51 protein-coding genes are annotated in these 55902 nt (G+C 69.5%); 31 read left to right on the top strand and 20 right to left on the bottom strand.

Features of this window, described 5'->3' with window-relative positions:
• The first annotated feature begins 573 nt into the window (after positions 1-573).
• Positions 574-2958, top strand: coding sequence for a UvrD-helicase domain-containing protein (locus tag ACFHWS_RS24085; protein ID WP_416569160.1), 2385 nt, complete (start codon positions 574-576; stop codon positions 2956-2958).
• Between the two features lie 121 nt (positions 2959-3079).
• Here ACFHWS_RS24085 and ACFHWS_RS24080 read toward each other — a convergent pair whose 3' ends face one another.
• Genes ACFHWS_RS24080 through ACFHWS_RS24065 form a run of 4 tightly spaced genes read right to left on the bottom strand, consistent with a single transcriptional unit; the run spans position 3080 to position 5812 of the window.
• Positions 3080-3616 carry a GNAT family N-acetyltransferase gene (locus ACFHWS_RS24080; RefSeq protein ID WP_416569159.1) on the bottom strand — a complete coding sequence of 179 codons (537 nt, stop codon included), beginning with the start codon at positions 3614-3616 and terminating at the stop codon, positions 3080-3082.
• A gap of 35 nt (positions 3617-3651) precedes the next feature.
• The gene (locus ACFHWS_RS24075) at positions 3652-4257 is read right to left on the bottom strand and encodes a hypothetical protein (protein WP_416569158.1); all 606 of its coding nucleotides are present in this window, start codon (positions 4255-4257) and stop codon (positions 3652-3654) included.
• Positions 4250-4489 carry a type II toxin-antitoxin system HicA family toxin gene (locus ACFHWS_RS24070; protein ID WP_416569157.1) on the bottom strand — a complete coding sequence of 80 codons (240 nt, stop codon included), beginning with the start codon at positions 4487-4489 and terminating at the stop codon, positions 4250-4252. Before ACFHWS_RS24070 ends, ACFHWS_RS24075 begins: the two co-directional genes overlap by 8 nt.
• Before the next feature lie 6 nt (positions 4490-4495).
• Complete coding sequence (locus ACFHWS_RS24065) at positions 4496-5812, bottom strand: helix-turn-helix domain-containing protein (protein WP_416569156.1); 1317 nt, start codon at positions 5810-5812, stop codon at positions 4496-4498.
• Between the two features lie 323 nt (positions 5813-6135).
• Between ACFHWS_RS24065 and ACFHWS_RS24060 the strand changes: the two genes are divergently transcribed.
• From ACFHWS_RS24060 to ACFHWS_RS24050, 3 genes are read left to right on the top strand one after another with little or no spacing between them, the layout of a single operon-like run.
• A complete protein-coding gene (locus tag ACFHWS_RS24060; RefSeq protein WP_282232993.1) occupies positions 6136-6498 on the top strand; it encodes a hypothetical protein in 363 nt (120 codons plus the stop codon).
• Positions 6495-6734, top strand: coding sequence for a hypothetical protein (locus tag ACFHWS_RS24055; protein ID WP_282232992.1), 240 nt, complete (start codon positions 6495-6497; stop codon positions 6732-6734). The genes ACFHWS_RS24060 and ACFHWS_RS24055 overlap by 4 nt, the downstream gene beginning before the upstream one ends.
• Positions 6735-6739: 5 nt before the next feature.
• Positions 6740-7072 (top strand): hypothetical protein, encoded by a 333-nt coding sequence (locus tag ACFHWS_RS24050; protein ID WP_416569155.1) that lies wholly within the window; start codon positions 6740-6742, stop codon positions 7070-7072.
• Here ACFHWS_RS24050 and ACFHWS_RS24045 read toward each other — a convergent pair.
• Positions 7065-7214, bottom strand: coding sequence for a hypothetical protein (locus tag ACFHWS_RS24045; RefSeq protein ID WP_416550927.1), 150 nt, complete (start codon positions 7212-7214; stop codon positions 7065-7067). The genes ACFHWS_RS24050 and ACFHWS_RS24045 overlap by 8 nt on opposite strands.
• Positions 7215-7367: 153 nt before the next feature.
• Here ACFHWS_RS24045 and ACFHWS_RS24040 point away from each other — a divergent pair, with 153 nt between their 5' ends.
• From ACFHWS_RS24040 to ACFHWS_RS24020, 5 genes are all read left to right on the top strand, one after another.
• Positions 7368-8282: a hypothetical protein gene (locus ACFHWS_RS24040; RefSeq protein ID WP_416569154.1), complete on the top strand. Its 915-nt coding sequence runs from the start codon at positions 7368-7370 to the stop codon at positions 8280-8282.
• The gene (locus tag ACFHWS_RS24035) at positions 8279-8719 is read left to right on the top strand and encodes a PIN domain-containing protein (RefSeq protein ID WP_416550929.1); all 441 of its coding nucleotides are present in this window, start codon (positions 8279-8281) and stop codon (positions 8717-8719) included. The genes ACFHWS_RS24040 and ACFHWS_RS24035 overlap by 4 nt, the downstream gene beginning before the upstream one ends.
• A 243-nt stretch (positions 8720-8962) precedes the next feature.
• Positions 8963-9754 (top strand): AAA family ATPase, encoded by a 792-nt coding sequence (locus tag ACFHWS_RS24030; protein WP_416569153.1) that lies wholly within the window; start codon positions 8963-8965, stop codon positions 9752-9754.
• A complete protein-coding gene (locus ACFHWS_RS24025) occupies positions 9690-10274 on the top strand; it encodes a DUF234 domain-containing protein (protein ID WP_416569152.1) in 585 nt (194 codons plus the stop codon). The genes ACFHWS_RS24030 and ACFHWS_RS24025 overlap by 65 nt, the downstream gene beginning before the upstream one ends.
• Before the next feature lie 100 nt (positions 10275-10374).
• Complete coding sequence (locus ACFHWS_RS24020) at positions 10375-14427, top strand: Eco57I restriction-modification methylase domain-containing protein (protein ID WP_416569151.1); 4053 nt, start codon at positions 10375-10377, stop codon at positions 14425-14427.
• Here the strand turns inward: ACFHWS_RS24020 and ACFHWS_RS24015 are convergent.
• Together ACFHWS_RS24015 and ACFHWS_RS24010 are read right to left on the bottom strand one after the other, a co-directional pair.
• On the bottom strand, positions 14403-15062 hold the full coding sequence (locus tag ACFHWS_RS24015) for a GNAT family N-acetyltransferase (protein WP_416550933.1): 660 nt from the start codon (positions 15060-15062) through the stop codon (positions 14403-14405). The two genes, ACFHWS_RS24020 and ACFHWS_RS24015, sit on opposite strands and share 25 nt — an antisense overlap.
• A 91-nt stretch (positions 15063-15153) precedes the next feature.
• A complete protein-coding gene (locus ACFHWS_RS24010) occupies positions 15154-16014 on the bottom strand; it encodes an endonuclease/exonuclease/phosphatase family protein (RefSeq protein ID WP_416569150.1) in 861 nt (286 codons plus the stop codon).
• A gap of 90 nt (positions 16015-16104) precedes the next feature.
• Here ACFHWS_RS24010 and ACFHWS_RS24005 point away from each other — a divergent pair, with 90 nt between their 5' ends.
• The 6 genes from ACFHWS_RS24005 to ACFHWS_RS23980 all read left to right on the top strand — a co-directional run bounded on the left by ACFHWS_RS24005 (position 16105) and on the right by ACFHWS_RS23980 (position 26009).
• Entirely contained in the window at positions 16105-18261 is a 2157-nt protein-coding gene (locus tag ACFHWS_RS24005; RefSeq protein ID WP_416569149.1) for an AAA family ATPase, read from the top strand.
• 5 nt (positions 18262-18266) lie between these two features.
• Positions 18267-19463, top strand: coding sequence for an McrC family protein (locus tag ACFHWS_RS24000; protein ID WP_416569148.1), 1197 nt, complete (start codon positions 18267-18269; stop codon positions 19461-19463).
• 438 nt (positions 19464-19901) lie between these two features.
• Positions 19902-21200, top strand: coding sequence for an MFS transporter (locus ACFHWS_RS23995; RefSeq protein WP_416569147.1), 1299 nt, complete (start codon positions 19902-19904; stop codon positions 21198-21200).
• Positions 21197-23023, top strand: coding sequence for an alpha/beta hydrolase family protein (locus tag ACFHWS_RS23990; protein ID WP_416569146.1), 1827 nt, complete (start codon positions 21197-21199; stop codon positions 23021-23023). The genes ACFHWS_RS23995 and ACFHWS_RS23990 overlap by 4 nt, the downstream gene beginning before the upstream one ends.
• Positions 23024-23347: 324 nt before the next feature.
• Positions 23348-25300 (top strand): RiPP maturation radical SAM C-methyltransferase, encoded by a 1953-nt coding sequence (locus ACFHWS_RS23985; protein ID WP_416569145.1) that lies wholly within the window; start codon positions 23348-23350, stop codon positions 25298-25300.
• Positions 25301-25313: 13 nt separating this feature from the next.
• A complete protein-coding gene (locus ACFHWS_RS23980; protein ID WP_416569144.1) occupies positions 25314-26009 on the top strand; it encodes a DUF5825 family protein in 696 nt (231 codons plus the stop codon).
• On the opposite strand, the gene ACFHWS_RS23975 is transcribed toward ACFHWS_RS23980, so the two are convergent.
• On the bottom strand, positions 25933-27897 hold the full coding sequence (locus ACFHWS_RS23975; RefSeq protein ID WP_416569143.1) for a glycosyltransferase: 1965 nt from the start codon (positions 27895-27897) through the stop codon (positions 25933-25935). The two genes, ACFHWS_RS23980 and ACFHWS_RS23975, sit on opposite strands and share 77 nt — an antisense overlap.
• A complete protein-coding gene (locus tag ACFHWS_RS23970; RefSeq protein ID WP_416569142.1) occupies positions 27894-29060 on the bottom strand; it encodes a glycosyltransferase family 2 protein in 1167 nt (388 codons plus the stop codon). Before ACFHWS_RS23970 ends, ACFHWS_RS23975 begins: the two co-directional genes overlap by 4 nt.
• 249 nt (positions 29061-29309) lie before the next feature.
• Here ACFHWS_RS23970 and ACFHWS_RS23965 point away from each other — a divergent pair, with 249 nt between their 5' ends.
• Entirely contained in the window at positions 29310-29942 is a 633-nt protein-coding gene (locus ACFHWS_RS23965; protein WP_416550943.1) for a SigE family RNA polymerase sigma factor, read from the top strand.
• 38 nt (positions 29943-29980) lie between these two features.
• Here the strand turns inward: ACFHWS_RS23965 and ACFHWS_RS23960 are convergent, their stop codons facing one another.
• On the bottom strand, positions 29981-31561 hold the full coding sequence (locus tag ACFHWS_RS23960) for a glycosyltransferase family 2 protein (protein WP_416569141.1): 1581 nt from the start codon (positions 31559-31561) through the stop codon (positions 29981-29983).
• Between the two features lie 151 nt (positions 31562-31712).
• Here ACFHWS_RS23960 and ACFHWS_RS23955 point away from each other — a divergent pair, with 151 nt between their 5' ends.
• The 7 genes from ACFHWS_RS23955 (at position 31713) to ACFHWS_RS23925 (ending at position 41065) form a co-directional block, all read left to right on the top strand.
• The gene (locus ACFHWS_RS23955) at positions 31713-32267 is read left to right on the top strand and encodes a YbaK/EbsC family protein (protein ID WP_416551099.1); all 555 of its coding nucleotides are present in this window, start codon (positions 31713-31715) and stop codon (positions 32265-32267) included.
• Positions 32268-32445: 178 nt separating this feature from the next.
• Positions 32446-33057, top strand: coding sequence for a TetR/AcrR family transcriptional regulator (locus ACFHWS_RS23950; RefSeq protein ID WP_416550945.1), 612 nt, complete (start codon positions 32446-32448; stop codon positions 33055-33057).
• 60 nt (positions 33058-33117) lie between these two features.
• Positions 33118-34473, top strand: a complete 1356-nt coding sequence (locus ACFHWS_RS23945) for an acetyl-CoA carboxylase biotin carboxylase subunit (protein WP_416550946.1) — start codon at positions 33118-33120, stop codon at positions 34471-34473.
• Between the two features lie 51 nt (positions 34474-34524).
• On the top strand, positions 34525-35448 hold the full coding sequence (locus ACFHWS_RS23940; RefSeq protein WP_416550947.1) for a hydroxymethylglutaryl-CoA lyase: 924 nt from the start codon (positions 34525-34527) through the stop codon (positions 35446-35448).
• An 81-nt stretch (positions 35449-35529) separates the two neighbouring features.
• Positions 35530-37062, top strand: coding sequence for an acyl-CoA carboxylase subunit beta (locus tag ACFHWS_RS23935; protein ID WP_416569140.1), 1533 nt, complete (start codon positions 35530-35532; stop codon positions 37060-37062).
• Positions 37063-37135: 73 nt separating this feature from the next.
• Positions 37136-38293 carry an acyl-CoA dehydrogenase family protein gene (locus ACFHWS_RS23930; protein WP_416569139.1) on the top strand — a complete coding sequence of 386 codons (1158 nt, stop codon included), beginning with the start codon at positions 37136-37138 and terminating at the stop codon, positions 38291-38293.
• Between the two features lie 126 nt (positions 38294-38419).
• Entirely contained in the window at positions 38420-41065 is a 2646-nt protein-coding gene (locus ACFHWS_RS23925; protein WP_416569138.1) for an ATP-binding protein, read from the top strand.
• A 249-nt stretch (positions 41066-41314) separates the two neighbouring features.
• Here ACFHWS_RS23925 and ACFHWS_RS23920 read toward each other — a convergent pair whose 3' ends face one another.
• On the bottom strand, positions 41315-41806 hold the full coding sequence (locus ACFHWS_RS23920) for a MarR family winged helix-turn-helix transcriptional regulator (protein WP_416569137.1): 492 nt from the start codon (positions 41804-41806) through the stop codon (positions 41315-41317).
• A 103-nt stretch (positions 41807-41909) separates the two neighbouring features.
• On the opposite strand from ACFHWS_RS23920, the gene ACFHWS_RS23915 reads away from it, so the two are divergent.
• Positions 41910-42485 carry a YceI family protein gene (locus ACFHWS_RS23915; protein ID WP_416569136.1) on the top strand — a complete coding sequence of 192 codons (576 nt, stop codon included), beginning with the start codon at positions 41910-41912 and terminating at the stop codon, positions 42483-42485.
• 292 nt (positions 42486-42777) lie between these two features.
• Complete coding sequence (locus tag ACFHWS_RS23910; RefSeq protein ID WP_416550953.1) at positions 42778-44259, top strand: glutamate--cysteine ligase; 1482 nt, start codon at positions 42778-42780, stop codon at positions 44257-44259.
• Positions 44260-44269: 10 nt separating this feature from the next.
• Here ACFHWS_RS23910 and ACFHWS_RS23905 read toward each other — a convergent pair whose 3' ends face one another.
• Complete coding sequence (locus tag ACFHWS_RS23905) at positions 44270-45418, bottom strand: hypothetical protein (RefSeq protein WP_416550954.1); 1149 nt, start codon at positions 45416-45418, stop codon at positions 44270-44272.
• 126 nt (positions 45419-45544) lie between these two features.
• On the opposite strand from ACFHWS_RS23905, the gene ACFHWS_RS23900 reads away from it, so the two are divergent.
• Positions 45545-46426 carry a PASTA domain-containing protein gene (locus ACFHWS_RS23900; protein WP_416569135.1) on the top strand — a complete coding sequence of 294 codons (882 nt, stop codon included), beginning with the start codon at positions 45545-45547 and terminating at the stop codon, positions 46424-46426.
• 6 nt (positions 46427-46432) lie between these two features.
• Here the strand turns inward: ACFHWS_RS23900 and ACFHWS_RS23895 are convergent, their stop codons facing one another.
• The gene (locus ACFHWS_RS23895) at positions 46433-46720 is read right to left on the bottom strand and encodes a hypothetical protein (protein ID WP_416550956.1); all 288 of its coding nucleotides are present in this window, start codon (positions 46718-46720) and stop codon (positions 46433-46435) included.
• A 443-nt stretch (positions 46721-47163) separates the two neighbouring features.
• Between ACFHWS_RS23895 and ACFHWS_RS23890 the strand changes: the two genes are divergently transcribed.
• Together ACFHWS_RS23890 and ACFHWS_RS23885 are read left to right on the top strand one after the other, a co-directional pair.
• The gene (locus tag ACFHWS_RS23890; protein WP_416569134.1) at positions 47164-48039 is read left to right on the top strand and encodes a helix-turn-helix domain-containing protein; all 876 of its coding nucleotides are present in this window, start codon (positions 47164-47166) and stop codon (positions 48037-48039) included.
• On the top strand, positions 48015-48236 hold the full coding sequence (locus ACFHWS_RS23885) for a DUF397 domain-containing protein (protein ID WP_370461626.1): 222 nt from the start codon (positions 48015-48017) through the stop codon (positions 48234-48236). Before ACFHWS_RS23890 ends, ACFHWS_RS23885 begins: the two co-directional genes overlap by 25 nt.
• A 32-nt stretch (positions 48237-48268) precedes the next feature.
• On the opposite strand, the gene ACFHWS_RS23880 is transcribed toward ACFHWS_RS23885, so the two are convergent.
• The 5 genes from ACFHWS_RS23880 to ACFHWS_RS23860 all read right to left on the bottom strand — a co-directional run bounded on the left by ACFHWS_RS23880 (position 48269) and on the right by ACFHWS_RS23860 (position 51890).
• Positions 48269-48799 carry a hypothetical protein gene (locus ACFHWS_RS23880; protein ID WP_416550958.1) on the bottom strand — a complete coding sequence of 177 codons (531 nt, stop codon included), beginning with the start codon at positions 48797-48799 and terminating at the stop codon, positions 48269-48271.
• 106 nt (positions 48800-48905) lie between these two features.
• On the bottom strand, positions 48906-49688 hold the full coding sequence (locus ACFHWS_RS23875; RefSeq protein ID WP_416569133.1) for a 3-ketoacyl-ACP reductase: 783 nt from the start codon (positions 49686-49688) through the stop codon (positions 48906-48908).
• Positions 49685-51130, bottom strand: coding sequence for a hypothetical protein (locus tag ACFHWS_RS23870; protein WP_416569132.1), 1446 nt, complete (start codon positions 51128-51130; stop codon positions 49685-49687). The genes ACFHWS_RS23875 and ACFHWS_RS23870 overlap by 4 nt, the downstream gene beginning before the upstream one ends.
• Positions 51131-51210: 80 nt before the next feature.
• A complete protein-coding gene (locus ACFHWS_RS23865) occupies positions 51211-51606 on the bottom strand; it encodes a type II toxin-antitoxin system VapC family toxin (protein ID WP_416569131.1) in 396 nt (131 codons plus the stop codon).
• Positions 51603-51890, bottom strand: a complete 288-nt coding sequence (locus tag ACFHWS_RS23860) for a FitA-like ribbon-helix-helix domain-containing protein (RefSeq protein WP_416569130.1) — start codon at positions 51888-51890, stop codon at positions 51603-51605. Before ACFHWS_RS23860 ends, ACFHWS_RS23865 begins: the two co-directional genes overlap by 4 nt.
• A 207-nt stretch (positions 51891-52097) precedes the next feature.
• Here ACFHWS_RS23860 and ACFHWS_RS23855 point away from each other — a divergent pair, with 207 nt between their 5' ends.
• The 3 genes from ACFHWS_RS23855 to ACFHWS_RS23845 all read left to right on the top strand — a co-directional run bounded on the left by ACFHWS_RS23855 (position 52098) and on the right by ACFHWS_RS23845 (position 53966).
• Positions 52098-52250, top strand: coding sequence for a hypothetical protein (locus ACFHWS_RS23855; RefSeq protein WP_416569129.1), 153 nt, complete (start codon positions 52098-52100; stop codon positions 52248-52250).
• 91 nt (positions 52251-52341) lie between these two features.
• Positions 52342-52968 (top strand): RNA polymerase sigma factor, encoded by a 627-nt coding sequence (locus ACFHWS_RS23850; protein ID WP_416569128.1) that lies wholly within the window; start codon positions 52342-52344, stop codon positions 52966-52968.
• Positions 52941-53966 carry a CU044_5270 family protein gene (locus ACFHWS_RS23845; protein ID WP_416569127.1) on the top strand — a complete coding sequence of 342 codons (1026 nt, stop codon included), beginning with the start codon at positions 52941-52943 and terminating at the stop codon, positions 53964-53966. The genes ACFHWS_RS23850 and ACFHWS_RS23845 overlap by 28 nt, the downstream gene beginning before the upstream one ends.
• 7 nt (positions 53967-53973) lie before the next feature.
• Here the strand turns inward: ACFHWS_RS23845 and ACFHWS_RS23840 are convergent, their stop codons facing one another.
• Positions 53974-54198, bottom strand: coding sequence for a transposase (locus ACFHWS_RS23840; protein ID WP_416569161.1), 225 nt, complete (start codon positions 54196-54198; stop codon positions 53974-53976).
• A 32-nt stretch (positions 54199-54230) separates the two neighbouring features.
• A partial coding sequence (gene ltrA / locus ACFHWS_RS23835; protein ID WP_416569126.1) for a group II intron reverse transcriptase/maturase occupies positions 54231-55902 on the bottom strand: 1672 nt, incomplete at its 5' end.

Raw genomic sequence — 55902 nt, 5'->3', positions numbered from 1 at the left:
GGAAACGATCTCCTGTGTCATCGGGCTGCACTTCTACAGGATCGCCTGTGAATAGACCTCAACGTTCCTCGCGGCGAACGGGCAAGCGTCGGACCCCTTCTTGGCCGAGTCGGTCTTGCCGGTCCGGATAGGGATCTTGGCCTCGATTTCTACATCGGCACACGCTACCTCAACCGACCGGACTGGGATTATCCGGTCATCAGTTGGGCCGCACGAGCAGCCAAAGCGTTTTTTGACCCGCACTCCGTGCATGAACTAGACGCGAAGGTTGTTGTGCGCCGGACATTGACGGCACGTGGCACAGAGGTGGTGCACGCCTCAGACGACTGGGCGGTGACGGTCCCGGCAGAACAATCACCCTTCAGAGTGGGGAAGCTGTACGTCCCACCGGCACCGCCGCGCAGGCAAGCGAGGCGCCCCTCAGACTCAACGTCTTCTCCGCGCACTGCCGCGTCGAAAGACAACCCGACGGAACAAGAACCCCAAACTCGGCAGGCCACACTAACTGGATCGGTACTCCAACCGAGGACAGCGACTAGGAAGTCGCCACCGGCTGTGCGTCAAGCCGCTGCGGTGAGCGTGGGGGCGGCAGGCCGGCCGCCACTGCCCAGCAAACCGGCGGACCTGGCAACATGGCAGCTGGACGCACCGCTTATCGTCGCTTTCGCAGAGAATTATCGGGCGGATCCCGAAGGTATTGCAGCGGTGCGGGCGGTTGACTTGGTGCGGCACCTGGTCCGCAAACGACGTCGCGTGCTCATTGTGTCGGCGTGGAGAACCCCGCTCCCACTGATCATGGGGAGGATCCGCACTGCAGCAGCACTGGTCGGCATGCCCGCTGCGGATATTGCCAAACACATAACCGTCGTCCATAAAATTGATTGGCTGGTCAAGGTCGCTGGATACCCCCGCTTTACCAACACCCAGGATCCGCACGCCTTCGATGTTGGACTGTACGTCAAGGACATTGTCGATCAGGCGGTGCAGATCTGTCGACTCCGACTGGGCTGGGCGCAGCGCGAGGTGCGCCTGTCGATGAAGGTCGAGGTTGCGTACGAGGTGATCCGAATGGGCGGAGTGCCAACTGAGCCGCTGAAGCTAGGTAGGTACTCCGCAGAGTGGATCACGACCCTACCGCCGTTCGAGGTTGCTTGGGGGCAGCTGCGCTATCTCGCCTTGTTCGCCCAGTTGGTCACCGCGATTAAAGGCCCCGATAAACGGAAGCCCTATGGTCACGTGATTGTTTATGGCGAGTTTGATTTTTGGAACCTGAGTGGAGCCGTCCTACGGGCGAACAATCCCACTTCTCAGTGGACGGTTTTTACTAACCTGTTCAGGGGTGGATCATTGACGGTCGACCGCCGCTACACGGTCGAAATGGTGCAACGGCTGGGTATCCAAGATAACCTCGGTAAGCTCGATGTGATCGCCGTGCGCGGTGCCAGTCTGACCAAACATTCGGTTGTCCTACCAGTACCGAAATCCGCTTCCGCCTCGCCGCCCCGAGTTCAGGGTCAGAAATCCCACCGCAGCGCCCAATCGACAGAACACCGACAGTCGTCAGCCTCGGCTGTCGCCAACCTTGAGAACGGTATGCGTGCTGTCGACGCTGTACGTTATGCTCTGCACGCACCCCGCACGGAGGCGATGACCTCTGTGCTTGCTACGCTCCAGCCCGACCAGTACCGTCTGGTGACCCAACCGCCGACAATGCCCCTGATTATCCAAGGACACCCGGGTACCGGGAAGACAATTATTGCAGTACATCGCGCGGGCTATCTGGTCAACCCTGAGATAACAAAAGGTTCAATTCCGCGCGTGCTTCTGCTTGGTCCGACGGACCTTTATGTACGACACGTATCGCGGACGGTCAGGGAACTCGACCCATCCGGAGCCGTGACGGTCAAGTCGTTGCCCGAGTGGCTCGCCGAACTTGCCGGTCTGACCGCCACGGCTGTTCAGCCGGGTGAGGGGACGGCCGAAGATGTCGGCGGCTTCATTGTGCCCTTGACGAAACACGCGGTGTTGAAGAGCCGAGACCGGCCTGAGCAGAGAGTTGGTCGATTGGTCGACATGATCAAGGCGACATACGAGGTCATCCGCAGCGGCGACGACCCAGGCAGATTGGTACCGTTGCAACCGACTGAGCGACGGTGGATCGAGACGCTTCCGCCGTTCCCGAGGGCCTGGGGGAAACGTCGCTATCTTCCCCTCTTTGCGCAACTGGGTCTGCTGCTGAGTAACAAGCAGTCAAGGTACGACCATATTGTCGTTGACGAGGCCCAGGATGTGTCGGAGCTTGAATGGGAAATTATCCGATCTCACAACGCCGGCGGTCGGTGGACGATCGTCGGTGATCTGAATCAACGCCGCCGCTTGGACGTCGTTCGCCTTGACTGGAATGAGCTTGCAGAGCGACTTCACTTGCTACCCGATGCCCAACTCTTTCAGCCCGAGATCGTAGAACGGGGGTACCGCTCCACCCAGCCGATCCTCGACTTCGCGAACCGCCTCCTACCACCCAACGGAAACCAACCTTGCTCACTTCAGACGGATGGGCCGGAACCGTCCGTGATTCGAGCCAGCACGCCAGGCAAGCGCGATCTTCGGGCTATCGGGGAGGCGAGCAGGTTGTTGGACTCGTACCCCAGTGGAACGGTCGCAATCATTACGACCGACCCGGAAGCAATCGACAAGATCCTGCTCAGCAGCGGGTGGCGACGAACGGATATGACGGCGGGCGCGGGAGACTGGACCAAGGAGGGACGCCGGCTGGCTGTTCGCACGCCTGAGGCGGCGAGGGGTGTTGAGTTCGATGGAGTCGTGGTTGTGGAGCCCCGCTACTTTGTGCGGCAGGAGGAATTCGCCGGGACCTTGTACACGAGTCTGACACGGGCAAACCGGGAACTTGTCGTCGTGCACAGTAAACCGCTGCCTGAACAGCTCACACAACGATGACCGTTGCCGACGAATTTCTGCTGCTGCCAGGCCTCGGCCTCCCTTGTCGGCGATGCCACCCACGGCGCGCAGCGCCGGTCAGCCGATCCGCCCTTGTCGTTCTGCCTCCGAGTGATGTGGCCTACGGGCGGATGAGGACTTCGTAGGTGGGGGAGTTGTCCCAGTTGGGGCGGAGCTGGGCGACAGCGCGCCAGCCCCAGGAGGCGTACGCGGCCTGCGCCGGGGCGTTGTTCGGGTCGGCAAGCAGGGTGGCCCGGGACTCTTGCCGGTTGCCGAGCAAAGCGTCGTGCAGCGCGCGGGCGATGCCCTGTCGCCGCCACGGCTCACGGACCATGAGCTCGCTGATCGCGAAGGTGCGCCGCCCGTCCTCTGAGGTGAAGCCGTCCGGTACGGGCGTGAGCAGCCCGGTCCACCAGCGGTCCGACGAGAGCGGGAAGCCGTAGGCGTAGCCGACGAGTTCGTTGCCGACCGTGCCGGTGACGAGCTTCCAGCCCGGCAGCGTCATGTGCCCGTTGATCTGCCGGCGGTAGCGGTCCTCGCCGTGGAACGCGTCGGCCGGCTCGTCGTAGATCTCGATGTAGACGGCCACTAGGTCTTCAAGGATTACCTTCGCTTGGTCAGCGTCGTAGACGTCGAGCTTGAGACCGTCGACCGCCATCAAGTCGCCTTCCTTTGAATCCAGTCTCTAGTGGGCTAGGCCGCGAGAACCGCCAGTGGGTGGCTGTTGGTCCGCTGCCCCATGATCTCGCCGATGGTCGTGCTCTCCGAGATTCCCAGATCGACGAGAGAACGCGCGTCTTCGTCGAGCTCTTCGCTATTGGTGAAGTGGAAGGTCCAGATGAAATTGTCTGCCACGCTGCAGACAATTACCGCAGCGTCCCCGGAGGGGTGGAGTTGCGCCGCCAGCTCGCCGAGCGTGTCGGAAGCGACCGCGCTGATGAAAAGAACTTCGCCCGTTCGGGTGCGGGGCGAGCTAAGGAGGTCGTACCGCTGCCGCTCATCCGTCAGCGCTGCCCGGAGACGGTTGGCAGTCGCCGCACGGTCCTTGCGACAAGGATCCTGAGCCACTCGAATGACGTAGTCGGCATCGGTTGAGTCGTAGATCTCCTCAACGTGGATCCGGAGGTGCGCAGGCAAATCGACTCCGGCAAAGCGGAGGATTTCGGGTAGATCCTCGCGAAGTTGTAGAAAGCTGTCGCGACCGCCAGTCAGCCCGGGAATCTGAGGGCTATAGATGACCCAGTCTTCATCGTCGGTCTGCGGAGAAACCACAATCAGGTCGAGAACGGTCTCAGGCATCCTTCAACACCTCTCTCGCCTCGTCCAGCGACAGCCCTGCCTGCTGTACCAGGATGACTCTAACAGCCCGCGGAGACACGGTTGCTCTGTCGTGGAAGGCGAACGTTATCGGAGGTCGACGATCACAAACGAGGCGGCGGTGCGAGCCCGTCTGTCGTTGGACTTCGTATCCGAGGCTGATCAAGATCCGCAGCAATGCACGCGCCTTCAGCGAAGGCCATTCACTTCCCATGGGCCGTCAGGCGACCTTCGCGGCGTCGTACGCCTCGATGAAGTCCCGAGCCGCCGGAACGTTAGGAGCCGCCCGGGCAAGGTCGGCTCGCAGGACACCCAAACGTTTGCGGGTCCGCCGGGACTTGAGCGACGCGACGGCAGGTACGACGTCGAGTCCGAACTTGGCCGATCCCGAGTAGTCGCCTTGGTGAGCCATCGCTCTTGCGAGATCGACCTTGGTGAAGATCATATTGCGCTGGTACGTGGGGTCAGGGCTGTCGAGCCCACGTGCGAACATGGCACCGGCGCAATCCGGCCTCTTCAGTGCGAGGTGGCCCATGCCTTCGATAGCGGACACCTCGCGATAGTCGACGAACCCGAGATACCTCTGGTCGTCCTCGGTCGTGCCCTTATCGAACTGGATCTTGGCTTTCACTAGCTCTCGTCCGAAGCCCGATTCCTCTTCGGCGTTGGCATGGGCAAGGGCAGCACGTAGATGCAGCAGCGTCAGAAGGCGCGGAGTTGCCCAGGGCGCGGCGATCCGCTGGGCAGCGTCAGCGAAGCGCAACGCCTCCGATGGATTGGCATCCCGTACCAGCATCGAGAGTTGTTGGAGGGCACGCACCTCAAGCCGGGGGTCGTCGCGGAGCCGGGCGCGGACGAAGGCTTCGTGTAGGAAGTGGCGGGACTCCTGACGGCGTTCGGCGTCGAGGGCGAGCCAGCCGGTCTGGACCTCCAGGTCACCGAGGCAGTCCTGCAGGGCCTCGCCGACCTGGCGGCTGTAGCTCGTCTCGCGCTCCCAGCGGGTGAGTCGGCGGTGCATGGCGATAGCGACGTCGCACAGGCTGTCACCGCCGACCGCCGCGTCGGCACGGCGGAAGGCCAGGATCGTCTCGGAGACCTGCTGCATGTGCTCCATGCCGAGGTGCTGCGGCACCTGCGGCGATGTGATCCAGTCGCGCAGTGGTGTGGCGATGCCGAGGCCGGCGAGAGCGGTGTTGATCGTGAAAGCGCGGCGGTCCACAAGATCACCTCCATCGGTATCCCCAAATGCCACCGTACCGCCGGAATCGGTGCTGTCCAGAGCGAGATTCGTCGGCTCATCAGCGAGCAACGCATCGAGCTGATCAATTGGCAGGTCAAGGGCTTCGGCGAGTCGTGCCCGTACCGCTGGGTGTGGGTCTGTGTCACCGCGCTCCCAGCGGGCGATCGTCGTGCGATCGACCTGTAGGAGCCTGGCCAGTCCTTCCTGGCTGAAGCCTGCCGTCCTGCGCTGCCTGACCAGGCCGTGTCGCCGTGCCGTCACCTGGACGCCCTCCCGTCGCGTCGGACCGATGTCCACGGTGCACGTAGTACACACAGATCTACAAGATCAAAGCAATGGGCTGTGGATAACTCTCTCGATCGACTTGCCGTGGAAATTCCACGAAGTTGCGGGTATGTTGACGCACACCTGTTTCCGCAGGTCGGCGAGCGATGCAACAGAAATGCATCAGAAGTGCCGCAGAAATGCACCTGCCGGCGAGCCGCGTGCATCCGGCATCGTGGTGGCACGGCCCGGGGCGGGTGCCCGGCAACGCGGCTCCCAGGTCTGCAAACTCGGTTGGCGTGATCCCGCCCGCCCCGGCGCCTCTCCACGATTCTCTCCCCCCAAGGAGGCATGGCGTGTTCAGGCGCAACGCGGCGACCGTACGGCGCCGGCTGACGGCGGCGACCGGCGGCGACTACCAGAGCAACAGCGGACGCAACGGCGTACGGCGATCGCGGCTGACCGGGCCGGCGGTGCGTGCCATGCGGTTCCTGCCGCGCCGCTGGCGCGGCGGCCTCGACCCCGACGAGGTGTACGGCTACCTGGAACGGGTCGCCGACGAGGTCGACGAGCTGCGCCGTGAGCTGCGGATGGCCTGGACCGAAGCCGACCGGGTGCGCAACGCGCTGCGCGAATGGCAGACCGAGCAGTTCGAGGCCCGGTTCGACCCGCAGCGGCAGGCCAACGGCCGGCACCACTATTACGCGGGTGCGCGGTGAGCAGCGGGCCGTCCGTCGGGGAGGCGGTGCCGGTCCGCGAGGACCTCGTCGCCGTCTACCGGGACGTGCTGGCCGCCCACACCGACTCGCCGACGCTCAAGGTCTGCGTGTCCTGCCTGCGGAGCCGCTGCGACGACTGGCTCTGGGCGTACGAGCGGCTCGCCGCCGCTGGCCGGCTCCCCGACGGAGTCACCGACGACGGACCCGTACTTCCTCTTCTCGACGAGGAGGAGTAGCTCCCATGAGCTTGTACGACGGCGCGACGTACCCCGGCATCCTGCTGCGCGACGGGCCGACCGGGCAGCGGGCCGCGCTGGCCGGCGGCCCCGACGTGTGGGAGGTCATCGCCGCGCGACACGCGCTCAAGGCCGCATCCCCGGAGCTGGACGGCGACGAGCTGGTCACCGAGATGATGGCCAGCACCGGGCTGACCCGGCACAGCGTCAACGTCGCGCTGCGCTACTACGCCGACCACCGGGCCGAGATCGACGAATGGATCGCCGCCAACGAGGCAGCCGCCGGGCAGGGCGAACTGCTGTGGCGAGCCGAACAGGCCCGACGAACCGTCAGGTGAGTCGGCCGGTCTCAACCGCAGCGCCGTCGCCGTTCATCGGCTTGAGATAGTCACGCAGGGTCTGCCACCCTGCCGCGTCGTCGACCGAGCCGGTGTGCGGGCGGCGTCCCGCGCGTACGGCCCGGTCTGCGGGCGTCAACACCCCGCCCACGGTAGAGCTCCCACCCACCCCGGCAACCGAATTCGGCTCGTCGTCGGTCGGTCAGGGGACCACGACCCTGCGTGGTTCCTTCTAGACTGCATGGCGAGGCACCAGGTCCTCGACGACAGGGATCAGATGTAGGAGTCGCGGCTCATGAGGATCGTCCGGGCGAAGCTGGAAGGCGTCAACGCCGAGCCCGGCCGCGTCGCGGCGGCCGACGTCGCCCGCATGATTCTTGGTCTTGAACGTGCCATAGCCCACGCGGCGTACCTGGTCCTCGGAAAGGCCCGGCGTGGGACCGGTCGGCACGTCCAGGCTATCGAAAGCGCGGCGCGCCTTCGCATGGTAGATATCCAGAGCGGAAGCTTTGTCGGAGTCTTCGCCTTGCCGGAAGCGGCAGAGCCAAACGACGACGAGCTGCCTATCTCCGTCGCGGACCTGAGTTCTCTTGCTTTTGATCGGCTGCTAGCCGTGATCACCGGCGGTGGCCCGGAAACAGACGCGGAGCTGGCCGCTGCGGTCGCTCGGTTAGCCGCAGATCTAGGGATCGGCGACCGAAACATAGCGATGACCTTGATCGATGACTCCCCGATGTCGACGGGACAGGCTTCACGCCAAGCGACTATCGATGCTGCAGTTCGGGAACGCCTGCAGCGCATCGGTGACCGGGTGCCCACGAGCAGGGATGAGACCCTGACCGGGGTGCTTTTCGAGGCAGATTTCGAAAGCCACACCGCTCGGTTGCGTCTTGCCAGCGGCGACGCTGTAGCAGTCAACTTCTCCTCCGAGCTTGCTGACCAGATTCAGGAGGCACTGCGCTCCCGCGCGAATCTTGAGGGCTACGTGCGTTACCACCCTCGGACAGCGCAGGCTACCAGCGTCGACCTGCGCGCTGTCTCCCGAAGCACCCAACTGGAGCTTGACGTTGACTCGTTCTGGGAGCCCCAGACCTTTGCTGGACTCCAGACAGCACAAGGAACGGACGGCTGGGTCAACGCGGCCGAGCTAGGGATGACCGATTTGACGGACGATGAGCGAGCCGCATTCCTCGCGGCTCTCGCCGAATGAGGCCGGAGGACGTCCCCAATGGGCCACTGCTCATTGACACGGACGTCGTGAGCTACTGGCTGATGGGAGCCGATCATGGCAGGGCGTTCATTAGCCTCACCGCAGGTCACGAGCAGGCCGTGAGTTTCGCTACGTACGGTGAGCTGCTCGCCAACGCCCACCGTCGACGGTGGGGTGCTCGTCGCATAGAGGATCTGCGCAGGCGGCTCAAGTCCTTCGTCGTGGTTCCCTACACGTCCCAGGTCGTAGAGCTTTGGGCAGAGATGCACGCGAAGCTCTCCGGGCACCTACAGAAGGGCGGCACGAACGACCTTTGGACCGCTGCGTGTGCCCTGGCGCTTCGCCCGCAACTGCCGGTCGCCACGAACAACCTGAGCGACTTCGGGACGATCTCGAAATCTTTCCCTGACCTGAGACTCATTCACCCTGATCTGTGAGGTTGCGATCTCCGGACGGTCTGTGTGGGGTGTGGCAGGGTCAGCAAGGACTGTGAGACTTGTTCGTTTTAGCCACCGCTCCCTGCTGCAAAATTTCGCTGCCTTCTGCAATATTAGTCGTACAGGCAAGTTTTGCAGTAGCTGAGCCAAATATCGCAGCCCTCGCGGTGGCTGTGCCGCCATGTTCACGCCTGAGATAACCTGGATGTTACTAACATCAGTGTTACTAACATGGGAGTTAGCGTGGCGAGCTTCGTCGGGCGTACCCGGGAACTCGGCACCCTCGCTGCCGAGCTGGACCGCATCGCCTCGGCCCGGGACGACCGGCCCGGCCGCTGCCTGCTCATCCGAGGGCGGCGGCGGGTCGGCAAGTCCCGGCTGGTCGAGCGGTTCGTCGACGTCGCGCAGGTGCCGTACCTCTACTTCACCGCCGCCGGTGCCGGCACCGCCACCGAACTGCGGCAACTCGTCGCCGACGCGGCCGAATCCACCCTGCCCGGCCGGGACCTGATCGCCGCCGCCAACCCGTCGGACTGGGACGCCGCGTTCCGGCTGCTGGCAGCGGCGCTGCCCGACGACACTCCCAGCGTCGTCGTCCTCGACGAAGTGCCCTGTCTGATGGATCCCGAGCAGCAGTTCGAAGGCGTCCTGCAGCGGGCCTGGGACCGGCTGCTGTCCCGCAAGCCGGTGCTGCTCGTCCTCATCGGCTCCGACCTGGCGATGATGGAGGCGCTCAACGACTACCGTCGGCCGTTCCACCAGCGTGGCCGCGAGATGGTGCTCGGCCCGCTCAACCCGGCCGACCTCGCCACCATGCTCGACCTGCCACCCGCCGACGCGATCGACGCCGCTCTCCGCGGAACGGTCACTCGCCGCCGAGTTCCCCGCCCAGCTCCAGGCCCGCAAGGTGCTGACCGCGATCGGCTCCGGCGAGCGGACGTTCACCAACATCGCCCGTACGGCCGGCGAAATGTCGGCTACGTCGCTGCAACGATCCCTGGAAACCCTGCAGGCCAAGCGGCTCGTCACCGGTGAACTACCGCTGTCCACCCGCCCGTCGAAGGACCGCCGCTACCGGATCGTCGACCCGTACCTGCGCTTCTGGCTGCGGTTTCTCGCCCCCGCCATGCCGGAGATCGAACGCGGCCGGGGTGACCTGACCCTGACCCGCATCCGGACGAGCTTCCCGAGCTGGCGGGGCCGGGCAGTCGAGCCGCTGATCCGCGACGCGCTCGCCCGGCTGCGGCCCGACGACTCGCTGCCGGCGGCACCCGCCATCGGCGCGTACTGGACCAGATCCAACGACGTCGAGATCGACATCGTCGGTGCCGACCGGGCACCGATCGCCCGCGAACTGTACTTCGTCGGCTCGATCAAATGGCACGACCAGGCGCCGTTCGACGGGCACGACCTGTCCGCGCTGTTCCGGCACCGGGCAGCGCTGACCGACGAGCCGGTGCCGACCGTCGCCGTTTCCCGCAGCGGCGCGTCCTGTCGTGGCCTCGACGTGCTCTACCAGCCCGCCGACCTGCTCGCCGCCTGGCAGGACCGGTAGCACGCGGTGATATGTCGGCTACTCGACAGCGATCGATCGCTGATCGTGACTGAATAATCGCCACATGTAGACGCGGGGGCTCGGCCTGGGGAGGACGAGCATGGCGGTGGCGCACTCGGCGGTCAACCTGGTCGGCAGCCTGCTGCCCGGCGGCGTCCTGGGCCGCATCCGCGACGGCGACCCGACCGTGCCCGCCATCGACGCCCGCTCCTACCACCTGACCGCCGGCGAATCCGTCCGCCGGATCGCCAACCGCGACTTCGGCTACCTGCGCGACGAATTCCACCGGTACGCCGACCAGCAGGCCGGCACCGGCAGCCGCCGAAACCGGCGGCGCGCCGCCGACGACTGGCGGCACACCCTGCTGCGTACCCTCGACTTCGACGGCATCGAACGCCTACCCGGCGGCATCGTCGTCGACGAACAGCCGTTCCCGGTCAGCCACCGATGGCAGCAGGCCCTGCCGGTGCACCTGGCCCCCTGGGGTGCCGACCTCGACCGGCGGGCCGCCGGAGTGCCGCGCGGCACCCGATCCCCGGCCGACGCGGCACCACACGTCATGGTGCAACGGCTGCTCAACCAGAGCGACCAGCACCTGTGGGCGGTGCTGTGCAACGGGCCGCAGCTGCGACTGCTGCGCGACTCCACCAACCTCGCCGGCAGCGCGTACCTCGAATTCGACCTGGCGGCGATCTTCCAGGGCGAACTGTTCGCCGACTTCCTGCTGTTCTACCGGATCGCCCACGCCAGCCGGTTCCAGATCAGCGACCCGCAGGCCGGTGCCGCCTCCTGCCCGCTGGAGGAGTGGCGCACCTACGGCGCTCGGCAGGGCGAACGCGCCCTCACCAGCCTGCGGTACGGCGTACACGAAGCGTTGGAAACCCTCGGACAGGGTTTCCTCAGCCACCCGCACAACCGGCACCTGCGCGACGACGTCGCCGCCGGCCGGCTGACCCTGGCCGACCTGAAACGCTCCCTGCTGCGGCTCGTCTACAAGCTGATCTTCTGGATGGTCGTCGAGGACCGCGGCGTCCTGCTCGACCCGCACGCCAGCCGGGCAGCCCGCGACCGCTACGACACCTACTTCTCCTCCCGCCGGCTACGCCGCCTCGCCGACACCCGCCGCCACTCCTGGCACGGCGACCTGTGGCAGAGCACCGCCCTGGTGTTCCAGCTGCTCGGCTCGGAAGCCGGCGGCCCGGTGATCGGCCTGCCCGCCCTCGGCGGCGTCTTCGAAACCAGCGAACTCGACCTGCCGCTGCGCCGCGCCCAGCTCACCAACTCGGCGCTGCTCACCGCCGTCACCCAGCTCAGCGTCCTCACCGGCCGGCGGGCCGACCGCCGGCAGTGGGTCGACTGGGCGCGGCTCGGCGCGGATGAACTCGGCAGCGTGTACGAGGCACTGCTGGAGCTGCACCCCTGCTGGGACGCCCACACCGGCAGATTCTGCTTCGTCAAGGTCAAAGGCAGCGACCGGAAGAAGACCGGCGCCTACTACACCCCGCCGTCCCTCGTCGACGGACTCCTCGACTCCACGTTGGAGCCGCTGCTCGACGAGGCCTGCGACGCCGACACCCCCGCCGAACGCGTCGCCGCCCTGGAACGCCTCACCGTCTGCGACCCGGCCTGCGGATCCGGGCACTTCCTCATCGGCGCGGCCCGCCGCATCGCCCGCCGCATCGCCATCGAGGAAACCGACGACCTGGAACCCCACCCCGACGCCGTCCAGGCCGCGATGCGCAAGGTCACCACCCGCTGCCTGTACGGCGTCGACAGCAACGAAATGGCCGTCGAACTGGCCAAACTCTCCCTCTGGCTGGAAGCGGTCGAACCCGGCAAACCCCTCGGCTACCTCGACGCGCACCTGCGGGTCGGCAACTCGCTGCTCGGTGCCACCCCGGCGCAACTCGCCGCCGGCATCCCCGACGCCGCGTACACCGCCCTCGACGGCGACAGCAGAGCCGTCGTCACCGCCCTGCGCCGGGAAAACGCCAGCCAGTCACCCGGTGTCCGACCACTGACCACCGACAGCGCCGGCAACCTCGACCTCGCCGCCGAAGCCGCCGCCATCGCCCACCTGGCACCCTGCGAAACCCTCGCCGACGTACACATCCAGGCCCAGCGGGACCGCACCCTCGACCCGCACCGGCGCCGACTGCGGCAGATCGCCGACGCCTGGTGCGCCGCGTTCGTCGCCCCGAAGATCCCCAGAAACCGGGCGTACGGCCTCACCAACGCGATGCTGGCCCGCATCGCCACCGACGAGCGCAGCGACGACGTCGAGCGCGCCCGGCAGCTCGTCGACACGATGGTCCGGCAGTACGGCTTCTTCCACTGGCACATCGAGTTCCCGCACATCTTCGAAGTCCCCGCCGACGGGGTTCCCGCCGACAGGGCCGGCGTCGACCCGGCCACCGGCTGGCGCGGCGGCTTCAGCTGCGTACTGACCAACCCGCCCTGGGAGCGGGTCAAACTCCAGGAGCAGGAGTTCTTCGACGGCCAGCACGAAGCGGTCGCCGGTGCGCCGAACGCCGCCGCCCGCAAGAAGCTGATCGCCGCACTCGCCGACAGCGAGCAGCCCGCCGAGCGTGACCTGCACCTGAGCTGGACGAAGGCGCTGCGCACCGCCAGCGGCATCAGCCACCTGCTGCGGACCGCCGGCCGGCACCGGCTCACCGGACGCGGCGACATCAACACGTACGCCGTCTTCGCCGAAACCAGCCGGACGCTGCTCGCCACCACCGGCCAGGTCGGCATCATCGTCCCGACCGGGATCGCCACCGATGCGACCACCCAGGACTTCTTCAAGGACCTGGTACGCCGTCGGAGTCTGGTGTCGTTGTTCGACTTCGAGAACGAGGACCGGGTCTTCTCGGAGGTGCATCACTCGTTCCGGTTCGTTCTGTTGACGGTGGCGGGTGTGCGGCGGCCGGTCGATCGGGTGTCGTTGGTGTTCCGGGTGCGGCAGGTGGATCAGATCGTGCGGCGGGCGTACGTGTTGTCGCCGGAGGAGATCAGTCTGTTGAACCCGAACACGGGGACGTGTCCGGTGTTTATGTCCCGGCGGGACGCGGAGATCACGTTGGGGATCTACCGGCGGGTGCCGGTGTTGTGGCGCGAGGACCGTCCGGACGGTAACCCGTGGGGTGTGTCGTTCCTGGCGATGCTGCACATGGCCAACGACTCGGGGTTGTTCCGTGGCTACGACGACCTGGTCCAGGATGGCTGGACGTTGAAGGGCTACCACTTCGTCCGAGGCGACGAGCGCATGCTGCCGTTGTACGAGGCAAAGATGGTCCACTTCTACGACCACCGGCTGGGTACGTACGAGGGTGCGACGCAGGCGCAGTTGAACGTCGGGACGCTGCCCCGCCTTACCGACGCCGATCATGACGATCCGGCGCGGCTGCCGCTGCCACGCTACTGGGTGCCGAAGTCGGCGGTGGACGATCGGTTGGCCGGGCGCTGGTCGCATGACTGGCTGCTGGGTTGGCGCGACATCGCCCCCAGTACCAACGAACGCACCCTGATCCCCGCCGTCATTCCGCTAGCTGCGGTAGGCCACACCAATCCGCTCCTGATCTCCGACCAGCAGCGGGTGGTTGTGGGGTCGTTGGCGGCCAACCTGGCCACGCTGGTTACCGACTACGCCGCGCGCCAGAAGCTGTCCGGAACCCACTTGACCTACGCGGTGCTTCGCCAACTGCCGGTGCTGCCGCCGCAGCGGTACGCCGAACGGGCGCCCTGGGATCCGGATGTCGTCGACCTGTCGGAGTGGATCCGGCCCCGGGCGCTGGAGCTGACCTACACCGCGCACGACCTCGCACCGTACGCCCGTGACCTCGGCGACGACGGCCCGCCGTTCCGGTGGGACCCGCAGCGACGTGAACTCATCCGCGCCGAACTCGACGCCGCCTACTTCCACCTGTACGGGGTGGACCGTGACGACGTCGACCACATCATGGAGACCTTCAAGGTCGTCCGGGACAAGGACGAGAACGCGCACGGCGAGTACCGCACCAAACGCCTGATCCTGGAGCGCTACGACGCGATGGCCGCTGCCGTCCGCACCGGTACGCCGTACCGTTGCCCGCTCGACCCGCCCCCTGGGCGTGGCCGGCGGTCCGATCAGACTGCGGAGACGAGGCGTTGACGGTACGCCTGAAGCTGGTCACCGTCGCGGGTGTGCCAGCACGGCCCGAGCTCCCAGCCGAGCCGTTCGTAGAAGCCGGTCGCTCCGGCCGACCCGACCGGGGTAACCAGCTCGGCCTCTGCCGCCCCGGCGCGCCGGGCGTCCGCAACGAACCGGCGGACAAGCTCCGCCCCGATGCCACTGCCCCGCCACTTCGGTTGCACCGCCACCGCGACCATCACCGCGACCTGCGCATTCTCGGACGGCGCGTCCGCCGGGGTCGGCTGGCCGGACCGGCGCTGCGCGATCTGCCGGGCCCACGGTCCAACCCGGGAGGACAGCTGGCGGGCCAACCATGGACGGCGGACCACCGCACCTACGCCGGAAACTGACAGTGCGGCCAGCGCCCGCCGGTCGGCGAACAGCGCCGCCATGTGGGCGGCCTGGTCGGTGGTGCCCAGCAGGAATCCGACAACGTCGCCGTCGGGCGTCGTCGGGTTGGTGACCACGTAGCCGACGCCGTGCCGGGAGTCGAGGTAGGTACGGTGCCAGCGGCGGACGAAGCCTGCCCCGAGAGACGGAAACAGCCCGACCGGCAGGAACTCCACATGCGTGCGAGCCGTCGTCGCCAGGTCGGCGTGCTCGGCTGGCCGCACGAGGGCTCCGCTGCGGCCCGACCCCGTCACCGGGGTGCGGGACCGCGTCAGAGTGTTGGCGCTGCCCATCATGGCCTACGAGTACCCGCCGTCAGGGTGGACATGCGAGGGCTGGATCTGCCGCCCGACGGGGCCAGGCCCGCAGGTCGAGAAGCAGGGCGCGGTGGTCGGAGACTTCCGGCTGACGCACGATTTCGAACCGTTCGACGGCGGCGACGTCGGAGACGAGCAGATAGCTCGCGTGCCGGACCGGCTTCGGATAATGCGACGTACGGGTGTCCGCCGTGCCAACCAGCTCAGTCAGCCCGATACCGCCCAGCACGTCGAACGTCTCGCTGTCGGGCAGTACGTTGAAATCCCCGCACACCACCACCAGATCGTCCGGCTCGCGTATCCGCTGGACCAGCTCGGTCAGCCGTACCGCCTGGGCCCGGCGCGCCGGGGTGTCCGCCTTGCCGGCCGGGTCGCGCAGCCCGTGCACCTGCACCACCCACACCTGCCGGCCGTCCGTGCGCCCGACGACGCCGACGGCGAGCGCCACCCGTGGACGGTCCGCGACGGTCCACTCGCCATGGGCGACAAACTCCCCGTGTACGAAGGCCGAGTCGACACCGACGACAGGCAGCCGTTCGGCGACCATCGTCGCCACGCCGAAGTCCTGCCGGTGCCGGGCACCCGTCGCGTCGGTCACCGGCCCGGAGTCACTGGCCAGGAAGAGCGCCTGGTGGCGGGGCAGTACGGCGCGGACGTCGTCGAACAGGTTCGCGCGCTGCGGCAGGGCGCGGTCGCCGTCGTCGAACCGGGTCCACCCGGTCAGGCCCGGCGTCCGGGTCACCTCCTGCAGGCAGACCACATCGGCCGCGCCCTCGGCCAGCCAGGGCAACAGCTCGTTGGCCAGCGCCCCACCCCAGGCGTTCACACTCACGATCCGCAGCACGACACCCCCGCTCATACGATCACGGGATCTCGCCTTCCGGCACCAGCCTTTCGGGTCAGTGGTTCGGTGGCCGTAGGCTGCGAGGTCACCTGAGATCAAGGAAGGGTGACGCTTGTGGCTGGCGGTGTGCGGAACGGGCTGCTGGTGCGTACCTGCCTGGAAGTTCTCCGCGACAGCGGGCAGCGGCTGCATGGCAGGGACGTGCTCGACCAAGTCGCGGAGCGGATCGATCTCAACGAGGCCGAGATGCGACCGCACCGCAACGGTTCACCGGCCTGGGCGGTCGCGGCCCGCTTCTACGCCGGCGACGCTGCCACCATCGGCTGGCTGATCAAACGGGACGCGCTGTGGTGGATCACCGACGACGGCTTGGCCGCCCTAGACATGTTTCCCGACCCGGACACCCTCTTGAGTGAGATCAACAAGCGATACAACGGCATCGTCCGAGATCGAAAGGCCGCACGGAAGAAGTACGACGACCGGCTCGAGAAGATCACCAGCACCCTGGAGCTTGTACCGGCCGGCTCCTGGACAGCGTACGACGATCTGGCCGAGCTGGTCGACGGCACGCCGGACGACATCGCCCACCTACTGGCCGACACCTACGTCGACAACGCGCACCGCGTCCTCGACGCTTCCGGTCGGGTCCCCGATGCCAGGCACCAGCATGCCCGGCTACGCGGTAGCGACCTGGCGGCCCGGCTCAGCGAGGAAGGTATCGAGTTCGTCGGCGGTCGGGCGAACGCCGAACAGCGGATCACCGCTGACTTCCTCGCCGAGCGACTCGCCGAGACCGCCACCCTCGCGGCTGAACCCGTCGCGCGGCGGGCCTGGCTGGTCCGGGGCAGCAACGTCGACGGCGCCGACCTGGTGCCGCAGTGGCTAGCCGAAGGTTGGGTGTCGCTGGCAGCCTCCCAACTGCCGCACCTCGGCCCCGGCATCGACGAACAGCAGCTGACCCAGGCCGTCGCCGACGCCTACCGGCACAAGAGCTATTCGGTACGGGAGAAGCTGACCGGCGAGTTCAACGCCTTCCTGCGGTTGATGCGGGACGGGGACTTCGTGGCGACCGCGCACCACGGCGACGTACACCTCGGGTTGGTCACCGGCCCGCCCAGCTTCACCGGCGCCGAGGAGCTACCGTCCCACCTGCGCCGGCCGGTGCGCTGGCTGGAGCTCGACCCGCCGGTGGACCTGTCGGCGCTGCCCGCCGCCCTGTCCAACCTGTTGCAGAGCCAGGACGACGTGGTCGACCTGACCGACGGGCTGGCCGCGCTGGAACACCTCGCTGCGCCGCTGCTGCGCGAACCGGCGCCGACCGCGGCACCGGCCACCCCCGCGACGCCGCCGCCAGGTCCGATGGCGACCCCGACCCCGCCGCCGGCGGCCGAAGCGCGACTCGGTGACGTCCCCGCCGACCTGGCCGACACGCTGCTGCTCGACCTCGACTGGCTGCGGGAGCTGCGTGAGCTGCTGGCCAGGCGGCGGCAGATCATCCTGTACGGCCCACCCGGGACCGGCAAGACGTACGTCGCCCGCGCCCTCGCCGCCCGGCTCACCGAACCCCACGCGGTACGGCTGATCCAGTTCCACCCGTCGTACACCTACGAGGACTTCTTCGAAGGGTTCCGGCCCGAGGCCGGCGACGACGGCACTCTACGGTTCAAGCTCACCTCCGGGCCGCTGCGCCGGCTCGCCGACGCCGCCCGGGAACACCCGTCCACGGCGTACGTGCTGATCATCGACGAGATAAACCGGGGGAACCTGGCGAAGGTCTTCGGCGAGCTGTACTTCCTGCTCGAATACCGTGACCAGCCGATCGCGCTGCAGTACTCGGCGAAGGACTTCACCCTGCCGGCCAACCTCTACCTGATCGGCACGATGAACACCGCCGACCGGTCGATCGCCCAGATCGACGCCGCGATGCGCCGCCGCTTCGCGTTCGTCGAGATGCACCCGGACCGGCCGCCGGTCGCCGGCCTGCTGCGTCGCTGGCTCACCGCCCGCGACCTGCCTGCCAAGGCCGCCGACCTGCTCGACGCCCTCAACGCCCGGCTCGCCGACGCCGACTACGCCGTCGGGCCGACGTACCTGCTGGACGAGGCCGACCACCGCGACCCGGACGGCCTCGACCGGGTCTGGCGCCATGACATCCTGCCGCTGCTCGCCGACCACCACTACGCCGACGACCTGGACGTACCCGGCCGGTACGGGCTCGACGCGCTGCGGGCCGCCCTGGCTGATCGGCAGCCGCCACCGTGACCCGAGTGATCCAGCTGCGGGAGGCCGGTCCGGCGCTGAACGTGGCACTGACCGGCGAGCAGGCCCGGCAGCTGGCGGCGGCCCGCGCGGGCCGGCAACCGGTCGTCGAGGTACGACCGGGCCCGTCGGCCGGGCGTTGGCTGCTGCGCGCCACCCGGCTCGTCGGCGCCGCCCGCATCGGCGACCTCGATGTGTACGTCGCGCCGAAGGTGCCGGTAGCGCGGCTGTTGTTCCTGTTCGGCTACGCGCGGAACCCGCACCGTTGGCAGCCGGCGAGCCTGCCGTTGGGTGCCAGCGACGAGCTGGCTCCGGCGCTCGCCGAGGCGCTGTGTCGGCAGGTCGACCGGGCGATCCGGGGCGGGCTGCGACACGGCTACCAGGAGGTCGACGCCGCATCGACGGTTTTGCGCGGGCGGATGATGCCGGCCCGGCAGTTGACCCGTCGGCTCGGCCAGCCGCTGCCGCTGGAAGTCCGCTACGACGAGTTCACCGCCGACACGCCGGAGAACCGCATCCTGGTCAGCGCGGTCGAACGGATGCTGCGCGTTCCCGGGCTGGTGCCGTCGGTACGTCGCCGGCTCAGCCAGCTGGCTGAGCGGTTCCCCGGTGTCGCTCGGCTGCGTCCCGGTGCCCCGGTGCCGATCTGGCGTCCGGGCCGCAGCAACGCCCAGCTGCACACCGCCCTGTGGCTGGCCGAGCTGGTCCTCGCCGGATCGTCGCTCGACGCCCGCGCCGGTGACCGGGCCGCGAACGGCCTGCTGCTCGACATGGCGCGGGTCTTCGAGTCGTTCGTCGCTGCCGCGCTGCGGGCCGTGCTGCCCGCCGGCCAGCTGCGCACCCAGACAACCGATCACCTCGACGAGGCCGGCCTGATCGACATCCGCCCCGATCTGACCTGGTGGGACGAGGGCCGGGTAGCTGCGGTGGCCGACACCAAGTACAAGACCCGGACACCCGTCGACGACTTGTATCAGATGCTGGCCTACTGCGTCGCGTACGGTCTGGACACCGGCCATCTCATCTACGCCGGGGAGGGCGGTCCGACCGCGCACGTGGTCCGCCGGACCGGGATCCGGCTCGTCTGCCACCGGATCGACCTGGACGGGTCCACTGGCGACCTGCTGGAGCAGGTACGGCGGGTCGGTGCCGGGATGACGCTGGGCCGACGCCCGGGACGCGGGTCGATAGAGTCAGCGGCGTGAACGCGGCGTACCTGGTGGTCCTCGGTGAGCTGAGCCGGTGAGCTGACACCGCCCACTCGGGCGGCCGCCAGCCGCCCTTGTCGATTTTGTCGCGACAACAGCGCCGATGCCGGGTTTGCGGCTGACATCGCCTACTTAACGGCAAAGATGACAACGAGTCGTTGTTACGCCCGGGTAGGGCGGTAATAATTCGTCCTGTGGGCATAGCTTCATTTGCGGGACGATTATCCTCAACTTCGGATTGAACGATCCGCTGGCTGCTTCTGGGTCAACTTGAAGTATTGACATGCTTGCGCTCCGGTTGGGGCGCTGTTAGCCTTCTGTCCGTGGCCCGGTCAGGGGCCGGTAGGTCGATTTATTTCACCTGAGTTACGCCCGCCAAGACAGTCTCAATCAACCACCCCTTGGGACGTTCATGTCGACGATGTGGCCGAAGTGATGACCGCTGCCTCAACCGCTGATTCAACGCCGACTGATGGAGATCGTAAGAGGGATTTCCGGCTGTACTGGATAGCCGGGGCCGTCGACCAACTCGGGTCGCAGACCTCCGGCATCGTCTTTCCGCTGGTCACCCTCGCGATAACCGGTTCGCCCGCCGCCGCCGGTCTGGTGGGCGCGCTGGCCCTGGCCGGTCGACTTGTCGCCGCGCCTGCGGCCGGCGTACTGGCCGACCGGTTGCCCCGCAAGCGGATGATGGTGGCGTCACTACTGCTGGCCGCCGCCACGATGGCGGTGCTCTTCGTCGCGGTCGCCAGCGGTACGGCGACCCTGGTGGTGCTCACTGCCGCCGCCTTCGTCGAAGGGCTCGCCCAGAGCGGCTACGAGGCGGCCGGCGCGGGCTCGATTCGCCGGGTGCTGCCGGCCGACGACAAGAAGGCGCTGTCCCGGCTGGAGGCGCGCAATCACGCCGTACAGATCGTCGGTCCGGTTTTCGGTGGCGCACTCTACCAGATAGGCCGGTGGGTGCCATTCCTGGTGGACGCCGTGTCATATGTGGTGTCCGCATTTCTGGTCGGTGCGATCCGCACCGATCTCACCCCGGACCGTGCCGAACGCACGTCGTTCCTCACCGATCTGCGGGACGGCCTGCGCTTCGTGTGGCGGCAGCCGTTTCTGCGATTCGTGACGATCTGGGCTGCCGGGATCAATTTTACCTTCGGCGCACTCATCTACTACGCGATTCTGACCGCCGGGCAGCAGGGCGCGGCCGCGTCGTCGATCGGACTGGTGCTGACCGTGGCCAGCGTAGGCGGGTTGACCGGCGCGTTGCTGGCGCCCGCCGTGTTCAGCCGGATCCGGCCGATGACCGTCATCGTCGTCGCCTCCTGGGCGATGGTCGCCCTGGTCGCGGCCATGTCGCAGGCCCGGCAGACCTGGACGTACGGCCTGCTCTTCGGCCTGGTCTTCCTGCTCAGCCCGTTGCTCGGGGTCATCTTCCAGTCGCGGGTCATCGCGTTGACGCCGGACGAGCTACAGGGCCGGGTCGGCACCGTGATGGGCACCGCCGGCGAGGTGCTGCAGACCCCGGCGCCGCTGCTCGCCGGCCTGCTCGTCGCCTGGTACAGCCCGACCGCCGTTGCGCTGATCTTCGCCGCCGCACTGGCCGGGCTGGCCGTCTACACGACGGTCAACCTGCGCCAACTGCGCGCCGGGGCGGAGGACCCATCAGACGACGCGACGCCGACCGAACCCGACGTGACGTCGACCGAACCCGTGGCAGAGGAGGCACGCCGATGAGCCGTGAATACCGACTGTTCTACCCGGCGCTTCCGGCGGTCGCCGAGCACGCGCCGCACCGGGTGGTCTACGTCGGCGACGCCGACGGTCGATGCCAGATCCTGGCTTGGGACCGTCGGGCCGACACGGTCACCCAGCTCACCGACCGGGCGACCGGAACGATCCGGGCCGCGTTGGACCCGGCCGGCGAGACGGTGTGGTGGTTCGACGACGACCTCGCCGGGGTGGGTGTCTGGCGTACCCGCGACTTCCCGAACATCGACACCGACCAGGTCACCTCGCCGGTCTCGGCTCCGGCGCTGCCCGGGGTGACGCCGGCGCGGCACGCCGGGATCGCGATGGCCGACGACGGAACCGCCCTGGTCGGGCTCGCCGACGAGGACGGCCTGACCCTGCACCGGCGCGACCCGCACGGGCGAATCACCGAGGTCACCCGGACCGCCGGGTACGCGTACCTGGTCGACCTGGACCCGACCGGTGAGCTGGCGGCGGTCGGCACCGACTCGGCCGCCGCGGACGCCGTGACCGTGGTCGGCCGCGACGGGGCCACGGTCGGGGTGGTGTCCGGCCGGCCGGATCGGCGGGTCTGGGCGCTCGGCTTCGCCCCCGGCGGCGGCGAACCCAGGCTGCTGCTCGTGCTGGAGCAGGACGACCGGTACTTCCCGGCGACCTGGACCCGGGCCGACGGACTGCAGCCGCACAGCTGGTGCTGGTTCGACACCGAGATCACCGCGAGCTGGTACCCGGACGGCCGGCGGATCCTGATTCGTCAGGACCGGCACGCCCATACGATCCTGCACGAGGCCGACCTGACGGTGCGGGCCAGCGCGGTACTGCCGACCCCGCCGGGCAGTGTGCTGGACGCGGCGGTCTGGCCGGACGGCGACGTCGTCTACATCTGGACCGACTCGCTGACCCCGCCGCAGCTACGGTCGGGCCGTGACGTCCGGCTGCCGGACAGCGGCGCCGGCCCGGACCCGGCGGCGTCCGCCACGGTCGACGACTACCAGCGGCAGGAGCTGTGGGTGCCGGGGCCGGGCGGGCCGATCCACGTGCTGCTGACCACCCCGAACGACGACCGGCGTACCCGTCCCGCCGTGTTCCTGGTCCACGGCGGACCGTCGCAGCACGCGCGGGACGCGTACGACCCGCTGGTGGAGATCCTGGCCAGCACCGGCTGCGCGGTGGTGCGTGCCAACTACCGGGGGTCCAGCGGCTACGGCTCCGCCTGGCGTAACGACTTCAGCTCCGGCGTCGGGCTGACCCAGGTCGCCGATCTGGCGGCGGTCCGCGAGCATCTGGTGACCGAGGGGTTGATCGAGGCGGGACGGGTCGCCCTGTGGGGCACCTCGTGGGGTGGCTATCTGACCCTGCTCGCCCTCGGTGTGCAGCCCCGGCTGTGGCGGCTCGGGGTGGCGATCAGCCCGATCGCCGACTACGCCGCCGCGTTTCATGCGGCGTCCCCGGCGGTCCAGGCGCTCGACGTGATGCTGTTCGGCGGCACCCCGGAGCAGGTTCCCGAGGCGTACGCCCGGTCGTCGCCGGCCAGCTACGTCGACCAGGTCACCGCGCCGGTGCTGCTCGCCGTCTCCAGCGACGACGTGCGCTGCCCGCCGGCTCCGGTGGAGCGGTACGCCGGCCTGTTGGCCGCCCGCCGCGTTCCGCATCAGCTGGTCCGCCGCCGGGCCGGGCACGACGACTTCGACGCCCGCAGCCATCTGTCGCTGATGCAGACCGTGCTGCTGTTCATGCAGCGGCACTTCGACGGCGTGCAGGAGGAGGGTACGGCGGTCGCGCTCGCCATGGCGCGGCCAGTCGGCTGACCTGTTCCCCGCACGTTGGCAGGTTCGGTCCGATCGGGAGAGGAGGTGAACGGTATGCGGAAGAACGTTGTCGAGAACGACCCGATCAACGGCAACCGCGACCAGCTTCGCAGCGCGAACGTCACGGTCACGGTCTCGGTCAAGATCAAGTTCTGATCCGGGTCGTACGGGGTGGAGGCGGGCGGGTCGCGCCCTGGCCGGTATCGCCTGACCGCCTCCATCCCATCGGCGCCGACCTCACCATCCCACCGGGAATCCTGTCCACCTCCGACACCCGCGCTGACCGGGTTCGTCGGTCGCGGCTCGCATAGAAGGGAAGGGCACATGCGGATCCTGCTGGTCAACATGCCGTGGTCATCGATCGATGTCCCGTCGCTGGCACTGGGCATCCTCACCAACAGCGTCCGCCAGAAGATGCCGGACGCCGAGGTCGAGGTGATGCACGCCAACCTCGACTTCGTCGACTGGGTGGTCGACCGACGTGAGTTCGGCCTCGGCGACTACTACTACTATTCGCTGTTCACCTACTTCTCCGGCTGCGGTGACTGGGTCTTCTCCTCCGCCCTCTACGACGACCCTGAATGGCGGGTCAGCGAGTTCACCCGCGTCGTCCAGGGTCAGATGTCCGAACGCGACCTGAGCCGCAACATGGACCTGCACCGGGCCGCGCCGGAGTTCATCGATGAGATCGCCGCCCGGATCGCCGACCGGGCACCCGACCTCGTCGGATTCACCTCGACGTTCCAGCAGAACACCGCAGCACTGGCGACTGCCCGGGCGGTGAAGAAACTCGACCCCCGGATCCGTACCGCCCTCGGTGGGGCGAACTGCGACGGCGAGCAGGGTGCGGCGCTGCACCGCAACTTCTCCTTCATCGACTTCGTGGTACGTGGCGAAGGGGAGGCGGCTTTTCCCCAGCTGCTCACCGCGCTGGCGGCCGCGCCAGCGGACAACCAGGGCGACTTTTCCAGCATCGAGGGCCTGTGCTGGGCCACCCCGGACGGCCGACACGTGGCCAACCCGATGAGCACCGCACCGCTGCCGCCGGCTGAGATCGTCAGCCCGGACTACACCGGCTACTTCGAGCGGCTGGCCCGATCCAAGGCGAACAACTGGGTCGAGCCCCGGCTGGTGGTGGAAGGCGCCCGCGGCTGCTGGTGGGGCGAGAAGCACCACTGCACCTTCTGCGGGCTCAACGGATCGTTCATGCAGTTCCGCAGCAAGCATCCCGGCCGGTTCTACGACGAGATCATCGGACTGGTCGAGCGCCACCAGGTGCTGGACATGTTCGTCGTCGACAACATCCTCGACATGAGCTACGTCAACTCGCTGCTGCCCCGGCTGGCCGAATCCGACTACGACCTGCGGCTGCAGTACGAGATCAAGTCGAACATGCGTGGCCCGCAGGTGCAGGCCCTGGCCGACGCCGGCCTGGTCAGCGTCCAGCCAGGCATCGAGAACCTGAACAGCCGGGTGCTGAAGATAATGGACAAGGGGGTGACCGGCTGCCTCAATGTGCGGATGCTGCGCGACGCGGAGACCAGCGGCATCACCATCGCCTGGAACTACCTGTACGGCTTCCCCGGCGAGACCGACGCCGACTACCAGTCGATCATTGACCAGATGCCGGCCCTGCACCACCTCTGCCCACCCGACGGCAGCACCCGGATCGCCATCGAACGGTTCAGCCCGTACTTCGTCAAGCCGGAGCTCGGCTTCACCGACCTGCGGCCGGCCGCCCAGTACCGGCTCATCTACGACCTGCCCGAGTCGGAGCTGATGGACCTGGCGTACATCTTCGACACCCCGACCCAGGGCATCGACGAGGACCTCGCCGAGACCCTCGACCGGGCCGTCACCAGCTGGCAGCACGAGTACGCCCGCAGCCGGCTGACCCACCACGACCTTGGCACCGAGATCGTGCTGGTCAGCGAGCGGCGGCAGTTCGACTGGCACGTGCTGCGGTTGACGGATCCGACCGAGATCGCCGCCTTCCGGCAGCTGGACCAGCCGCACAGCGTCGCCTCACTGGCCCGGCGGATATCCGCGTCGGAGGAGGCAGTGGCCACGCTGCTCGCCCGCTGGAGCGACCTCGGCCTGCTGTTCAGCGAGGCCGACCAGTTCATCCAGATCGCACCGCAGGCGATGAACCAGGACCTGCTCCGCATCGACCACCTGCACCAGGAGCGGGCCGCCGCGCAGGCGGAAGCTGCGTCGACGGACCCGGCCACGTCCGCCGGGCACCCCACGCCCGAGCCCGCGCTCACCGCCGTCTGACAGGAGCACCGCGTTGATCAGCACCGACATCGAGGCACCGCCGACCGGGCCGGTCGTGGTCCGACTGCACCGGGACCACGATCCGGCGGTCGCCGACATTCCCGGCATCGACCTGGGCACGGCCGAGTTCACCGGGCTCGCCGCCGATACCGTCGCGGACTGGCTCGACCGGGGGGTACGCAAGGTGGCGCTGCCCGGCGTCGTCGACCTCACCGCCGCCGGCTCGGTGGCGGCGGCCGACGCGGTCCGCCGGCTCGTCCTGGTCCGGGAGCTGACCAGCTACGCCATCGAGGTGGACTGGTCGATACGGCTGCCGGGCGGCGACGGCGACCTGTGGCGGGTGTACGGGCATCTGCGTCCGCCAGCGGCGGTCGAGATCGTCGGCGCCGACCCTGAAACCGATCCGGGGACGGTGGCCGCTGCCGCCTGGCGGGACGCGTTCTACTTCGACAAGTGCACCTACCGGCGTGGCCCTGGGTTCGTCCAGGTCCGGGATCGGCGGGCTGGTCGGCTCAACCTGCTGACCATCGACGACCCGGCCTACCTGGCGGTGCTGGAGCAGTTGCTCGACGGTGCCGAGATGACCACTGTCGACCTGGACATCGCCCGCGAGTTCGGCGAGGAAGGGCTGGTCACGAAGGTGGGCGACCGACTGGTCTGGTTGCCGCACCGGCTGCGCCGCTGGCCGCTGCCGTCGATGGTGGTGTGACCTCGTCGCCCATCGCCTCCGGCGGGACGCCGGTCCAGCGGGAGTACGCGCTGTCCACGAAGTACGCCTCGCCCGGATCCCAGGTGTGCCCGGTGGGCCGCCGATGGTAGAGGTAGCCGAGCGGGTGGGTGCGGTAAATGGTGGCGCCCTCCGCCCGGAGCCGCTCGATCAGGCCGAGGTCGACCGAGCGGGGCACCGGCCGCCAGCCCCCGACCGCCTCCAGATCACCCTTGGCGAGCAGCATCGTGCCGCCGGCGACCACATCGCCGTACGCCTCGGGAATGCCGGACGATCGGCGCAGGGTGACCCTACGGTCTTCCAGGTAGACGAACTCGGCGCTCTTGCCGACCAGGGTGGCCCCGGAATAGTGCCGGGCCAGCACCAGGTCCCAGACGTGTTCGACGCCGTAGCTGTCGTCGTCGTCGAACTTAGTGATCAGGGTGCCACGGGCGCGCCGGGTGGCCGCTGCGAGCCCGGCGCCGAAGTCGACCGACTCCGGCAGGTGCAGCACCTCGAACGGGCGGCCCGCGTCGGACAACGCCCGGCGGGCCGGCTCCGGCAACTCGATGCCGTGCAGGCCCAGGATGATTTCCATCTCCGGATAGGTCTGCGCGATGATCGCGGCCAGCGCGGTGGTGACCAGCTCCGGCCGCCGGGTGATCAGGACCGCGCTGACCGATGGCGGCCGACCGAGTGCCGGCAGCCCGTCGTCGGCGAGGCCGGGCAGCCGCAGCCCTGCGGCGTGGCCGCGCATCGCGGCCCGGCGCTGCCGTACGCTGCGCGCCTCGACAGCCAACGACCCGTCCGGCCCGGCTGATCCGGGCGGCTGTCCGGTGACGAGCATGCGTAGCTGCGGGTCGAGCAGGTCGGCCACGGCCGGCGGCAGGATCGGGGCGTGTACGAGTACCCCGGTCGCGGCGAGCTGGACCAGCAGCCCGGCGGTCTGCTCGGGGTGTTCACCGGGCACCAGCCGACAGCGCACCGCGCGGACCTGCCGCAGCGCGGCCAGCGCCGCCGCGTCCAGCCCGGGGCCGGTCAGCGACCCGTATCGGGTCGATCCGCTGGTCGGTCCGCGGAACCTGGCCCCGGACCGGTCGGCGCGGGCGAACTCCAGGGAAATCTCTGCCGCCTCCGGCCGGTACGCGGCAGCCAGCCGGCCACGCGGGTTGATCCGTTCCGCGTCGATCAGCACGAGCCGCTCGCCAGCGGGTGTGGTGACCGCGTGCCCGGCGCCGGCCAACCGGACACCGTACGCCGCGCCGCGCTCGCCCTGCGGGCCGGTGGCATCCCGGCCGGGATCCTGCGGGCCGGTGACGTCCCGGCCGTCCAGCACCAGGTCGTGGGCGCGGATCTCGTCGCGCTCGGGCAGCGGGCCGGCGGTCAGCACGGTCGCCCCCGCCGGCAGGTACGCCGGCGGGGCACCAAGGGCGGTGAGATCGGCGGTGCCGGGGGACGGCATCGGCCGAGATCCGTCCAACGCGCGCAGCGCCGCCCGTACCGCCGACCGCAGCGGCACCGGGGCGGCGAGCGCCAGCCGGACGGTGGCCGCGCCCCGGCGCAGCCTGGGCAGCCCGACCCGGTGCCGACGCAGCTGCGGCAACGTGCCGATGCTGCCGGACCAGCCGAGCCCCGGATACCGCCACCAGACGACGACCACGGTGGCAGCGCGTACCGGCTGACCGGCCGACGGGTGGTGGGGCAGGTCGCGTAGCCGGTCCACGGTGCCGGCGATCACCAACGCGCGCCGGATACCGGGTATCCGCAGCACCCGCAACCCCACCGCGCGGCCGAGCCGTTCGGCGGGGTGGGGTGCCGGTAGTCCGGTGAGGCGCCAGGTGATCCGGCTGCCGGCCGGCGCGGAGGCGTCGGAGCCGGCGTCTCGCCTCACCTGATCGCCCCCTCCTCGGCTTCGTCGTCGACCGCACCACCTCGGGCGGGTACGGTGCCGGGCCGCGCCGCCGCCGGCGGTGTCCGACCGGCTGTGGTCGGCCGCCCACCGGCTCCAGTGGCTCCGCTGGTCCGGTCGGCCCGGCCGAGCAACCGTTTGCGCAGTGACCAGACGGCCATCAGCGTTCGATAGAGAGAGTAGGCGTTCGCCGCGACGAGTCGGTGCTTGATGGTCTCGTTGTCGTTGCCGTTGCCGTTGCCGTCGCCCGGGACCGGGTATCCGCCGACTGGCCGATGCTGGTGGTAGAGCTCGCAGGTGCGCCGGAAGTAGCGCCGCCGGTGGGACCTGGGGACCCGGTGCCGGTGTCCGAGCACCTGCAGGCAGTGCCAGATCATCCGGCCAAAGATCAACGGGCGTACGCCGGCGGCCCGGCCCGGGTGGGCGTCGAGGTAGGTGAAGACCCGCTGCCACTGGTCGAAGACCTCGAAGTGCCGGTCGCTGACCGTCCGGGTGATCGCGCCGTCGTCATGCTGCCGGTACGCGTAGCAGTCGCGATCCAGCACGGCGATCCGGTCGATGGCGACCAGCAGCGGGATCACGAACGAGACGTCTTCGTACCAGCCGGACTGGAAGGTGATCCCGGTGTCGACCAGCCGGTCCCGCTTGATGATCTTGTTGCAGGCGATCCACAGCACGTCGAGCAGCCCCGGCTCGTCGGCGAAGCGGAAGACCTCCGGAAGTTGGCGGCCGGGGGCGATGCCGGTGACCGGATGTTCCTCAGCCCGGCCGTCGGGGTAGATCCGGGAGTACCCGGTGATCAAGATGTCCGGGTCGGTGTGCTCGACCCGGTCGGCGACCGCGTCCAGTGAGCCGTCCGGCAACCAGTCGTCGCTGTCCACGCACCATACGTAGCGGCCGCTGGCGTGGGCGATACCTGCGTTGCGGGCGGCGCCCAGCCCGCTGTTGCGGTCCAGGGTGACCACGGTGATCTCGGGGTGTCGCTGTGCGTAGCTGGCCAGAATGGCGCTGGACCCGTCATCGGAGGCGTCGTCGACTGCCACGATCTCCACGTCCGCCCGACGCTGCGCCAGGACCGAGTCGAGGCACGCTGCGAGGTACTTCTCGACCCGGAACACCGGGATGATCAAGCTCAGCAGTGCCATCGGTGCAGCGCGCCTTCCACGTACGTCGGTGCGTCGGTCCGGCGGCGGGGGTCAACCGTCGGTCCGACATCGTCCGTCGGGTAGGGGAAGGGGGCCCTGGCAAAAGGCTAACAGCTGGTGACCAGTTGGCGAACGTCCGGGACTTTCCCGCCCATGTCACCGATCGTCGCCCACCCGACGTCTATCTCAGCAGGGATCGGACACCGGCAGGTCCACACCGGGGAGGGTGCCCAGGCATGGGAGTGCAGCGTGTACGGCGCGGCTGAGATCATCTTGCCCGGGCATGTGGCGGGCAGGCCGCGACCCGCCGTCGACCGGGTGGTATCCGCGTCAACGGCCCTGGACGGGTCGAGGACGGCGGACCGGGCTCCGTCCGGGGTGGTGGAGGAGTTCGCCGCGTTCGCCTCGGCCGCAGCGCCACGGTTGCGCCGCACCGCCTACCTGATGTGCCGCGACTGGCATCTGGCCCAGGATTTCACCCAGACGGCACTGGCCAAGATGTACGCCGCGTGGCAGCGGGTGTCCCGGTTCGACAACCTGGAGGCGTACAGCCGCAAGGTGCTGTTGCGGGTGGTGCTCGACCACCGCCGCCGGCTGAGCGCGCGGGAGCTGCCGGTCGCCAGCCCTGGTGAGGACGGGGATCCGGCCCGGTCCGCCCGGCCAGATCTGCGGGTCACCATGATCGACGCGCTCGGCTGTCTGCCGCCCCGCGACCGGGCGATCGTGGTGCTGCGCTACTGGGAGGACCAGAGCGTCGAGACCGTCGCCGAGACGCTCGGCGTCTCGGTGTCGGTGGTCAAGACCCAGAGCCGGCGTTCCCTGGCTCGGCTGCGGGAACTGCTCGGCGACAGCCGCGCCGACCTGTTGGCCGAGGACCCCTGATCGGCCGCCGGCCAGTCGACGTCAGTGATCGGTCGGTATCAGCGGGTGGTCAGGCGGCGCAGCCGTTGGCGGCCCCGGCGGGCCACTCGGACCCCGCGCCGCGCCGCGCGTCCAGCCTGGTAGCGGGCCATCCGGCTCCACCTTGCCGGCGTCGCGGCGGCGGTGACCAGCGGGTCCGAGACCACCAGACGCAGCCCACGGCGGCCGGGTGCGACCCACACGGCACGGCCCCGGGCGGTCAGCGTCGCCCGGGTGCCGGGCGCGCCCGGGGTCGGCGGGAGCACCAGCTCGGCACCGTCGTCGCGGGCGACGATCCGCAGCGCGTACCGGCCGCGGGGCAGCGTGGCCAGCGGTACGTCGGCCTGCCATCGGAGCCGGCCGCCGCTGCTGTCGGCCACGGTCAGCGGCAGCCGTAACCGGGTGTCGCCGATCTCCAGTACCAGGTCGTCCCGCTGGTCGCCGGGTGCGCCGCCGGGGCCGGGCAGGCCGCACCACCCGGTCAACCGGACCATCTCGTCGCCGGCCGGGCCACCGCGACGGACGCTGCGCACACCGACGGTCGGCGCGGGCACCCGCAGCAGGTCCCGGTAGCGGTCCCAGCGCGGATGGTCCAGGTAGAGCTGCCCACCGCACAGCCGTACCGGGCCGGCGTGCCGGGGCTGGCGTACTCCGTCCGGGTCCTGCTCGTAAAGGGCCACCGCGCGTAGCCCGGCGTGCGGGTTCCGGCTGAACTCGGCGGCGACCGGCACCGGTACGTCGGCCAGCAGCGCCGCCATCCGGCGGGTGAAATCGGCCAGCTGCCCGTCGTCGAGGGCGTCGGCGGCCCGCCCGGCGTAGTGCAGCTGCATGTACGCGACCCACCGTCCGATTGCCCCGGCCACCTCGGGCGCGACGTCGGAGCTACCGGCGACCAGCCGCTCGATGATGTTCAGATGCTGCATGATCTTCGCCGGCCGAAACCGGCCTTCCATGATCGATGAGCCGTTGCCGCGTTGCCGGTAGAGGTAGACCAGTCGCGGGCTGAGCGCGGTCAGCGGGGAGCGGACCAGCAGCGGGACGGTGAACAGGACATCCTCGAACGCGCTGCCCTCGGTGAACTCGGCCCCGACCTGGTCGACCAGGTCGCGGGCGAACACCTTGTTGCAGGCCGACGGGTTGCCGATCAGCAGCGGGGCCTCGGCGACGGACCCGATGGTGCGGGCCGGGCCGACGATCTCCGCCCGCCAGGGCGGGCTGGGCCGGGGTGGGAAGCCGTGCATGTCGCCGACCGCAACCGGCGCCCCGGCCCGATCGGCGATGTCGACCAGGTGGTCCAACCCGCCGTCGGGGTAGAGGTCGTCGGAGTCCAGAAAGCCCAGGTAGTTGCCGGTGGCCAGGCGTACCCCATGGTTGCGAGCGGCACCGAGACCGGCGTTGTCCTGCCGGACGTAGCGGACCCCCGGCGCCCGCCGGGCGTAGTCGCGGGCGATCTCGCTCGACGAGTCGGTGGAGCCGTCGTCAACGACGACGACCTCGATCTCGGTCCGCCGCGGCTGGCGGTCGATCGACGCCAGGGCCGCGCCGAGCCAGGCCTCGGTGTTGTAGACGGGTACGACGACGCTCGCCCTCGGGGCAGCCACGATCACCTCTCGGCGGGTTGTCCGACGGTGCCGCGCCGCTTCCGGCGGCGGGCCGGGTATGCGGTGGCGGCGGCGGTCAATCTACCGCGCCCGGGTGGCCGGTGCCCCTCAGCACGGCTCGCCGGCCGCCGGGTGCATGATGGCGGACGTGCTGGGGAAACTGCAGACCGAACCGGTCCGGAGCCGACTCGACCTGGTGGCCGCGCCGGTGGCCGCCGCCGTCGAGCAGTGGTCGGCCGAGGTGCTGGTCGACGTGGACGATGTGGTGGTGGCGCCGATCGACCCCGAACTCGCCGACACGGCCGCCTTCTGCGCCGCGTACGGGGTCGCGCTCGACGAGTCGGCCAACTGCGTGGTGATCGCCGGCAAGCGGGGCGGTGCCGTCCGGTACGCCGCCTGCATGGTGCTGGCCACCACCCGGGCGGACGTCAACGGGACGGTCCGCCGGCTGCTCGACGCCCGTAAGGCGAGCTTCGCCCCGATGGCCGACGCGGTGCAGACGACCGGGATGGAGTACGGCGGGATCACCCCGATCGGGCTGCCGCCGGAGTGGCCCATCCTGGTCGACGCGCGGGTGGTGGCGGCGCCGCACGTGGTGATCGGTTCCGGGGTGCGGGGCAGCAAGATCGTGCTTCCCGGTCCGGCGCTGGGGGTACTGCCCAACGCACGGGTCGTTGACGGGCTCGCGGTCCCAGCCGGCACCTGACCGGGCTCGCGGTCCCAGCCGGCACCTGACCGGGCTCCGCCGGGGTGAGACTCGGCGTCGGTGACGGTACGGTGATCGGCGGGCGTCGGGTCAGCGTGGACACCGGTGAATCAGTCGGCGGTATTCCGGTGACTGAACGGTCGTTCAATTCGGCTAGACACACGGTTAGGCTGGCCAGGTGACGGTAGATCAGCAGGCGGCAACGACGGACAGGGTGGAGCCGGGCGCGCCACGGCGACGCTCACGTCGCGACGAGATTCTCCAGATCGCGGTCGGGCTCTTCGCGGCCCGCGGCTACCACGGCGTGTCGATGGACGACATCGGGGCCGCTGCGGGGGTCACCGGTCCCGCTCTCTACCACCACTTCGCCGGCAAGGAAGCGATGCTCGCCGCAGCGCTCATTCCGGTCAGCGAGGAGCTGCTCGACGGCGGCCGCGCCCGAGTCGCGGCGTGGCCTGGCGACGCAACCGCCGCGCTCGCCTCGCTGATCGAGTTCCACGTCGAGTTCGCCCTGGCCAACCCGGCGGTCATCGCCCTGCACCTGCACGAGCTCGACCGGTTGCCGGAGGAGCCGCGTCGGCGGATCCGGCGGCTGCAGCGGCTCTACGTCGAGGAGTGGGTGGCGGTGCTCACCGCGCTGCGCCACGACCTCGACGCGGCCGAGGCCCGCGTGCTGGCGCACGCCGCGTTCGGCCTGATGAACTCCACCCCCTTTCTCGGCGGCGAGGTCAACCGGGAACGACGGGCCACCCTGCTGCGAGCCGCCACCCTCGCCGCCCTGCACGGCTGAGCAGCACACCGGGCCCATCCCCGCGCCCGGCACCGGGCGCCGCACCCCGCGAGGAGAGGCATGATCGAGTCGTTGCTGGTTGCCAACCGTGGCGAGATCGCCCGGCGGATCATCCGTACCGCCCGACGGTTGGGGGTCCGGACCGTCGCCGTGCACTCCGAGGCCGACGCCGGCATGCCCTTCGTCGCCGAGGCCGACCAGGCGATCTGCGTCGGGCCAGCGCAGCCGGCGCAGAGCTACCGTGACACCGAGGCGATCCTGGCCGCCGCCAAGAGCAGCGGCGCGCAGGCGATCCACCCCGGCTACGGGTTCCTGTCGGAGAACGCCAGCTTCGCTCGCGCGGCCGAGTCCGCCGGTCTGATCTGGGTCGGACCGGGTGGTGACGCGATCGAGGCGATGGGCGACAAGATCAACGCGCGGAACCTGATGTCCGCCGCCGGGGTTCCGGTGGCCGCCGGCAGCACCGAGCCCGCCGAGACCGTCGAGGCCGCACTCGACGCCGCCGCGACCATCGGCTACCCGGTGATGGTCAAGGCCGCTGCCGGCGGCGGCGGGATGGGCATGGGCGTCGCAGCCGACGACGCCGCGCTGCGGACCGAGTTCGACAAGGTCCGGGCGTTCGCCGCGCGCATGTTCGGCGACGGGTCCGTGCTGATCGAGCGCTACTTCACCCGGGTACGCCACGTGGAGGTGCAGATCCTCGGCTGGCGGGCGCCGGACGGCACCGACCGGGTCGTCGCCCTCGGCGAGCGGGAGTGCTCGGTGCAGCGGCGCAACCAGAAACTCGCCGAGGAGTCGCCGTCGCCGGCGGTGAGTGCCGAACTCCGGGCCGGGCTGCTTGCCGCCGCCGTACGGGCCGGGGAAGCGGTCGGCTACCGCAACGCCGGCACGGTGGAATGCCTGCTCGATCCGACCACCGGCGAGTTCTTTTTCCTGGAGATGAACACCCGGCTGCAGGTCGAGCACCCGGTCACCGAGCTGGTCTACGGCGTCGACCTGGTCGAGGAGCAGTTGCGGGTGGCCGCCGGGCTGGAACCGACGTTCGACCCGGCCTCCCTCGCGCCGCGCGGGCACGCGATCGAGCTGCGGATCAACGCCGAGGACCCGAAACGCTTTCTGCCCGGACCGGGCGCGATCACCGCCTGGTCGGAGCCGACCGGCGACGGGGTCCGGGTCGATTCCGGGTACGCCGCCGGCACCACCGTCACGCCGTTCTACGACTCGCTGATGGCCAAGCTGATCGTCTCCGGCGCCGACCGGGCCGAGGCGATCACCCGGGCCCGGGCCGCGGTCGCCGGGTTCGAGGTGGCCGGGCCGAAGTGCAACCTGCCGTTCTTCGCCGAGCTGCTGGAGCACCCGGAGTTCGTCTCCGGCGACTACGACACCGGCATCGTCGGCCGGATGCGGGCGCGGTGACCTTCACCGGATCCCATTGAGTGGACGGCACGGGCGCGGGATGCTGGACGGATGGCAGCGACGCCCCTTCCCGAGTCCGTGTCGATCCGCGAGGTCGGGCCGCGTGACGGCCTGCAGAACGAGCAGCCGATCCCGACCGAGGGCAAGGTCCGCCTGCTGGACGCGCTGTCCGGCACCGGCGTACGCCGGATCGAGGCGGTCTCGTTCGTCCACCCGAAAGCGATCCCGCAGATGGCCGACGCCGACGAGGTGTGGCAGCGGGCCCGGCGGGCGCCCGGGGTGCGCTACTCGGCGCTGGTGCCGAACCTGCGGGGTGCCCATCGAGCGCTCGACGCCGGCCTCTCCGAGATTGAAGTGGTGGTGTCGGCCAGCGACACGCACAACCGGCGCAACGTCAACCGGCCCACCGCCGAGTCGCTGGACGACATCGCCGAGCTGATTGCGCTGCTGCACGCCGCCGGGGCGCACGTCGAGGTGATCGTGGCGACCAGCTTCGGCTGCCCGTACGAAGGGGATGTCGACCCGCAGCGGGTGGCCGGGATCGTCGACCGGGTGGTGGCCGACGGGGCGGACCGGGTGGCGTTCGGCGACACCACCGGGATGGCCACCCCGCGCCGGGTCCGCGAGCTGGTCACGGCGGTGCGTGACCGGCAGGCGGCCGTGCCGGTGCTGCTGCATTTCCACGACACCCGGGGTACGGCGTTGGCGAACCTGCTGGCCGCGCTGGAGCTGGGGGTCACCGAGTTCGACGCCAGCGTCGGCGGCCTGGGTGGCTGCCCGTACGCGCCCGGGGCCAGCGGCAACGTGGCTACCGAGGAGGTGGTGCACATGTTGCACGACATGGGCGTCGAGACCGGGATCGACCTGGATGCGCTGCTGGCCGCCGCCGAGCTGGCGGAGGAGCTGGTCGGCAGGGAGCTTCCCTCCGGGGTGCTGCGTGCCGGCCCGCGTACCCGGCTCACCCCGACCAGCTGACCCGCCGGCGGGGGGTCGCGAGGGCGACCGCCGTACGGTAGCCTAACGATCGTTTAGTACGGGCTGGCGCGAGGGGGCGGCGTGACACTGGACGGTGAGGCGCTGGACCGGCTCGACAAGCGGATCCGGGCCGGCGGTGCGGAGAAGTACCATGCGGCCAACGCCGCCCGGGGCAAGCTGTTCGCCCGGGAACGGGTCGACCGGCTGGTCGACGCGGGCTCCTTCGTGGAGGACGGCCGGTACGCCAACGCCCTCGCCGACGGGCTGCCCGCCGACGGTGTGGTCACCGGCACCGCCACCATCGACGGTCGACAGGTCTGCCTGATGGCCAACGACTCCACGGTCAAGGCCGGCTCGTGGGGCGCCCGTACCGTCGAGAAGATCATCCGGATCATCGAGCGGGCGTACGACGCCGGCCTGCCGATGGTCTACCTGGTCGACTCCGCCGGGGCCCGGATCACCGATCAGGTCGACCTGTTCCCCGGCCGGCGCGGCGCGGGCAAGATCTTCTGGAACCAGGTGCGGGCCTCCGGGGCGATCCCGCAGGTCTGTGCCCTGTTCGGGCCGTCGGCCGCCGGCGGTGCCTACATTCCGGCGTTCTGCGACGTGGTGGCGATGGTCGAGGGCAACGCCAGCATGTACCTCGGCTCGGACCGGATGGTCGAGATGGTCACCGGCGAGAAGACCACCCTGGAGGCGATGGGCGGTGCCCGGGTGCACTGCGCCGAGTCCGGCGTCGGGCACTTCCTCTGCAAGTCCGAGGACGACGCGCTCGACGTGGTCCGCCGCTACCTGTCCTACCTGCCGGCCAACTGGCGACAGCCGCCACCGGCGACGACGGCCGGCGACCCGCCGGCCGGGGTCGACCTGGCCGCCCTGGTGCCGGCGAGTGAACGGCAGGCGTTCGACATGCGCCGGTTCGCCAAAGGACTGCTTGACGAGGGCAGCTTCCTGGAGATCCAGGCGCTGTGGGCCCGCGAGCTGACCGTCGGCTTCGGCCGGCTGGCCGGCCAGGTGGTCGGCGTGGTCGCCAACAACTCGATGTTCAAGGGCGGGGTGCTCTTCGTCGACTCTGCCGACAAGGCGACCCGGTTCGTGCAGCTCTGCGACGCGTTCAACGTACCGCTGCTGTTCCTGGCCGACGTGCCCGGCTTCATGGTCGGCAGCGCCGTGGAGAAACAGGGCATCATCCGGCACGGCGCGAAGATGATCAGCGCGATCTCGGAGGCCACCGTACCCAAGATCTGCGTCGTGGTCCGCAAGGCGTACGGTGCCGGGCTGTACGCGATGGCCGGCCCCGGATTCGAGCCGGACGCCACCCTGGCCCTGCCCACCGCGAAGATCGCGGTGATGGGCGCGGAGGCCGCGGTCAACGCGGTCTACGCCAACAAGATCGCGGCGATCGACGATCCCGACGAGCGGGCCGGCTTCGTCGCCGCCCGCCGCGCCGAGTACGAGCGCGACATCGATCTGACCCGGCTCGCCAGCGAACTCGTCGTCGACGACATCGTCCGGCCCGAACAGTTGCGTGCCGAACTGGTCCGGCGGTACGCGGCGGCCGCCGGCCGGGACCGGCACTTCTCCCACCGCCGGCACGGCGTCACTCCGGTCTAGCGGCACCGCAGGTGCGGCGGCCGGTGCCAGTGGCAGCCGATTGGGCTTCGAGTCCTCCAGAAAGGATCTGAGCATGGACTTCAGGCTGACCGACGAGCAGCAGGCGCTGCGGGAGAGCGTCCGCGAGTTCGCCCGCGAGGTGATCGCGCCGGTGATCGGTGACTACTACCAGCGGCACGCCTTCCCGTACGACATCGTCCGTCAGATGGGCAGGATGGGGCTGTTCGGGCTGCCGTTCCCGGAGGAGTACGGCGGGATGGGCGGCGACTACTTCGCGCTCTGTCTGGTGCTGGAGGAGCTGGCCCGGATCGATTCCAGTGTGGCCATCACCCTGGAGGCGGCGGTCTCGCTCGGCGCGATGCCGATCTACCGGTTCGGCACCCCGGAGCAGCGTGAGCGGTGGCTGCCGGAGTTGGTCAGCGGGGCGGCATTGGCCGGTTTCGGGCTGACCGAGCCGGGATTCGGGTCCGACGCCGGGGGGACCGCCACCCGGGCGGTGCGCGACGGCGACCATTGGGTGATCAACGGTTCGAAGGCGTTCATCACCAACTCGGGTACCGACATCACCTCGCTGGTGACGGTCACCGCGGTGACCGGGACCGGGCCGGATGGTTCGAAGGAACTGTCCACCATCATCGTGCCGGCCGGGACGCCGGGGTTCACCGTTGCGCCCGGCTACTCGAAGGTCGGCTGGTGTGCCTCGGACACCCACGAGTTGACGTTCGACGATTGTCGGGTTCCGGCCGATAATCTACTGGGTGAGCGGGGTCGGGGGTTCGCGCAATTCCTCCGGATTCTCGACGAGGGGCGGATCGCGATCGCCGCCCTCGCGGTCGGCCTCGCGCAGGGGTGTGTCGACGAGTCCGTCCGGTACGCGGGTCAGCGCCGCGCATTCGGCCAGCTCATCGGCGGGTATCAGGCGATTCAATTCAAGATCGCCGACATGGAGGTACGGGCGCACACCGCCCGGCTGGCCTACTACGACGCGGCCGCCCGGATGCTCGCCGGTGACCAGTTCAAACGTCAGGCCGCGGTGGCGAAGTTGCACGCCAGCGAGTGCGCCGTGCAGAACGCCCGGGAGGCGACCCAGCTCCACGGTGGTTACGGCTTCATGAACGAGTTCCCGGTCGCGCGTTTCTGGCGTGACGCGAAGATTCTCGAGATCGGCGAGGGCACCTCGGAGATCCAGCGAATGATCATCGCTCGTGATCTTGGGCTGGCCGCCGCTTGATGATCTTGTAAGGGCGCTCCGGAGGGCACCGCACCTCACCGGTTGTGTCGGAAATCCGTTCCTTTCGGGTCGTCAGCCTGACGCAAAGCTGACCCGGGCACCCCGCAATGCGTACCCTCTCCTGCCATGAGTCCGGATCATGCTCCTGACCAGAGCAGGGTCGGGTTCGACGAACTACTCCGCAGCCGTCGGCTGGCCGTCGGCCTGACCCAGGCGGAGCTCGCCGCGGTGGCCGGGGTCGGCGTGCGGACCGTCCGGGACCTGGAGCGGGCCCGCACGGCCCGGCCGCAGCGGACCACGGTCGATCTGCTCGTCGCCGCGCTCGGCCTGACCGGCGAGGACCGGACGGAGTTTCACGCGGCGGCGCGGGGCCGCCCGGCCGAGCCGCGTCCGACGATCCCGCGCCAGCTGACTCCGGCACTCGCCACCGCAGCGTTTTCGGCCGGGCCGCCCAGCGAGGCTGCCGGCGACATCGAGACGTTGGTCGGGCCCGGCCGTAGCCGTGGTGTCCCACTGCCCGGCGAACTGATCGGCCGCGACTGTGACGTGGCCGACCTGGCCGGCCTGCTGACTGCGGGCCCCGGTGCCGGGGCAGGGCTGGTCAGCCTGGTCGGACTGGCCGGAGTCGGCAAGACCAGCCTGGCGCTCGCGGTCGCCGCCGAGGTGACCGACCGGTATCCGGGCGGCACCGGTGGCATCGTCGTCACCGAAGGCTCCACCGTAAGTGACGTACTGACCGCCTCCGCCACCGTCTTCGGTGTCGGGCGGGTCAACGATCTGGCGGCCCGGCTCGCCGACGGCCCGACACTGCTGCTGGTCGACGCGGTGGAACGGGCGCCGGTGGCGATAGCCGACGCGCTGCACTGGCTGACCCGTACCGCGCCGTCGCTGCAGGTGGTGGCGACCGGCCGGCACCCGGTCGGGCTCCCCGGTGAACGGGTCTGGCCGGTCACGCCGCTGGAGGTTCCGCCGGCCGACACCGAGACCGACCTGGCCACGGTCGCCGGCTACCCGGCGGCGCGGCTTTTCCTGGCCCGGCTCCGGCAGGTACGCCGGGAACCGGTGCACCCGGGCGAAGTCGGCGCGCTGGTCGGGCTCGTCCGGCGGCTAGGCGGGCTGCCACTGGCCATCGAGCTGGCCGCCGCCCGGGGGCGGGCGCTCGACCTGAACGAGATCTTCAACCGGTACGGCGACCGGCTGCTCGATCTGGCGGTGCCACCACCCAGCAGGGAAGTGGTGGCGGTGACCCTGCGCGACGCGGTCGCGGCCAGCTACGCGCTGCTTACTCCCGCCGAGCGGCGCGGCGTACGTCGGCTCTCGGCGTTCCGCAACCGGTGGTCGGTCGAGCTGGCCGAGGGGATGCTCGCCGGAAATCCGATCCAGCCGGTTGTTGGCCAACTCGACATCGGCCAACCCGACATCGGCCAGTCGGATCAGGGCGGTCGGGTCGACCCGGTGCCGTTCCTCGACCGGCTCATGTCGTTGGGGCTGCTCGGTGCCCGGGGCGCGGGTCCGTACCGGTTCCGGCTGATCGACGTGGTGCGGGATCTGGCCACCGAGCGGGCCGCCGCCCACGGCGAACTGTCGGCGATCCGGCGTCGGCACGCCGTGCTGTTCGCGCGGCTCGCCGAGCGGGCGGCGGTCGACCTGGCCGGGCCGAAGCTGGTCACCGTCGTCAGTCGGCTCGACGAGGTGGCCAGTGACCTGTGGGCCGCGCTCGCCCACTCCGCCAACGACGACCCGCACACCGCACTGCGCCTGGCCGCCGCCCTGCCCCGGTGGTGGCGGTTCCGGGGACGCGACGTGGCCGGGCGGCGCTGGCTGCGCCGGCTGCTCGACGACCCGCGGTCGGCCGACGCGGACCCGGCGATCCGGGCCTGGGCCCAGATCGGCATGGCTCAGCTCGCCCTGGAGCACGACGCCGGTCCGCAGGAATTTCCGGCGGTCCGGTCGGCGCTGGCCATGTTCATCGAGCTCGGGGAGACGTCGGGTGAGCTGGCCGCGCGTACCGTGCTCAGTTCTGCCTGTCTGGCCGCCGGTCGGTTCGACGAGGCGCGGGCGCACTCCGAGGCGGTGCTTGCCCTGGCCGGCCGGATCGGCCGGATCCGGGAGATGACGCTCGCCCAGCACGCGTTGGCCCGGCACGAGATCCGTTCGGGTGACCTGCGGGCCGCCCGGCGCCGGCTGGCGGCGGTCGACCGGCTCGCGGCCAGGTCCGGCGAGGACCGGTTGCGGCTGCTGGCCCGGGCCAACCTGGCCGAGGTGGCCAGGCTTGAGGGCCGGTACGCGCGGGCAGCCGACCTGGGACGCCGGGTGTTGGCGGCGTTGACCGCCGTCGGTGATCCGAGTCACCGGCGGCAGGTGTTGGGCATCGTCGGGCTGGCGCTGGCCCAGGACGGCCGCCTCGCGGATGCGGCCGACGCCCTTACCGAGCTCCGTGGCCAGGTGATGCCGGTGGAGGTGGTGGACCGGCCGGGTCCCCCTGCCGACCAGGCCGGGCCGGGCGACGATCCCCGGTGCGCGCTGATCGAGGCGACCCTCGCGGCGCGGCGCGGGGAACGGGAGCTGGCGTTGGAGTGGTACGCCGTGGCTGCCCGTTCGCTGGGCAACGGCCCGGAGCCGCGGGACGCGGTGGAGGCGATGGTGGGGCTGGTGGTGCACGCCGAGACGGCGGTGTCGCGGGCCGCGGCCCGCGACCGGTTGGCGGCGGCCTGCCACAGTGCCGGGATCACGCTGCTGCCCCGGGAACGGGACGCGGTGGGTCAGGGATGAATCAGGTCAAGACGCGGACGTCCGGCGGGGCCATCACTGGCCACCCGCCGGACGTCGACACGCCCCCCGGGTTGGCGCGGAATCGCCCCCCGGCCTGGACCACTGTCCTGGCCTTCGCGCCGCACCCCCCGTTACGCTCCCGGTCGCCAGTACGCTATCCAGCCCATCCGAGCTGTTTGCGGCTTTCAGAGCATTATGTCGTTGATCGAGGGTGCTTTCTGCCGGTCCTTCTGCCGGTGCCGGCGTCGGTCAACGGACCGGCGCGTTCGCTTCGTCACTGCCGGCGGTTGCCTGCGGATGCACCGCGTCACGAAGGCGCCGGAGGGAGTCGAGTAGCGTCGTCAACTCCGCAGGCTCGAACTGACCGGTGAACCACTGCCCGATCAGCTGTAGGTGACCGGGGAGGGTGTCGTCGAGGCGTTGCTGACCGGCCCGGGTGAGCACCGCGTACGAGCTGCGCCGGTCGGACGGGCAGGCGCGCCGGCAGACCAGCCCGTCGCGCACCATCCGGTCGACCACCCGGGTCGCGCCACTGGTGGACAGCGCAGCCTGAGCGGCCAGGTCGGTCATCCGCAGTTGATGACCTGCGGAACGGCGCAGCCGCATCAGCACCTCGAACTCAACCGTCGACAGGCCGTGCTCCTCGAACTGCGCCGCGAAGCGGGCCGCGAGCCCGGTGTGGACTTCGAAGAGGAGGCCGATCGCGGTGATCCGGGGATCGTCGGCGAGGTTCTCGGTCACCAGGTCATCGTAGCAGTACTTGACATGAGGAATATTGCCTAGTCTATTGTTGCTGTCGCACATGTTTCCCCTTCAACCGGATGTCCCGCGAGAGGCAGCAGCCATGAGTACCGACCAGACCACCCGCGAGTGGAGCGGCATCACCATCCCCACCGCCGGCAGCTACGAGCTCGACCAGGCCCACCGGCGGGTCGGATTCGTCGCCCGCCACATGATGGTCAGCAAGGTCCGTGGTGAGTTCACCGACGCCACCGCCACCATCACCGTCGCCGAGGACCCGCTGCAGTCGTCGGTCACCGCGGTGCTGCAGGCGGCCAGCATCAACACCGGGCAGGCCGACCGGGACGCCCACCTGCGAGGCGGCGACTTCCTCGACGTCGAGAAGTTCACCACCATCGAGTTCCGCAGCACCGGGATCGTCTCGCACAGCGGCAACGAGTTCGTGCTCGCCGGTGACCTGACGGTCAAGGACGTGACCCGGCCGGTGGAGCTCGCCGTCGAGTTCGAGGGCGCCGGCCGCAGCCCGTTCGGCCAGGACATCTTCGGCTTCACCGCCAGCACAGAGATCGACCGTGAGGAGTTCGGCCTGACCTGGAACGTCGCCCTGGAGACCGGCGGCGTGCTGGTCGGCAAGAAGATCAAGATCGAGATCGAGGGCGAGGCCATCCGTCAGGGATGAACCCCGGCGTCCGTACCCGGCGTGACACAGCGGCACCCCGGCCACCTCTTCGGTGACCGGGGTGCCGCTGTCTGTAGTAACCCCAGTAGAAGACGCCCGTCGGATGTGAAAAGGTGAAACCGAGCGCTTCGGTCCGCTCACTTTGGGGCGATCAACGCCTGTCCCGGCTGGGGGAGCCGACGACAGCCGCGGTCGAGCAGGGTTGCACCACCACACAGTCGGAACGGTTCTGCCACGCCGCTCGGCCAGCGAGCGTGGCGGCGGTCGTTCAGGGCGCGCCGGGGAGGGCATTATGGGCAGGGATGTCGGTTCACGCGCGTCGTTCAGTCGGGAGGATCGCGTACGTTACCGGCAAAAAGTTCGCCGCTGCCTCGACGTTTTCGCGCTGATGCTCGACGACTTCAAGTTCGACGCCGACCGGCCGACGACCGGGCTGGAGATCGAGCTGAACCTGGTGGATCCGTACGCGGAGCCAGCGATGCGCAACGCCGAGATCCTGGCCAACCTCGCGGACCCCACCTTCCAGACCGAACTGGGGCAGTTCAACCTCGAACTCAACGCGCGCCCGCGGCTGATCGAGGCCGACGGATTCGCCGACTACGAAGCCGACCTGCAGGCCAGCCTGGCCCGCGCCGGTGGCCGGGCGGCGAAGGCCGAGGCGGCCATCATCCTGATCGGCATACTGCCCACCCTCACCCCACAACACCTGGTGCTGAACAACATCTCCACCAACGGGCGTTACCGGGTGCTCAACGAGCAGATCGTCGCCGCCCGCGGGGAGGACATCCGGCTGGACATCCGGGGCGTGGAGCGGCTGCAGGCGTACACCGACTCGATCGCCCCGGAGGCCGGCTGCACCAGTGTGCAGTTTCACCTGCAGGTCTCCCCGGACAACTTTGCCAACTATTGGAACGCGTCCCAGGCCATCGCGGCGGTCCAGGTGGCGCTCGGCGCCAACGCACCGTACTTCTACAGCAAACAGCTCTGGGCGGAGACCCGCATCGTGCTGTTCGAGCAGGCCACCGACACCCGGCCGGACGAGCTGAAGGCGCAGGGCGTACGGCCTCGGGTGTGGTTCGGTGAACGGTGGATCACCTCGATCTTCGACCTTTTCGAGGAGAACGTCCGATACTTCCCGCCGTTGCTGCCGATCTGCGCCGACGAGGATCCGGTCGAGGTGCTGCAGGCCGGCGGCGTGCCCGAGCTCAGCGAGCTACGGCTGCACAACGGCACCGTCTACCGGTGGAACCGGCCGGTGTACGACATCATGCACGGTCGACCGCACCTGCGGGTGGAGAACCGGGTGCTGCCCGCCGGGCCGACCGTCGTCGACATGCTCGCCAACGCCGCCTTCTACTTCGGCCTGGCCAGGGAGCTCGCCGAGGCGGACCGCCCGGTGTGGAGCCAGCTGAGCTTCGGCGCGGCCGAGGAGAACTTCCACCAGGCGGCGCGGCGCGGGATCGCCGCACATGTGCACTGGCCGCAGCTCGGCGAGATCCCGGTCACCGATCTGGTGCTGGACGTCCTACTCCCCAAGGCGTACGCCGGGCTGGACCGGTTCGGGGTCTCGCCACAGCAGCGCGACCGGCTGCTCGGCATCATCGAACAACGCTGTCGGTTGAGGCGCAACGGCGCGGTCTGGCAGACCGAGTCGGTCTGGCGGGCCGAGCGGGAGCAGGGCCTGGCCCGACCCGACGCGCTGCACCAGATGCTGTACCGCTACGCCGAACTGCAACGCAGCAACGAACCGGTGCACACCTGGCCGGTCGACTGATTCGCGCTGTTCAGCTGCGGTCGGGGGTGGTCGGCGCCGGCCGGCCACCGCCGGTGACCGAAGCCGTGCCTCGGGTCGGCGGGCCGGCCACCTGGCCACTGGTCGGCTGCTCCGGCACCGGCGCGTCGCGGCCTTCAGCGGAGCCGGAGCCGGAGGCATCGTCCCGGCCATCGGCAGACGCGTCGGTGGCCGAAGCGCCGTCGTGGTCGCGGGCGGTGGTGGTGGCGGGCTGCCGGCGGGACATCTCCAGCCGCTGCGCGATCGCGGTGACCAGCACCGACCCGGCCAGGCCGGCGATCACCGCGTACGGAGCGAGCAGATGCGCCGAGAGCTGCTCCGCCCGTGGTCCCACCAGCCGGGGGGCGGCCAGGAAGTACGCTGCGGCGATCAGTACCGGGCCGACACCGCCGGAGATCGCGGCACCCACCCGGCGACGCGCGTCGCGGGCGGCCGGCCAGGCCGAGACCGCGCCGATGATGAACGCCGAACCCAGCGACAGCGCCGCCCCGGGCAGGTAGATGTTGCGGAACCAGTACTGTTCGCTGTCCGCGGTGATCTGCCAGACGCCGAGTTGGGCGCTGGTCAGCCCGGTGCCGGAGATCACCGAGTCGATCACGGCGACCACCGCCAGCAGCCAGAGCCAGCCGACGGTGGCGATGGCGTTCGTCGCCGCCGCCCGGGAGGCGACCGCCCAGATCGCCATCAGCAGTCCGACGACCGCGCCCACCATGGCGTACCCGGCGGCGATGGTCTGTGGGGAGAAGGTGTCGGCCCGGGTCGCGCTGCGCGCGGGTACGGCGATCAGGGCGACCGTGAGCATCCCGCCGATCGCGGCCGCTGCGGCCAGGGCGAGTCGCCACAGGCTTGCGGTCAGCAGGCTGTCCGGCGTTCGATCCGGATCGGCGCCGGCCGACAGTTCCGAGTTGGGAGGTGACGGCGCGAGCCGGTCTGCGACGACGGCACCGATCACCACCGAGGTCGCCGTGATCCACGTAGCCCAGGCGAGGCTGGCGACCCAGGAAGCCTCTCCTCCGCCGTCGACTGACGGTAACCAGGCAACTATGCCGAGGCCGTAGCCCAGACCGAGCTGCGCGGCGCCTGCGCCCGCAGCGATGCCGGTCGCCGTCGCGACCGATCTTCCCCAGCCTCGTACGGCCATGCCGGGCACTGTAGCGGTAGTGGCGAACTCCGGCGACTCGTGGGCGTGGGGCGCGCTGTCCGGTGGCCGGGTCGATATCTTGAGCTCTACCGAAAGTCACGCCCGGTGGTACGGAGAGGACGAGTCATGGCCGACAGACCGAGGGATCCTGCGGAGGACGGCTCGGCGGGGCGTGACGCCGGGGACTACACCAGCCAGCTGCCCCGGCCGGTCGACCCCTGGGCGACCAGGGCTGGTGGGCCAGCTGACCAGGCCGGCGAGTCGACCGGTGGGTCCGACCAGCCGCCCGGTTGGCCCGGCACACCGGGTGGCGACCCGGGAGCGACGGTCGCCGACCGGGGCGGGCCCCTCGGCTCGACCGCACCCGACCTTCCGGCGGGTTCCGCCGCCGGTGGTGCTCGGGAGCCGGCGTGGTCCGGCCGGGCCGGGGTGCCGGTGCGCCCGGGGGCGGGTGGCGGCGGCACCGGCGACTGGCCGGGACCGGGCGGTACGGAAGGCGGCGGCCGGCCGTGGTGGCTGCCGATCCTGATCGGTGTTCTGGTGCTGCTGCTGGTCGCGTTGGTCGGCCTGGTGATCTGGTGGGTCAGCACGCTCGACGACTCCACGGATCCGGTTGAGCCGACGCCGACGGCGGCTCCGACCGCGACGGTGCCGACCGCGCAGCCGGAGACGGAGCAGCCCGAGCCGACCGAGGAGCAGCCGGAGCCGACCGAGGAGCAGACCAGCGAGGCGCCGCTGGTGGTCGTACCGACGCTGACCGGGCTGCCGTTGGCGGACGCCCGTGCCGAACTCGACGAGCGCGACCTGGTGTACCGGCTGGAACAGCGCGGCTCGGACCAGCCGGCCGGCACGGTGCTCGAGACCGACCCGCCGGCCGGGACGGAGGTGCCGCCCGGCACCGAGATCCTGTTGGTGATCGCCGCGACCAACACCGAGCCGACGGGTCCGGCCGAACCGACGGGGGTGGCCGAGCCGACCGGGGAGCCGGGCGACGGAGACGAGGACTGAGCGGGGTCAGCTGGCCCGCGCCGACATCACCGTCGAAGCCGGCCGCCGGGCAGCTGCCCGACCCGGCCGGTCGGCCACCACCCGGAGCTGGCGTAGGCCGTCGATCTGGACGAAGATGGAGCGCCGGTCGACGGCTTCGCCGCTGGCGTTGAGTTCGTAGCCGTCCAGCCAGACCCAACCATGGTAGGTCGGCCAGTCGTGCACCCGGATCACCCGGAAGAGGAGCGGCTCGAGGAACTGCACGCTTGCCGCACGGGTCACGTGGAGGACGTCTCCTGAGCGGGGTAGTAGCACCGCTACTCCTGTTCCGAGCTGCCGTTGTCCGATTGCTGCCGGGCATGCGGATCCGCACCGGGCACGGTCGGATGTTCCACCGGGTTGCCGGTGGTCAGACGGGCACGGCGTTGCTGGTGTCCGGACAGCAGGCACCGTCGCGGTACGGCGCAACCGCGGCGGATACGATCTTGGTTGAACGCTGAGTGACCTGTGGCCTACGCAAAGAGTGCACCACCGTCGCCCTCGATGCAAGTTGCAAAGTGGTTTTGGCGTAATGCGAAAATCACTCGACTGATTGCTGCTTGAAGTCCTACATGTACGGGCGGCAGACTGAACAAGCTTTCTTTCCGCGTCGGCCTTCCTCCCCGTCCACGCACGACCGCTCGCGACGTAACCCCGTCGCCCCTCAACCGCGTGCGCGGAGGCGGCCGACTGCCCCTACCCCTAACCGGAGGTGACCGGTGACCGAGCGTCGAAGCCCAACCGTCCGTCGCCGCCGTCTCGGCGCCGAACTGCGCCGGCGGCGGGAAGGCGCGAAAGTCACGATCGATGCGGTGGCCGAACAGCTGGAGTGCTCCGCCTCCAAGGTCTCCCGGATCGAGACGGGACACACCGCCGCGACTCCGCGGGACGTTCGCGACATGCTGGAAATCTACGGCGTGACCGGTGTCGAGGCCGAGGAGCTGGTGCAGATTGCCCGGGAGGCTCGGCAGAAGGGCTGGTGGCATCCGTACTCCACGGTGCTCACCGGCGCGTACGTCGGCTTCGAGGCAGCGGCTCGGTCGGTCCGGGCGTACGAGCAGCAGGTGGTTCCCGGTCTGCTGCAGACCGCCGACTACGCCCAGGCGATGATCCGCTCGGCTCGGCCCGACATCACCGACGAAGAAGTTGCCCACCGCGTCCATATCCGACTGAAGCGTCAGTCGTTACTGACTCAGGAAGATCAGATCGATGTATGGGCGGTGCTCGATGAGGCGGTGTTGAGTCGGCCGGTCGGCGGCGACGCGGTGATGCGCGCCCAACTGCACCGCCTCGTCGAGACGGCGGATCTGCCGAACGTGACCCTGCAGGTCCTTCCGTTCGAGGTGGGGGCACACGCCGGGATGGACGGGACGTTCACCATCCTCGACTTTCCGGAGCCCAGCGACGCGGACGTCGTCTACGCGGAGAATGCCACCGGTGGGCTCTTCCTGGAGAAGACCGATGAACTACGCAAGTACCTATTTATCTTCGATCACATACGCGCGGCGGCGCTCACTCCCGAGGAGTCCGTCGCGATGATCGCTGAACGCGCGAAGGAGCCATTGTGGACATCGAGGTCAAGGGGCTTCGGGTAGACCTGACCCGTGCGGCCTGGCGAAAAAGCTCGCGCAGCGGGCCGAACTGCGACAACTGCGTGGAGATCGCGTTCGTTGACCAGGCCATCGCGGTTCGCGACTCGAAGAACCCGACCGGGCCGGTCCTGATCTTCACCTCCGACGAGTGGGACGCCTTCCTCGGCGGTGCCCGAGACGGCGAATTCGACCTGGACTGACCCATGGTTGAGCCCCGGGTGCGTCCCGGGGCTCAACCATGCCCAGCATGCTCAGCCAGCGCGCTGTGCCGCAGCGCATGCCGCACCCCGATGGCGACCAGCAGGATCACCGCCACGGTCAGCATCAGTCCGTCGGCCACCACCCCTACTCCCGGCACGCCACCGAAGTACCGCGCCGCCACCGGCACCAGCGCCAGCGCCGTCACCTGCACCGGCAACGCCACCAACGGGTGCGCCGCGCGGGCCAGCAGCCCTGGCGGACTCGGCGCGGCGGGCGCGGTGACGAACGCCGCCGATCCGCCATACAGCCGCCGCAGGCGCGGCAGGGTGACCACCGCGACCGCCACCGCCGGCACGGCGAGCAACAGCACCTGCGCGCTGGCCGCCCCGCTACCGATCAACCCGGCGATCCCGCCCAGGCCGGCCAGTACGAACGCGGTGAGCCAGCCGACCCGGCGCCGCAGCGCGGCCGGGCTGCCCGCTGACGGCAGCGATTCGGCGATCACGGCGGCGGCGAGCCAGCCACCGGTCAACGCCAACCAGCCGACCAGAGCGATGTCCATGCTCAGAATCCTGCCGGCCGGTCGATGTCGGCACCTCCGGGCGCAGCCCTGGTCAACCACCCATCGGCCGCCCGTAGGGGTTCCGGCGGGCTGAAGCGTCCGCTGGCTACAGCGTCCGTACGTGGAAGCCACCGTCGACGTCGATCACCTGGCCGGTGCTGAACGGCAGCAGGTCGGTGGCGACCGCCACCACCGCCCGCCCGACGTCGTCCGGCTGGCCCCAGCGGCGGATAGGCGTCAGACCCTGGTTGAGAATCAGATCGTCGTACTTCGCCTGGACCGGACCGGTCATGTCGGTGGCGATGATGCCGGGCCGGATCTCGTAGACGTTGATGCCGTGCTCAGCGAGGCGGGCGGCGTACAACTGGGTGGTCATCGCCAGGCCGGCCTTGGCCACGCAGTAGTCGCCCCGGTTGACGCTCGCCGTGTAGGCGCTGATCGACGAGACGATGACGATCTTCGGCGCGGTGACGGTGCCGGCCGCCACCATGTCGATCATGGCTCGGCTGACCTGCTGGGTCAGAAGAAAGGGACCCTTCAAATTGATGTCGATCAGCCGATCGAAGGACTCCTCCGTCGCGTCGAGCAGGTCTGCCCGTACGTCTGGGGCCACACCGGCGTTGTTGACCAGCAGGTCGATCCGGCCGAAGGTTGCCACGGTCTCATCGACCAGCCGTTGCCGGTCTGCGGCGATCGACACGTCCGCGCCGACCAGCAGCGCCCGGCGGCCCACCGCCTCGACCTGTTCGCCGACCTGGCGGGCTGCGTCGGCGTTGCGGGCGTAGTTGACCACGACGTCGTAGCCGGCGGCGGCGAGCGACAGCACGATCCCGCGCCCGATCCCCCGGGAACCGCCGGTGACGATGGCGACCCGCGCGGAGGCGGTCACCGTCCGCCCCCGACGGTGCCCGCGCTGTCGGCGCTGCCCGTGCCGTCGGTGGCGTCGGCGTCGGCCGGGCCGAAGAACGTGTAGTACGGCTCATCACGGGCCACCCGCTGCAGGTAGAGCGCCAACTCACGAGCGTGGTAGTCGCCCCACATGCTCGACTCGCCGTGCGGCACCCGGCTGCCGGCCGGCACATGGTCCCAGCCGTTCGGTCGGTGGTAGATCGAGTGCAGGATCAGTCCCTGGTGGCGGGTGTCGGTGCTCAGGTACGGCTCGTCGAACAGGGTGCCGGCCACCGTCAGCCCGGCCTGCCAGTAGCGGCGACCGGCGTCGGGCTGCCCGGCACCGGTCAGGTAGCGGCCGAGTCGCAGCAGCCCCTGCGCGCCGATGCAGGCCGCCGACGAATCGATTGGCTCATGGTCGTTGTACGGGTCCGCCGGCCGGTCCAGGTAGTCGCCGAGCGCGGCCAGGCCGGGTGCGCCGGTGTCCCAGTACGGGATGCCGTCGGTCGGGGTGTTTTCGAGGTAGAAGTCGCAGGTGGCGGTGGCGGCCTTCAGCAGCATCGCGGTCACCTCGGCCCGCCCGCCGTACGGTTCGAGGTCGCTGTCCGGCAGCACGGCCAGGTATTCGAGCTGCTCCGGGAAGCCGAGCATCGCCCAGGCCAGGCCGCGGGTCCAGGTGGTGAACGGCGAGTAGCCCTGCTGGGTGCTCGGGCAGCGGAATCGGCCGTCATTGACGTTGAAGATCGACTCGTGGGCGGTGCGGCCCCGGATGTCGTAGCTGTCCCGGCCGTCGCCGTAGAAGACGTTGTACCGGGCGGTGTTGGTGGCATGCTCGATCAGCCGGCCGAGCAGGGAGATCCGCTCGTCCTGTTCACCCATGAGCGCGTGGCCGAGCAGGTGGGAGACGGCCAGCGCCCGGCAGGAGCGGATGGTGTCGACGAACAGCGACTGCGGCCCGTTGAACGAGTAGATGTAGCCGGTGCCGTCGGCGGTGTCCCGCCAGCGGGCCGCCTGCACCGCCCCCGTGAGCTTCAACGCCAGTTCGTAGAAGTCGCGCTCGGCCCGGTCGTGCGGGATCCGGCCTTCGGCCATCAGCCGCCACAGGTTGCCGTACGTGCTGACGTTGTTGAAGCCGTGGTCGTGCACGCCGATATGGCTGACGTGGCTGGCCATCACGGCGACGGTCAACTCGCGGGCGGAGTCCAGAAACCGCTGCTCGCCGGTGGCGTCGAACTGCAGCAGCGCCGAACCGTACTGGAAGCCCTGGGTCCATTCGGTCCAGCCGCGCGCGGCGTACCGGCCGTCGACGGTGAAGACCGGCGACGCCGAGCCGGGCGGGCAGCTCTTCTCGATCGAGTCGATCTTGTGGGCGGAGGCTTCCCAGAGGCGGTCGATCCTGGGTTGCAGGCTGGCCGGGGTCAGCGAGTCGTCGATCCGAATCATCGGATCAGCATAGGAAAGCGCTTGCCTAGGCGGAAGGCCTCGGCCGTGGCGGAAGACCAGGCCGCCGAACCCGCGTCCCGCTACGCGACGAGTTCGACCCGGCAGTACGCGCTCGCCGCGCGGGCGAGTTTGCCGTCGGCGGTCACCAGCGTCAGGGCGCGGCGTTCCGCGAGGGCGACGTAGGGGGCGTCGTACGCGCTGATGTTCGCTTTGACCTGCCACATCCGGGTGAGCAGGTCGTCGACCGGAACGGTGTCGACGCCGAGGCGGCTGATCCGGTCGACCGCCCGTGTCGCCATCTCGTTGGTGATCTTTCCGCCGAGCGCGAGCCCTCGCATGACGGAGATGACCTCGACCTTCCAGTGCTCCGGTGCCGCCCACTCGAGATCGCGGCCTAGGACGGCGCGGGCCTTGCGGCCGCGGTCGTCGCTGTAGACGAGCACGCTGGCGAGGACCGAGGCGTCGACGACGATCACGCGACGTCCCGCCCGGATGGCGCGGAGTCCGGGAAATCCCGTTCAGCGCGGGAACGGGCGAGCAGGTCGGAGGCGTCGGCCGCGGTCGGTCCGGCTCCGCTGCTGCCGCCGTCGAGTTCGTCGCTGAGCTCGGCGAGGAGCTGCCGGTTGCGGCAGAAGTCAGCCTGCCGGTTGAGGACTGCCAGCAGGTACGCCTGCAGCGACTGGCCGCGCTCGCGGGCCTGCTGGGCCAGGAGGTCCCGCACTTCTTCGGGTACGTCGCGGATGGTGAGCACCACAGCCATGACTGCATTTTGCCTGCACAGTGATTGCACAGTCAAGTCATCTCCTCGGCTGGGCCGTGGTGGTGGCGTGGGTGCCGTCGGGGTGGAACCGAGCAGCGGCGGGTTGGCCGAGCTGGTCGGCGGGGATGGTGGCGCGCAGCGCCTCGTGGCAGCGCCCCGTGCAGGTAGCGGTAGCAGAGCACGACGGCTTCGGGCAGGCTCGCGCTGGTGGGGACGGGGTCGACGGCGAGCGGGGTGGCGGGGTCGGACGACGGCGACGTCCAGGGCGAGACCGAAGCCGCGCACGGCTGCGGCAAGGTACGCGTCGATCGGGTCTCTACCACCTGGTCACAGATGCGGTACGCCTCCGGTGCGGGATGAACTCAATTTCGCGCTCGTGCATAGAGATTGCAGAGGGAAGCCGACAGGAAGGACACGCGATCGTGAATCTATCGTCAACGCTGGGCTCCGGGTGAGGGGCGTCTCGGCACAGCCGACCGATGACGCAGCCACCATCATCGCGTCGCTGGACGACCCTGATCGCTTCGCACAGGTCTACGAGAAGCACGCCGGGATGCTTTACGGCTACGCGTACCGGCGGGTGGGTCGGGAAATTGCCGAGGACGTCGTCGCGGATGCGTTTGTGGCAGCGTTCCGGGCACGGCACACCTATGACCCAGGTTACCCGAACGCGTTCCCGTGGCTGCTCTCGATCGTGCATCGCGAGTTGGCCCGCCATCACCGCGCCGAAAACGCCCGATACCGGGCGTACCTGCGAGTCAAGCCCGACAGCGGCGAGGAGGCGCTCGCGGACCGAGTGGTGGCGGCCGCTACCGCTCAGGCATGGCGTAGGCCGCTCGCCACGGCGCTCGCCCGGCTCGGCCAAAAGGAGCGAGATGTGCTCTTGATGGTTGCCTGGGGCGGCCTGAGCTATGAGGAAGTCGCTCGGTCCCTGAATATCCCGATCGGCACGGTCCGATCTCGGCTCAACCGGGCCCGTCGCAGGATGCGTGATGCGTTGGACCGCGGTACGACTCGCAGCACCCTGACAGACACTGCGATCGAGAAACGATGGTGGAGAAGATGGAGCGACGCATGAGTGAGATGGACCGGATCCGGGAGCTCGGTGCTGCTTTGGCTCCACGTGCCGGGGAGACCCCTACCGCCTGGCGCAGCCGGCAGCTGGGTAAACCCGACATGCAGCCGACAGCACACCGCAGTAGCGCAGCATCGCCAGCTAGGCGGTGGAATCTTGCCTTGACCAGCGGAACATTGGCAGCCTTCCTCACCATAGTTGCCGTCGGCACCACGATTCACGTCGGTCGGTCTGATGGCGGAACGGCGCCGCTCCCCGACACAGCCGAGGCCGCCTCGATCCTCCGAAACGCTGCGTTGGTGGCGCAGGAGGCAGACCTCGCCGCGCCGCAAGCCGGGCAGTTCGTGTTCACCGAGACAGTGGCGAGCCCTATCAATCAGGTGCAGCAACCAGACGGCAGCTTTGCCACAAGTCATGGACCTCGGGTGTTGCGGCAGACCTGGCTTTCGGCCGACGGCACTGAGGATGGGTTGATCCGCGATCGGGTCTATCAGCAGGACTCGGCCCCATTCGACGACCTGGTGCTGCCGGCATGTCCCTCAGGTCGGTCAAGCCCGTCCGTCGATCCCAAGGCGGACCAGACATGTGTGCCACAGCAGGGCTACGACGCCGGGATGCCAGACAGCCCAGCGGCGGTGCTCGACTGGCTCCGAGCCGACGTGAGTTCAGCGGAGAGCTTGCAACCAGATCCGCAGGCGAGGTCATCCGCCTCCGCTGATGGCAGCGCCGTTGATGCTCTCTTGTTTCAACGGGCGGGCGAGTTGCTCGTCGGCGGTAGGTACCTCTCCTCGCGCCAACGAAGTGCCCTGTTTGACGCGCTGGCCTCGCTGCAAGGTGTAACCCTCCGGCAGCAGGTGCGGGACCTTGCCGACCGCGAAGGGGTAGGGATCGGTATGACCGAGGGCACGACACTCATCTTCGACGCGACGTCGTACGTGTTCCTCGGCACCGCCAACAGTGCCCTCATACGCCAGGCCATCGTGGACAGCTCAGGCAGCTAGTGCCTCGTCACGCAGCCTTGAACGGGTAATCCGGGTGGCGGATCTTGGAGCCGGCGGCGAACCCGGTTTTCGGCTTCGCGCGTTGGTTGCGCCAGCGGATGTAGACACCGATGGCGGCGTCCTGCTCGGCGTGGGTGCGGTGGTCGGTGCCATTGAGGGCGAAGTACCTGACGGCGGCGAACTCGGACTCGTCGGGTAGCCCCGGCGCATTGCTGCGCCGGGGCCCCCTCAGAACCGGCCATGCCCGCTTTCCGGGCAACCGGCTCAAGCAAGCCCTGGAGGCTCGCGGGTGGGCGGAAGTGCTGGGCTGCCGTTGCTGGTGGTCCGGCGGTGGCAGTGGGTGTGTATGAGGCGGTTGGCGACGCGTTCGTCCGGTGTTCCCGCTCCCCAGACGGTGACCGCGTGTCTGCGGACCGCTCTGCGGGTGGCGGTGAGCCATTGTTCCCACTCACGTGGGCTTCGCGGCTCGTGGTCGGCGTGCAGCAGCAGGTCTCGGCAGATCGGACACCGGCCGTGCTGGGCTCGCAGGAGCCGTTGCGTGGTGATGTCTACCGGGAGATTGCTGCGGCGACGCCGCAGGGTCCAGTAGTCGGTCAGGGTCGGGTCGTCGGGTGATGCCGTCCCTGCGACCATCCGGTGCCGGACAATCGGAGTCCAGGCGAACTTGCGCAGGTAGTAGCCGGTTTCCCGGCTCCCGAATACCCACCTGTCGCGCCGGGACGAGTTGAACTCGCCGAAGTACCGGGCTACCACCCAGCGTCTCGGCTTGTTCGCGTGGGTGAACCTGGCCCACTTGTAGACCAGTTTCCACGCGTGGGCGTCCAGCGCGTTGAACACGCGTTTGGACACCCCGATCCGGTAGTAGGCGCACCATCCGTTGATGATCGGGTTGAGCTTGCCGATCATCGCGTCGGCGTTGGACCCGCGCAGGGCCCGCACCTCCACGGACAGGCGTCTGCGGATCCGTCGCACCGCGTCGTTACTCGGCTTGGTCAGCAGCTTGCCGTTGGGGTAGCGGCGGATGTTGAACCCCAGGAAGTCCACGCCCTCGGTCAGGTGCGTGATCCGGGTCTTGTCCTCGTTGAAGACCAGACCCCTGGGCGCCAGCCATCCGGCCAGTGCCGCCTTGACCTGTTCGGCCTGCTCACGGGAGTGACACAAGGCGATCAGATCGTCGGCGTAGCGGACCACGACCGGGCAACCGTCCATCGTCTTCCCGGCACGGGTGCCGGTGACGTGGTAGCGGACCCCGGCGGCGGTCTCCATGCCGTGCAGAGCAACGTTCATGAGCAACGGACTGATCACCCCGCCCTGGGGAGCGCCCTCCTCGGTGGGGGTGAACCGGCCGTCCTCGACCACGCCCGCTTTCAGCCACTGCCGGACCAGTCCCCGTCCGGGGAACCAGCCCAGCGACCGGCGAATGTGGTCGTGGTCGAGCCGGTCGAACGCCGCCGCTAGGTCGGCGTCGAGCACCCACAGCCGTTTGGCGTCGGTGCGGCTCGACGTCGTGTGGATGGCCACGATGGCGTCGTGGCAGCCACGACCTGGTCGGAAGCCGTAGGATTTCGGCTCGAACCGGGCCTCCCATTCGGGCTCCAGCGCGTTCACCGTCAGGGCTTGCAGCGCCCGGTCAGCGATCACGGGAATCCCGAGGCCGCGACGGCGGCCGTTGCTCTTGGGCACATACACGCGCTTGACCGGCAGGGGAGTCCACGGCCTGGCGTCGTTCTGGATCCAGTCGGCCAGTTCGGCCTTCTGCTCCCCAGTCACCACGACCTGCCGGTCCACCCCGGCCGTCCTGCGACCAGCATTGCGCTCCGTCACCCGCCGCACCGCCACCACGGCGTTGCTGCGCGAGCGGAGCATCAACTTCTGCAAGTTCCGGACCTTCTTCAGGTCCCCGTCCCGCGACGCCGCGAAGATCCGCTGCCGTAGC

Origin of the sequence: Micromonospora sp. LOL_013 (genome assembly GCF_048060315.1) — a bacterium.
Classification (GTDB): Bacteria; Actinomycetota; Actinomycetes; order Mycobacteriales; family Micromonosporaceae; genus Micromonospora_E.
Note: the sequence above shows the minus strand (reverse complement) of the source record. Positions and strands in the feature narration are given on the sequence as shown.

Coding starts and splice junctions, on each gene's coding strand:
- ACFHWS_RS24070 (WP_416569157.1), bottom strand. CDS start 4,489: ATGGGAAGTGAATGGCCTTCGCTGAAGGCGCGTGCATTGCTGCGGATC.
- ACFHWS_RS24040 (WP_416569154.1), top strand. CDS start 7,368: ATGAGGATCGTCCGGGCGAAGCTGGAAGGCGTCAACGCCGAGCCCGGC.
- ACFHWS_RS23845 (WP_416569127.1), top strand. CDS start 52,941: ATGGTGGAGAAGATGGAGCGACGCATGAGTGAGATGGACCGGATCCGG.
- ACFHWS_RS24010 (WP_416569150.1), bottom strand. CDS start 16,014: ATGAGCGGGGGTGTCGTGCTGCGGATCGTGAGTGTGAACGCCTGGGGT.
- ACFHWS_RS24035 (WP_416550929.1), top strand. CDS start 8,279: ATGAGGCCGGAGGACGTCCCCAATGGGCCACTGCTCATTGACACGGAC.
- ACFHWS_RS23925 (WP_416569138.1), top strand. CDS start 38,420: ATGAGTCCGGATCATGCTCCTGACCAGAGCAGGGTCGGGTTCGACGAA.
- ACFHWS_RS23905 (WP_416550954.1), bottom strand. CDS start 45,418: ATGGCCGTACGAGGCTGGGGAAGATCGGTCGCGACGGCGACCGGCATC.
- ACFHWS_RS23990 (WP_416569146.1), top strand. CDS start 21,197: ATGAGCCGTGAATACCGACTGTTCTACCCGGCGCTTCCGGCGGTCGCC.
- ACFHWS_RS23870 (WP_416569132.1), bottom strand. CDS start 51,130: ATGATTCGGATCGACGACTCGCTGACCCCGGCCAGCCTGCAACCCAGG.
- ACFHWS_RS23880 (WP_416550958.1), bottom strand. CDS start 48,799: ATGGACATCGCTCTGGTCGGCTGGTTGGCGTTGACCGGTGGCTGGCTC.
- ACFHWS_RS23985 (WP_416569145.1), top strand. CDS start 23,348: ATGCGGATCCTGCTGGTCAACATGCCGTGGTCATCGATCGATGTCCCG.
- ACFHWS_RS23995 (WP_416569147.1), top strand. CDS start 19,902: ATGACCGCTGCCTCAACCGCTGATTCAACGCCGACTGATGGAGATCGT.
- ACFHWS_RS24080 (WP_416569159.1), bottom strand. CDS start 3,616: ATGGCGGTCGACGGTCTCAAGCTCGACGTCTACGACGCTGACCAAGCG.
- ACFHWS_RS23970 (WP_416569142.1), bottom strand. CDS start 29,060: ATGGCACTGCTGAGCTTGATCATCCCGGTGTTCCGGGTCGAGAAGTAC.
- ACFHWS_RS23910 (WP_416550953.1), top strand. CDS start 42,778: ATGGGCAGGGATGTCGGTTCACGCGCGTCGTTCAGTCGGGAGGATCGC.
- ACFHWS_RS23940 (WP_416550947.1), top strand. CDS start 34,525: ATGGCAGCGACGCCCCTTCCCGAGTCCGTGTCGATCCGCGAGGTCGGG.
- ACFHWS_RS23860 (WP_416569130.1), bottom strand. CDS start 51,890: ATGGCTGTGGTGCTCACCATCCGCGACGTACCCGAAGAAGTGCGGGAC.
- ACFHWS_RS23945 (WP_416550946.1), top strand. CDS start 33,118: ATGATCGAGTCGTTGCTGGTTGCCAACCGTGGCGAGATCGCCCGGCGG.
- ACFHWS_RS23900 (WP_416569135.1), top strand. CDS start 45,545: ATGGCCGACAGACCGAGGGATCCTGCGGAGGACGGCTCGGCGGGGCGT.
- ACFHWS_RS24020 (WP_416569151.1), top strand. CDS start 10,375: ATGGCGGTGGCGCACTCGGCGGTCAACCTGGTCGGCAGCCTGCTGCCC.
- ACFHWS_RS24050 (WP_416569155.1), top strand. CDS start 6,740: ATGAGCTTGTACGACGGCGCGACGTACCCCGGCATCCTGCTGCGCGAC.
- ACFHWS_RS23915 (WP_416569136.1), top strand. CDS start 41,910: ATGAGTACCGACCAGACCACCCGCGAGTGGAGCGGCATCACCATCCCC.
- ACFHWS_RS24075 (WP_416569158.1), bottom strand. CDS start 4,257: ATGCCTGAGACCGTTCTCGACCTGATTGTGGTTTCTCCGCAGACCGAC.
- ACFHWS_RS23930 (WP_416569139.1), top strand. CDS start 37,136: ATGGACTTCAGGCTGACCGACGAGCAGCAGGCGCTGCGGGAGAGCGTC.
- ACFHWS_RS24025 (WP_416569152.1), top strand. CDS start 9,690: ATGTCGGCTACGTCGCTGCAACGATCCCTGGAAACCCTGCAGGCCAAG.